Origin of the sequence: Leucobacter sp. CX87 (assembly GCF_018682295.1) — a bacterium.
Taxonomy (GTDB): Bacteria; Actinomycetota; Actinomycetes; order Actinomycetales; family Microbacteriaceae; genus Cx-87.
Window position 1 is genome coordinate 57,246 of sequence record NZ_JAFIRI010000002.1, and the last position, 56,593, is coordinate 113,838.

The 56,593-nt window shown below is 68.1% G+C and carries 50 protein-coding genes, 1 tRNA gene and 1 pseudogene (2 of these 52 only partly in view); 16 read left to right on the forward strand and 36 right to left on the reverse strand.

The annotated features are described in order from the left end of the window. Positions 1-188 carry the start of a histidine--tRNA ligase gene (hisS, locus tag KOE53_RS03270; RefSeq protein WP_188057361.1) on the reverse strand. 1,105 nt of this gene lie to the left of the window's left edge, so the window shows 188 of its 1,293 coding nt (coding positions 1-188); it begins with the start codon at positions 186-188; the stop codon falls past the left edge of the window. Between the two features lie 101 nt (positions 189-289). Here hisS and KOE53_RS03275 point away from each other — a divergent pair, with 101 nt between their 5' ends. Together KOE53_RS03275 and KOE53_RS03280 are read left to right on the forward strand one after the other, a co-directional pair. After that, positions 290-1,351: a hypothetical protein gene (locus KOE53_RS03275; protein ID WP_188057362.1), complete on the forward strand. Its 1,062-nt coding sequence runs from the start codon at positions 290-292 to the stop codon at positions 1,349-1,351. Continuing rightward, positions 1,348-1,719: a GntR family transcriptional regulator gene (locus KOE53_RS03280; protein ID WP_188057363.1), complete on the forward strand. Its 372-nt coding sequence runs from the start codon at positions 1,348-1,350 to the stop codon at positions 1,717-1,719. The genes KOE53_RS03275 and KOE53_RS03280 overlap by 4 nt, the downstream gene beginning before the upstream one ends. 4 nt (positions 1,720-1,723) lie before the next feature. On the opposite strand, the gene KOE53_RS03285 is transcribed toward KOE53_RS03280, so the two are convergent. The 5 genes from KOE53_RS03285 to KOE53_RS03305 form a co-directional block, all read right to left on the reverse strand. Then, positions 1,724-2,434 (reverse strand): MazG nucleotide pyrophosphohydrolase domain-containing protein, encoded by a 711-nt coding sequence (locus KOE53_RS03285; protein ID WP_188057364.1) that lies wholly within the window; start codon positions 2,432-2,434, stop codon positions 1,724-1,726. A gap of 9 nt (positions 2,435-2,443) precedes the next feature. Then, the gene (locus KOE53_RS03290) at positions 2,444-3,376 is read right to left on the reverse strand and encodes an endonuclease domain-containing protein (RefSeq protein WP_188057365.1); all 933 of its coding nucleotides are present in this window, start codon (positions 3,374-3,376) and stop codon (positions 2,444-2,446) included. A 276-nt stretch (positions 3,377-3,652) separates the two neighbouring features. Beyond that, a complete protein-coding gene (mfd, locus tag KOE53_RS03295; RefSeq protein WP_188044154.1) occupies positions 3,653-7,432 on the reverse strand; it encodes a transcription-repair coupling factor in 3,780 nt (1,259 codons plus the stop codon). Continuing rightward, on the reverse strand, positions 7,429-8,019 hold the full coding sequence (pth, locus tag KOE53_RS03300; RefSeq protein ID WP_251364136.1) for an aminoacyl-tRNA hydrolase: 591 nt from the start codon (positions 8,017-8,019) through the stop codon (positions 7,429-7,431). Before pth ends, mfd begins: the two co-directional genes overlap by 4 nt. A gap of 154 nt (positions 8,020-8,173) precedes the next feature. Further along, positions 8,174-8,752: a 50S ribosomal protein L25/general stress protein Ctc gene (locus KOE53_RS03305; protein ID WP_188044156.1), complete on the reverse strand. Its 579-nt coding sequence runs from the start codon at positions 8,750-8,752 to the stop codon at positions 8,174-8,176. 349 nt (positions 8,753-9,101) lie between these two features. On the opposite strand from KOE53_RS03305, the gene gnd reads away from it, so the two are divergent. Next, positions 9,102-10,547 carry an NADP-dependent phosphogluconate dehydrogenase gene (gnd, locus tag KOE53_RS03310; RefSeq protein WP_188057367.1) on the forward strand — a complete coding sequence of 482 codons (1,446 nt, stop codon included), beginning with the start codon at positions 9,102-9,104 and terminating at the stop codon, positions 10,545-10,547. Between the two features lie 217 nt (positions 10,548-10,764). Here gnd and KOE53_RS03315 read toward each other — a convergent pair whose 3' ends face one another. The 3 genes from KOE53_RS03315 to KOE53_RS03325 form a co-directional block, all read right to left on the reverse strand. Then, complete coding sequence (locus tag KOE53_RS03315; protein ID WP_188044158.1) at positions 10,765-11,742, reverse strand: ribose-phosphate diphosphokinase; 978 nt, start codon at positions 11,740-11,742, stop codon at positions 10,765-10,767. Continuing rightward, the gene (gene glmU, locus KOE53_RS03320; protein ID WP_188057368.1) at positions 11,739-13,184 is read right to left on the reverse strand and encodes a bifunctional UDP-N-acetylglucosamine diphosphorylase/glucosamine-1-phosphate N-acetyltransferase GlmU; all 1,446 of its coding nucleotides are present in this window, start codon (positions 13,182-13,184) and stop codon (positions 11,739-11,741) included. The genes KOE53_RS03315 and glmU overlap by 4 nt, the downstream gene beginning before the upstream one ends. A 67-nt stretch (positions 13,185-13,251) precedes the next feature. After that, a tRNA-Gln gene (locus KOE53_RS03325) sits at positions 13,252-13,323 on the reverse strand. A 105-nt stretch (positions 13,324-13,428) separates the two neighbouring features. Between KOE53_RS03325 and KOE53_RS03330 the strand changes: the two genes are divergently transcribed. Next, a complete protein-coding gene (locus tag KOE53_RS03330) occupies positions 13,429-14,010 on the forward strand; it encodes a MarR family winged helix-turn-helix transcriptional regulator (RefSeq protein ID WP_188057369.1) in 582 nt (193 codons plus the stop codon). A gap of 330 nt (positions 14,011-14,340) precedes the next feature. Here the strand turns inward: KOE53_RS03330 and KOE53_RS03335 are convergent. Continuing rightward, positions 14,341-16,050: pseudogene (locus tag KOE53_RS03335) on the reverse strand (amidase); the annotation flags it as partial. Positions 16,051-16,181: 131 nt separating this feature from the next. Between KOE53_RS03335 and KOE53_RS03340 the strand changes: the two are divergent. Both KOE53_RS03340 and KOE53_RS03345 read left to right on the forward strand, forming a co-directional pair. Further along, positions 16,182-16,742, forward strand: a complete 561-nt coding sequence (locus KOE53_RS03340; protein ID WP_188057371.1) for a TetR/AcrR family transcriptional regulator — start codon at positions 16,182-16,184, stop codon at positions 16,740-16,742. 168 nt (positions 16,743-16,910) lie between these two features. Beyond that, positions 16,911-18,347, forward strand: coding sequence for an amino acid permease (locus KOE53_RS03345; RefSeq protein ID WP_353055568.1), 1,437 nt, complete (start codon positions 16,911-16,913; stop codon positions 18,345-18,347). A gap of 19 nt (positions 18,348-18,366) precedes the next feature. Here the strand turns inward: KOE53_RS03345 and KOE53_RS03350 are convergent, their stop codons facing one another. Further along, complete coding sequence (locus KOE53_RS03350; RefSeq protein ID WP_188044164.1) at positions 18,367-19,263, reverse strand: LysR family transcriptional regulator; 897 nt, start codon at positions 19,261-19,263, stop codon at positions 18,367-18,369. A 73-nt stretch (positions 19,264-19,336) separates the two neighbouring features. Between KOE53_RS03350 and KOE53_RS03355 the strand changes: the two genes are divergently transcribed. Next, entirely contained in the window at positions 19,337-20,854 is a 1,518-nt protein-coding gene (locus KOE53_RS03355; RefSeq protein ID WP_188057373.1) for an aminotransferase class I/II-fold pyridoxal phosphate-dependent enzyme, read from the forward strand. A 61-nt stretch (positions 20,855-20,915) separates the two neighbouring features. Continuing rightward, positions 20,916-22,355: an amino acid permease gene (locus KOE53_RS03360; RefSeq protein WP_188044166.1), complete on the forward strand. Its 1,440-nt coding sequence runs from the start codon at positions 20,916-20,918 to the stop codon at positions 22,353-22,355. A gap of 82 nt (positions 22,356-22,437) precedes the next feature. On the opposite strand, the gene KOE53_RS03365 is transcribed toward KOE53_RS03360, so the two are convergent. Next, positions 22,438-23,664: an acyl-CoA dehydrogenase family protein gene (locus tag KOE53_RS03365; RefSeq protein ID WP_188057374.1), complete on the reverse strand. Its 1,227-nt coding sequence runs from the start codon at positions 23,662-23,664 to the stop codon at positions 22,438-22,440. 155 nt (positions 23,665-23,819) lie between these two features. Here KOE53_RS03365 and KOE53_RS03370 point away from each other — a divergent pair, with 155 nt between their 5' ends. Then, on the forward strand, positions 23,820-24,497 hold the full coding sequence (locus KOE53_RS03370; protein ID WP_188057375.1) for a TetR/AcrR family transcriptional regulator: 678 nt from the start codon (positions 23,820-23,822) through the stop codon (positions 24,495-24,497). After that, complete coding sequence (locus KOE53_RS03375) at positions 24,494-25,723, forward strand: FAD-dependent oxidoreductase (RefSeq protein ID WP_353055569.1); 1,230 nt, start codon at positions 24,494-24,496, stop codon at positions 25,721-25,723. Before KOE53_RS03370 ends, KOE53_RS03375 begins: the two co-directional genes overlap by 4 nt. Here KOE53_RS03375 and KOE53_RS03380 read toward each other — a convergent pair. The 5 genes from KOE53_RS03380 to lysA form a co-directional block, all read right to left on the reverse strand. Beyond that, positions 25,720-26,649 carry an acetamidase/formamidase family protein gene (locus KOE53_RS03380; protein WP_188057376.1) on the reverse strand — a complete coding sequence of 310 codons (930 nt, stop codon included), beginning with the start codon at positions 26,647-26,649 and terminating at the stop codon, positions 25,720-25,722. The genes KOE53_RS03375 and KOE53_RS03380 overlap by 4 nt on opposite strands. A 172-nt stretch (positions 26,650-26,821) precedes the next feature. Further along, entirely contained in the window at positions 26,822-27,598 is a 777-nt protein-coding gene (locus KOE53_RS03385; protein ID WP_285895458.1) for an amino acid ABC transporter ATP-binding protein, read from the reverse strand. Further along, the gene (locus tag KOE53_RS03390) at positions 27,591-28,562 is read right to left on the reverse strand and encodes an amino acid ABC transporter permease (RefSeq protein ID WP_188044170.1); all 972 of its coding nucleotides are present in this window, start codon (positions 28,560-28,562) and stop codon (positions 27,591-27,593) included. Before KOE53_RS03390 ends, KOE53_RS03385 begins: the two co-directional genes overlap by 8 nt. Beyond that, on the reverse strand, positions 28,562-29,491 hold the full coding sequence (locus tag KOE53_RS03395; RefSeq protein WP_188044171.1) for an ABC transporter substrate-binding protein: 930 nt from the start codon (positions 29,489-29,491) through the stop codon (positions 28,562-28,564). The genes KOE53_RS03390 and KOE53_RS03395 overlap by 1 nt, the downstream gene beginning before the upstream one ends. A 58-nt stretch (positions 29,492-29,549) precedes the next feature. Further along, positions 29,550-30,839, reverse strand: coding sequence for a diaminopimelate decarboxylase (lysA, locus tag KOE53_RS03400; protein ID WP_188044172.1), 1,290 nt, complete (start codon positions 30,837-30,839; stop codon positions 29,550-29,552). 87 nt (positions 30,840-30,926) lie between these two features. Between lysA and KOE53_RS03405 the strand changes: the two genes are divergently transcribed. After that, positions 30,927-32,543: a PucR family transcriptional regulator gene (locus KOE53_RS03405; protein ID WP_188057377.1), complete on the forward strand. Its 1,617-nt coding sequence runs from the start codon at positions 30,927-30,929 to the stop codon at positions 32,541-32,543. On the opposite strand, the gene KOE53_RS03410 is transcribed toward KOE53_RS03405, so the two are convergent. The 3 genes from KOE53_RS03410 to KOE53_RS03420 form a co-directional block, all read right to left on the reverse strand. Continuing rightward, positions 32,540-33,169: an MBL fold metallo-hydrolase gene (locus KOE53_RS03410; protein WP_188057378.1), complete on the reverse strand. Its 630-nt coding sequence runs from the start codon at positions 33,167-33,169 to the stop codon at positions 32,540-32,542. The two genes, KOE53_RS03405 and KOE53_RS03410, sit on opposite strands and share 4 nt — an antisense overlap. Continuing rightward, positions 33,166-34,251, reverse strand: a complete 1,086-nt coding sequence (locus KOE53_RS03415) for an S-(hydroxymethyl)mycothiol dehydrogenase (protein WP_188057379.1) — start codon at positions 34,249-34,251, stop codon at positions 33,166-33,168. The genes KOE53_RS03410 and KOE53_RS03415 overlap by 4 nt, the downstream gene beginning before the upstream one ends. 108 nt (positions 34,252-34,359) lie before the next feature. Next, on the reverse strand, positions 34,360-36,216 hold the full coding sequence (locus KOE53_RS03420; RefSeq protein ID WP_188057380.1) for an ABC-F family ATP-binding cassette domain-containing protein: 1,857 nt from the start codon (positions 36,214-36,216) through the stop codon (positions 34,360-34,362). A 160-nt stretch (positions 36,217-36,376) separates the two neighbouring features. Here KOE53_RS03420 and KOE53_RS03425 point away from each other — a divergent pair, with 160 nt between their 5' ends. Further along, on the forward strand, positions 36,377-38,188 hold the full coding sequence (locus KOE53_RS03425) for a lipase family protein (RefSeq protein ID WP_188057381.1): 1,812 nt from the start codon (positions 36,377-36,379) through the stop codon (positions 38,186-38,188). Between the two features lie 330 nt (positions 38,189-38,518). Here KOE53_RS03425 and KOE53_RS03430 read toward each other — a convergent pair whose 3' ends face one another. The 9 genes from KOE53_RS03430 to pdxR form a co-directional block, all read right to left on the reverse strand. Then, entirely contained in the window at positions 38,519-39,193 is a 675-nt protein-coding gene (locus tag KOE53_RS03430; RefSeq protein ID WP_188057382.1) for a DsbA family oxidoreductase, read from the reverse strand. A 162-nt stretch (positions 39,194-39,355) separates the two neighbouring features. Then, positions 39,356-40,285 carry a 4-(cytidine 5'-diphospho)-2-C-methyl-D-erythritol kinase gene (locus KOE53_RS03435; RefSeq protein WP_188044179.1) on the reverse strand — a complete coding sequence of 310 codons (930 nt, stop codon included), beginning with the start codon at positions 40,283-40,285 and terminating at the stop codon, positions 39,356-39,358. A 72-nt stretch (positions 40,286-40,357) separates the two neighbouring features. Beyond that, positions 40,358-41,254 carry a 16S rRNA (adenine(1518)-N(6)/adenine(1519)-N(6))-dimethyltransferase RsmA gene (rsmA, locus tag KOE53_RS03440; protein WP_188057383.1) on the reverse strand — a complete coding sequence of 299 codons (897 nt, stop codon included), beginning with the start codon at positions 41,252-41,254 and terminating at the stop codon, positions 40,358-40,360. Continuing rightward, the gene (locus KOE53_RS03445) at positions 41,251-42,147 is read right to left on the reverse strand and encodes a TatD family hydrolase (protein ID WP_188057384.1); all 897 of its coding nucleotides are present in this window, start codon (positions 42,145-42,147) and stop codon (positions 41,251-41,253) included. Before KOE53_RS03445 ends, rsmA begins: the two co-directional genes overlap by 4 nt. 2 nt (positions 42,148-42,149) lie before the next feature. Beyond that, positions 42,150-43,730, reverse strand: coding sequence for a methionine--tRNA ligase (gene metG, locus KOE53_RS03450; protein WP_188057385.1), 1,581 nt, complete (start codon positions 43,728-43,730; stop codon positions 42,150-42,152). A 104-nt stretch (positions 43,731-43,834) separates the two neighbouring features. Then, positions 43,835-44,581 (reverse strand): glucosamine-6-phosphate deaminase, encoded by a 747-nt coding sequence (locus KOE53_RS03455; protein ID WP_188057386.1) that lies wholly within the window; start codon positions 44,579-44,581, stop codon positions 43,835-43,837. 102 nt (positions 44,582-44,683) lie between these two features. Further along, positions 44,684-44,836, reverse strand: coding sequence for a MetS family NSS transporter small subunit (locus tag KOE53_RS03460; RefSeq protein ID WP_188044183.1), 153 nt, complete (start codon positions 44,834-44,836; stop codon positions 44,684-44,686). After that, positions 44,833-46,449, reverse strand: coding sequence for a sodium-dependent transporter (locus KOE53_RS03465; RefSeq protein ID WP_188057387.1), 1,617 nt, complete (start codon positions 46,447-46,449; stop codon positions 44,833-44,835). Before KOE53_RS03465 ends, KOE53_RS03460 begins: the two co-directional genes overlap by 4 nt. 89 nt (positions 46,450-46,538) lie before the next feature. After that, on the reverse strand, positions 46,539-48,056 hold the full coding sequence (gene pdxR / locus KOE53_RS03470; RefSeq protein WP_188057388.1) for a MocR-like pyridoxine biosynthesis transcription factor PdxR: 1,518 nt from the start codon (positions 48,054-48,056) through the stop codon (positions 46,539-46,541). Between the two features lie 125 nt (positions 48,057-48,181). Here pdxR and pdxS point away from each other — a divergent pair, with 125 nt between their 5' ends. Further along, a complete protein-coding gene (pdxS, locus tag KOE53_RS03475; protein WP_188057389.1) occupies positions 48,182-49,081 on the forward strand; it encodes a pyridoxal 5'-phosphate synthase lyase subunit PdxS in 900 nt (299 codons plus the stop codon). Here the strand turns inward: pdxS and KOE53_RS03480 are convergent, their stop codons facing one another. Continuing rightward, complete coding sequence (locus KOE53_RS03480) at positions 49,082-50,005, reverse strand: DNA-methyltransferase (RefSeq protein ID WP_188057390.1); 924 nt, start codon at positions 50,003-50,005, stop codon at positions 49,082-49,084. It lies immediately after the preceding gene. 79 nt (positions 50,006-50,084) lie between these two features. On the opposite strand from KOE53_RS03480, the gene KOE53_RS03485 reads away from it, so the two are divergent. Beyond that, entirely contained in the window at positions 50,085-50,441 is a 357-nt protein-coding gene (locus KOE53_RS03485; protein WP_188057391.1) for a VOC family protein, read from the forward strand. Positions 50,442-50,447: 6 nt separating this feature from the next. Here the strand turns inward: KOE53_RS03485 and KOE53_RS03490 are convergent, their stop codons facing one another. Both KOE53_RS03490 and KOE53_RS03495 read right to left on the reverse strand, forming a co-directional pair. Continuing rightward, positions 50,448-51,131 (reverse strand): metal-dependent transcriptional regulator, encoded by a 684-nt coding sequence (locus tag KOE53_RS03490; protein WP_353055570.1) that lies wholly within the window; start codon positions 51,129-51,131, stop codon positions 50,448-50,450. A 125-nt stretch (positions 51,132-51,256) separates the two neighbouring features. After that, on the reverse strand, positions 51,257-51,736 hold the full coding sequence (locus tag KOE53_RS03495) for an OsmC family protein (protein WP_188057392.1): 480 nt from the start codon (positions 51,734-51,736) through the stop codon (positions 51,257-51,259). Between the two features lie 52 nt (positions 51,737-51,788). On the opposite strand from KOE53_RS03495, the gene KOE53_RS03500 reads away from it, so the two are divergent. Beyond that, complete coding sequence (locus tag KOE53_RS03500) at positions 51,789-53,141, forward strand: aminotransferase class III-fold pyridoxal phosphate-dependent enzyme (RefSeq protein WP_188057393.1); 1,353 nt, start codon at positions 51,789-51,791, stop codon at positions 53,139-53,141. A gap of 4 nt (positions 53,142-53,145) precedes the next feature. Beyond that, a complete protein-coding gene (locus tag KOE53_RS03505; RefSeq protein ID WP_353055571.1) occupies positions 53,146-54,171 on the forward strand; it encodes an asparaginase in 1,026 nt (341 codons plus the stop codon). Between the two features lie 51 nt (positions 54,172-54,222). Here the strand turns inward: KOE53_RS03505 and KOE53_RS03510 are convergent, their stop codons facing one another. The 4 genes in view from KOE53_RS03510 to atpD are tightly spaced (at most 20 nt apart) and all read right to left on the reverse strand, a layout consistent with a single transcriptional unit that may run on beyond the window. Beyond that, positions 54,223-55,080 (reverse strand): PP2C family protein-serine/threonine phosphatase, encoded by an 858-nt coding sequence (locus KOE53_RS03510; protein WP_188057395.1) that lies wholly within the window; start codon positions 55,078-55,080, stop codon positions 54,223-54,225. Further along, positions 55,077-55,982 carry a YaaA family protein gene (locus KOE53_RS03515; RefSeq protein WP_188057396.1) on the reverse strand — a complete coding sequence of 302 codons (906 nt, stop codon included), beginning with the start codon at positions 55,980-55,982 and terminating at the stop codon, positions 55,077-55,079. Before KOE53_RS03515 ends, KOE53_RS03510 begins: the two co-directional genes overlap by 4 nt. Before the next feature lie 20 nt (positions 55,983-56,002). Continuing rightward, entirely contained in the window at positions 56,003-56,266 is a 264-nt protein-coding gene (locus KOE53_RS03520; RefSeq protein ID WP_188044194.1) for a F0F1 ATP synthase subunit epsilon, read from the reverse strand. A 3-nt stretch (positions 56,267-56,269) separates the two neighbouring features. Further along, positions 56,270-56,593, reverse strand: partial view of a F0F1 ATP synthase subunit beta gene (gene atpD / locus KOE53_RS03525; protein ID WP_188044195.1) — the 3' end only. It continues 1,140 nt past the right edge of the window; the window shows 324 of its 1,464 coding nt (coding positions 1,141-1,464); its start codon lies off the right edge, out of view; the stop codon is at positions 56,270-56,272.

Below are 56,593 nucleotides of genomic sequence, written 5' to 3' on the forward strand. Positions count from 1 at the left end.
AGCTTCTCGTTGTCCCCACCCAGGCCGGAGTGCAGGCGCGCGTGATCTTCGACCACGGGCGTCTCGATCTCGTCGAAGCCGTTCGCGCGGTACACGCCGCGGATCACGCCGAGCGCGTGTTCGCGCCGCGCCTTGTCGGCGGGGAGGAAATCACGCATGCCACGGGGAGGGTGTACCTGGGTTGCCATGGAGAACATTCTTCCATGTTCGGGGCGCTGGGAATATTGTGCTGCGTTTGCGGCACAAGTTGTGCTAGTTTTGCCACACAAGTTTGCGAGGAAGGTTGGACATGCAGATTCTCGATTCGCTCGCCGTTGGATTGCGTTATCTCGTTCTGGCGCTGCCCCCGGTGGAGATCGCCCTCACGCTCGGCATCATCATCTTCGGCCTCACCTGGGTCCGCCCGCGCCGCATCGTCTCGCTCCCCACGAGCGGACGGCGTATGCGGACCCTATTTCACGTCGGGGTCTCGGGATCTCTTGGCATCGTCGCCGTCGCAACCGCGGCAACGTGGCTCTCGTACCTGCATGCGTTCCCCGACCCCACGGGATTCGGCGGATGGTGGCGCCGCCCGGCGCCTCTCATCGCGACCCTGCTCGTGATCGCGGTCACCGCTGTATCGCTTCGGTCCGAGCCACTGCCCGCCCCGGGCGAACGGGCGATCACCCCGCGCCGACGCTGGTGGGCTTTTGCACCTCGCGCGCTACTCGGTGTTTTGCTCTCGGCGGCCGCATTACTTCTCGTCACGGTGGCCTGGCAGGGACTCATCGGAGTCCCCGCCCCACAAGACGCGAACCTCTACGGAAACGTGCCCGCGTCGACTGACCTCCCCCTATTCATGGTCATGCAGGGCGGCATGGGCTACGTCGCCGGGGCCGGGTGGCCAAACCACCTACTCACGCTCATCACGCTTGCTGCCGCGGCGGCTGCGCTAATCCTGACTCTCGGACACGACGCGAATCGCCCAATCCCAGCACGCGCATCAGCCGCGCAGGTGAACGAGGAACGCTCGTCCACCGCGCGCATGCTGATCTGGGTCGGACTCGGTGGGCTCTTGCTCACCCTCGGGGCGGTGTGGGCCCACACGGGCTTCATCGGGCAGATCATCGTGGGCGTGGTCGAGGACAACGGCGATCGGCCGTTTCCGGAACGCTTTGTGGTCGGCACCGGGTATCAAGACATCGCCGCGTGGATGCATAAAGGCGGGTACGTGGTGCAGGGAATCGGTGCGGCGATCCTGCTGCGACTCGCAGTCGATACGGTTCGTGCGCGGCGGGCGCTGCGGGGCTCCACTGAAGCTGAATCCTCCGCGCCCGAGGCCCTCGCATCCACTGCCGGGGAGCGGCCATGACCGAGCATCTCCCTGCCGATCAGTCGACCTCACCCCGCACCGCCGACGAGATCGTCGAACTCTTTCGCGGAGCCATCAGCACCGGACAGCTCGGCAGCGGCGAGCGCCTGCCTACCGTACGGCAGACCGCGAAGGACTTCGGAGTCGCTCAGGCCACAGCGGCCAAGGCGTACCGAGCGCTTGAGCAGGAGGGTCTGGTAGTCACGCGAACCGCAGCGGGGACCCGCGTGGCGCCGGGCGCCGGGGTTGCCCCGCAGGCCGTCGTCGAGGGGGCGCGCTCGCTCGCCGAAGCGGCTCAACGAGGCGGGACATCGATCGACGACGCGATCGCTGTGCTCCGTGCGGTGTGGGGAGAGCAGGGAACCTAGGCGCCTAAAGCATGTCCGGCAGCACCCGGGCGGCCATGCGGTCGACGGCGCCTCTGAGCGCGCGGTCAGGGTCGACCCCTGCCGCGTTCGCCCGGGAGACGAGCGCGAGCATCGCGTCGCCAATTCCCACCTCGGCGATGCGGCGCTCGTCGGGCCCCACGGCATGCGCGAGCGGGTCACCCACGACCCCGGCGCCGGCGGACGGGTCAAGCAGTCGCGCGCGCTTCAGCCGCTCCACGACCTTCGCCGCGCGCGCAAGCGTCGGCATGCCCGCCGGAATCCCGTCGAGCGCACCCCGACTGCCCCGGATCTCCCCCGCGGCGTCCTCCTTGAGGCGCTCCCACTCGGCATTGAGTTCTTCGACGGACATGTACCCTCGCTCGCCAAAGACGTGCGGGTGACGCGCGATGAGCTTCTCGTTGAGCGCGCTCGCCACGCTTTCGAGGGAGTACCCCTCACCGTCGCGCTCGGCGATCGCCGCGTGAAATAGCACCTGGTAAAGCACATCGCCGAGCTCGCCCGACACCTCGGCGGCGGGCCGGTCCCGTTCGATTGAGTCGATGAGCTCCGCGGCCTCCTCCACGAGGAAGGGGGTGAGCGACTCGTGGGTCTGCACACCGTGCCAGGCGCAGCCGTCTGGCGCCGCCAGCCTCCGCACCGTTTCGCGCACTTGGTCGAGGGGATCCTGGTGGGTATTGCCTGCTCCATCACGCATATTGGCATGCTATCGCGCCCCCTTGGCAGTCTCGATGGAGCGCGCGAGCCGACCGAGAAACGGCGCAGGATCCCGGAGGTCCCGGGCGACCACCCGCAGCACGCGCCACCCGGCATCGGTCATTCGCTCCCAGCGTTCGACGTCTCTTCGCGCCTGAGACTCGCCGCCAGTGAAGTGATATTGGCCCTCGTACTCGATCGCGATCTGCAGCGCGTCATAGCCGAGGTCCGCGTGGAGGTCGCCACCGCTGACTGGCACCGGGCAGTTCGTGCGGGGCTCGGGCAGTCCACCGCCGACGATGATGAGGCGCAGCTGGGTCTCGGCCGGCGAGTCCACTCCGGTCCGAATCTTCGGGATCGCGAGCGTCAGGCTTCGCATGCCGCGAGAGCCGCGGTGCCGGATCATGGCCGCGCGGATCCTGCCGAAACTGCTCGGCGCGGCCGCCTTCCACCCGGCACCGGTGTGTCGCTCGCTGACGAGGAAGTCGCCGATCGCGATGAGCTGCCCGTGCGGCAGGATCGAGCCGAGCAGGCACCAGGTGTCCTCGGGGGAAGCGACGGGGAGGCCGCGGAGCTGTTGGATGCGGACGCGGCCGGCCGTGACGGAGTGCCCCGCAATCTCTGGCCGCCGCGGCGCGCGGCGAGGGTGGATAGAGCAAATGTCCAGGAGGTTTGGCTCCTCACCAAAACTCGGCATGCCCCACAGGCTCGCGGCCGTGCGGCGGGAGAAAAACTGGTCGGGAGACAACACCGGCAGCATCGATCGGCATCGTCCGTCGATCGTTTTCAAATCGATCTCGCTCGTCGGCGGGATCACGATTCCATGCGCAGGACGTGCGATGTCCCCAAGATAGAGCCGCCGGGCGGGAACCCCGGCCCGTAGGAGGTCACGCACTCGGTAGGAGGGACCGTCGAGTGGCGGGAAAGCGGAACGCTTCGTCATTCAGCAACTGTGCGTCACCCATCACGCCCACGGCAGGAGAAATCGAATCTGTGGATAACTCGAGACCCCGTCGGCGCTCCTGTCGCGCGTCAATTCGTTTCGATGCGTCACATCCTTGCGGTCCTGGGGTACCGCACCCGTACTTTGCGTCAACTCGATAGATATTGACGCGTCGACGATTGGGGCGGAAGCCAGCCACACCGAGACCGCTGCCGCGGCGCGCTTCGCCCGCCTTGCCCACAGCTGGGCAGGGCAAGTTCTCCGCGAAAAGCAGCGCTAGGCGGTGGGGGCAGCGGCCGGAGCCGGCTCCTCCAGGATCGTCTCAAAGACCCGGCCCACCCAGGCCACCACGTCGCCGTCCTCGGCCGAAGCCGGCCCTCGCCGCAGTCCGACCCCGGCGAGCGGACTCGAGCCCGGGCCACGGCCAGCGAGCACCGCGGGAAGCGGAATCGAAATCACCGAGGGCGACACCACCTTCGATCCCGGGTACATGCGCGACAGGCGCATCACCCGCGACTCGGGAAGCGACACCGGCTCCAGGCGCAACGACGGGCCCGCAGCCACCACCTTAGAGAGACCCAGGCGCGAGGCGCGACGGCGCAGTGCCGACACCTCAGCCAGGCGGGTGACCTCCTCGGGCGGCGCACCGTATCGGTCCGTCAGCTCCTCAAGCACCAGCGACACGTGATCCTCCGGCGCGTGCGGGTGTGAGGCGGCCGAGAACTTTTGGTACGCCTCGAGGCGCAGGCGCTCGCTCTCGACGTAGTGCTCGGGGATGTGCGCGTCGACGGGCAGCTCGAGCACCAGCTCGTTCGAGCCCGACACGTCCTCTCCCTTAAACGTGCTCACGGCCTCGCCAATCATGCGCAGATACAGGTCGAAGCCAACACCCGCAATGTGCCCCGACTGCTGCCCGCCAAGCAGGTTGCCCGCGCCGCGCAGCTCGAGGTCCTTGAGCGCGACCTGCATGCCGGCCCCAAGCTCGTTGTTCGTCGCAATCGTCTCGAGCCGCTCGTGGGCGGTCTCGGTGAGCACCTTGTCGGCGTCGTACAGGAAGTAGGCGTATGCCCGCTCGCGGCTGCGCCCCACGCGCCCACGCAGCTGGTGCAGCTGGCTCAGGCCGTACCGGTCGGCCTGATCGATGATGATCGTGTTCGCGTTTGCGATGTCGAGGCCGGTCTCGACGATCGTGGTCGACACGAGCACGTCGTACTTGCGCTCATAGAAGTCGACGACCACCTGCTCGAGCTGGTGCTCGTTCATCTTGCCGTGCGCCACGGCGATGCGCGCATCGGGCACGAGCTCGGCGAGCTGCGCCGCGATGCGGTTGATCGACGACACCCGGTTGTGCACGAAGAACACCTGGCCCTCGCGCAGCATCTCGCGCCGGATCGCGGCCGAGATCTGCTTGTCGCTGCGCGGCCCAACAAACGTCAGGATCGGATGGCGGTCCTCGGGCGCCGTCGCCAGCGTCGACATTTCGCGAATGCCGGTCACCGCCATCTCCAGCGTGCGCGGGATGGGCGTCGCGCTCATCGCGAGGATGTCGACGTTCGTCTTGAGCTTCTTCAGCGAGTCCTTGTGCTCGACGCCGAAGCGCTGCTCCTCGTCGACCACCAACAGCCCGAGATCGCGGTAGCGCACGCTGTCGGTCAACAGCCGGTGGGTGCCGATCACGACGTCGACGGTGCCCGCGGCGAGGCCATCGAGGGTCTCGCGGGATTCCTTTTCCGTCTGGAAGCGGCTGAGCGCGCGCAGCTGCACCGGGAACCCGGCGAAGCGACTCTGGAACGTCTCCATGTGCTGCTTCACCAGCAGCGTCGTCGGCACCAGCACGGCGACCTGCTTGCCGTCCTGCACCGCCTTGAACGCGGCCCGGATCGCGATCTCCGTCTTGCCGAAGCCGACGTCACCCGAGACGAGACGGTCCATCGGGACGGGCGACTCCATGTCCTTCTTGACCTCGTCGATCGTGGTGAGCTGATCGATCGTCTCGGCGTAGGGGAAGGCTTCCTCGAGCTCGTGCTGCCAGGGAGTGTCGGGCGAGAAGGCGTGTCCGCGAGACGCCATGCGCGCCGAATAGAGCTTCACGAGCTCGACCGCGATGTCGCGGACCGCACTGCGCGCCTTCTTCTTCGCGTTGGCCCAGTCCGAGCCGCCCATCTTGGATAGCGGTGGGGACTCGCCGCCCACGTAGCGCGAGAGCTGATCGAGCTGGTCGGTCGGCACGTAGAGCTTGTCGGAGGGCATGCCGCGTTTAGTCGAGGCATACTCAATCACGAGGTACTCGCGCAACGACTTGGTGGCGCCCTTGCCGATGCCGTTCGGCACGAGACGCTGCGTGAGTTCCACAAAGCGGCCGATGCCGTGCGCCTCGTGCACGACGTGGTCACCAGGGATCAGCTGCAGCGGGTCGACGACGTTGCGGCCGCGGCGCTTGGCGAGCTTCGTGGGGCGGCCGGCCTGGCCACTGACGGCACGCCCGAAGAACTCGGCCTCGCTCGCAAGCACCAGCCGCGCCTCGGGGCTCTCGAACCCGACCCAAGCGGTGCCGGTCGTCACGTACGCGACGCCGGGCTCGAACTCCTCGGGTACCCGGTCAACGATGCGCGCCGCGAGGCCCGCCTCGGCAATCAGGTCGCGAGCGCGCTCGACGAGGCCCGCGCCCTGCGCGGTGACGACGGTGCGCCACCCCTCGGCGAGCCGCGCCGCAATGTGCTCGATCGCGGCCTGCGCAGGCTCGCTCCGCGCGGGCGGCGACGGCACCGCTCCCCCGCGCACCACGACGTAGCCGTGCGCCTCCGCGACGGTGTCGTCGGTGATGCCCTCGAAATTGCTGTCCGCGTCGCTCGCCGCTCCGTCGGCCTCGGCCACACCGGCAGGCGCAGGATCCGCGCTACCGGCCTGCGCCCCGACCTGTCGGGCGGGGCCGGCGCTGGCCAGCGCGTCGGCTTCTTCGTCGCGCACAAACTTCGAGAGCGTCCACCACGGGCGCTGACGAGATGCGGCGCGTACCTCGGCCATGGTGAGTAGGCCGCTATCGTCGACCGGGATGGGCGACTGCGCGCCCGCCGTCGCGGCGCCCCAGGCGGCCTCGAGGAACTCGCGGTTCGCCTCGGCGAGGTGCACCGCACGCATCGCGACGCGCTCCGGAGAGAGCACGACGACGGCTCCGCCCTCGGGCAGCAGACCGGTCAGCGGGGCGAGCCCGGGCACGAGCTGTGGGATCAGGCTCTCCATACCCTCAACCGCGATGCCCTGACTGATCTTCTCGAGCATTCCAGCGATCGTGGGGAGCTGCGGGATGAGCGCCGCCGCGCGTTCACGCACCGCGTCGGTAAGCAGCAGCTCGCGGGCGGGCGGGAGCACGATCTCGGGTACAGCGTCGCCGGCTGAGCGCTGGTCTCCGACCGAGAAGCGGCGGATATCGTCGACGTCATCGCCGAAGAAATCGATGCGGACGGCCTGCTCGGCGGTCGGCGAGAACACATCGAGGATCCCGCCGCGGACGGCGAACTCGCCGCGGCGCGTGACCATGTCGACGCGCGTGTAGGCCAGGTCGACGAGCTCGCGCGAGATCGATTCGAGGCCGATCGATGAGGCACCGGCGCGCAGCACGATGCGGCGATCGTGCGCGACCTGGGGCGAGACCGGCTGCAGGACCGCGCGGACCGAGGCGACCATGAGCAGCGGTGCGGCCGTGCCATCATGCTCGCGCAGCATGCGGAGCGCGGCGGAGCGGCGCCCGACGGTCTCGGCGCTCGGGCTCAACCGCTCGTGCGGCAGCGTCTCCCAGGCGGGGAACTCGACGGTGGCCGCGTCGGGCAAGATCGAGCCGAGCGCCTCGCGCAGGGCGTCCGCCTCGCGGCTCGTTGCCGCGACCACGAGCAGTGGCCCGGTATCCCCGGCAAGACGGCGGCGGCCGATGAGGCCGGCAATCAGGGGGGCGCGCAGGCCTTCGTCGACCGAGAAGTCGGCGTCACCGGCCGACTGATCCAGCGCCCGAGCGAATGACTCGGACGACTCGAGCGCTCGCTCGATACCGGCGAGGCTCATGCGCCCGCCTTGCCATGGAATCGCTGCTGGGTGGCGAGCAGCCCTTCACTCACGACCCCCTCGACGGCATCCGCCGCGTCGGCGATCAGGATGGGCAGGTTGTCGCGCTCAGACGAGGCAAACGGCTTCAGGACGAAGTCGGCGGGATCCTGCCGGCCCGGGGGCCGCCCGATGCCGACCCGCACCCGCACAAACTCGGGGGTATCGAGCGCCTTGGCGATATCGCGCAGCCCGTTGTGGCCGCCGTGGCCGCCGCCGATCTTGAGCTTCAGAGAATCAAAGGGAAGATCGAGCTCGTCGTGCACGACGACCAGACGCTCGACCGGTACACCGTAGTACTGGGCGAGGTTCGCGACGGGTCCGCCGGAAAGGTTCATGTAGCTGTTCGGCTTGGCCAGCACGAGCTTCGGAGCGCCGGGGGCCGTGCGCCCCTCGACCACACGGGCGTTCGCCTGGTGCGCCTTGAACGTGCCACCGATGCGCGAGGCAAGCTCGTCGAGCACCATCTGGCCGACATTGTGGCGGGTGTCTTCGTACTTCGCCCCGGGGTTTCCGAGACCGACGATCAACCAGCTGTCCTGCGCCAAGGCGTGCTCCTCCTGAGAGTCAGATTCAATATTCGGGGCGAGAAACTCGGCAGGATCCTGCCCATTCTCAAACCTGCCCTGAGAGACAGGTCGAGCCCGCCGGAACCACTCGCGAATACTCACGACGGTTCCGACGGGCTCGGGGTGAAGATGATTACTCGGCAGCCTCGGCAGCGTCGTCATCCTCAGCGCCACGCGGAGCCGCGATGTGCACGACCAGCTGCTCAGCCAGGTCGAGGAGCTCGGCGCCCTCGGGCAGCTCGATCTCGCCGGCGTGGATCTGCACGCCAGCCTCGAGGCCCTCGACGTTGATGGTCAGCGACTCGGGGATCGCGGTTGCGAGCACCAGGAGGCGGACGGTGTTGAGCTCCTGCAGCGCGTTGGCGCCGGCGAACGCGGTGCCTTCCATGTGCACGGGGATCTCAACCTCAACCTTTTCACCCGTCTGGAGGGCGACGAGGTCGATGTGCTCGATGATCTGACGCACGGGGTCACGCTGCACGTCCTTGACCAGCACGAGCTGGGCGGCGCCGTCGATCTCGAGCGAGATCAGGGCGTTGGCCTTGCGGACGATCAGGCTGAGCGCGTGGGCGTCAACCGAGACGTGGATCGGGTCCATGCCGTGGCCGTAGACGACGGCGGGGGTCGATCCGGCAGCGCGGAGCTTGCGCGCCACACCCTTGCCGAACGACTCGCGGTTGGTCGCGACGAGCTTGCTGATTTCGGTGCTCATAGTGCTTCTCCTAGTCGGGCGCGCGGGCCCGGACAGGGCGGGATGACCCGCCGGTTCTGGTATCTATCTCTCGCCGGTCGAGGCGATCCGAATCTGCCCGCAAAGGTGGCCCGGTCCCGCGTCGATCACGGATGCTTGCGCATCCCTCGCCGAAGTACAGCTGCCAAGTCTACATGGTCTTTGGGCATCCGTCCTGACCACGAATCCGACCGCAGTCCGGCACCGAGTTTTTCGCGCACGGCCGCCCGAGTCCGGTCCGATGGGCCGCGCCAACTCTGTAAATACCCCGCTACCCGATACCCTTACCCGGGGGTCAAACGTGATCCAAGATGTAAGGAGTACCTCCCGAATGAGTAACACGCAGGCAAACATTGGTGTCGTTGGACTGGCCGTGATGGGCGCAAACCTCGCCCGCAATCTCGCCAGCCGCGAAGGAAACCGCGTTGCCGTTGTGAATCGTTCGCCCGAACGCACCCGGGCGCTCGTCGAGGCACACCCCGAAGCGAACTTCGTCGCCGCCGAGTCGATCACCGACTTCGCGGCTTCGCTCAGCCGCCCGCGCACCGCCATCATCATGGTGCAGGCCGGCGCGGCCACCGATTCTGTCATTCGCGAGCTCGCGGACGCGTTCGAGCCCGGCGACATCATCATCGACGGCGGCAACGCGCTGTACACCGACACGATCCGCCGTGAGCACGAGATGCGCCTGCGGGGGCTCCACTTCGTCGGCGCCGGCATCTCCGGCGGCGAAGAGGGCGCGCTGAACGGCCCGAGCATCATGCCTGGCGGCTCGGAAGAGGCGTACGCGGTTGTCGGCCCGATCTTCGAGTCCATCGCGGCCCGCGCCAAGGACGGCGAGCCGTGCGTCACGCACGTGGGCAGCGACGGCTCCGGCCACTTCGTCAAGATGGTGCACAACGGCATCGAGTACGCCGACATGCAGCTCATCGCCGAGGCATTTGACCTGCTGCGCCACGTGGGCGGGCTCACCCCCACCGAGATCGCGGACGTGTTCGAGGAGTGGAACACGGGCGAGCTCGAGAGCTACCTCGTCGAGATCACCGCCGAGGTGCTGCGCCACGAAGACGCGCGCACCGGCCGCCCCTTCGTCGATGTCATCCTCGACCAAGCTGGCCAGAAGGGCACCGGCGGATGGACCGTGCAGACGGCGCTCACGCTCGGCAGCCCGATCAGCGGCATCGCCGAGGCGGTCTTCGCGCGCGGCCTGTCCTCGCACCCCGAGCAGCGCCTGCTCGGCGCCCGCCTCGCCGGCCCCGCGAACAAGCCCGAGATCGCCGATCGCGCGGCGTTCGTCGAGAGCGTGCGCCAGGCGCTGTACGCGTCCAAGATCATCGCGTACTCGCAGGGCTTTGACGTGATCCGCGCGGGCGCAAGCCAGTACGGCTGGGCCATCGATTCGGGTGCGCTCGCGAAGATCTGGCGAGAGGGCTGCATTATTCGCGCACGCTTCCTGGGGCACATCGCCGAGGCGTATGGCGCGGACGCGAACCTCGACCTGCTCGTCGCGGCACCCTTCTTCGCCACGGCTGCTGGCGGCGCGCAGGAGGCTTGGCGTTCGGTCGTCTCGACCGCCGCGCTGGCGGGCGTGCCGATCCCGGCTTTCGCCTCGTCGCTCTCGTACTACGACGGCCTGCGGGCGGCTCGCCTGCCCGCGGCCCTCATCCAGGCGCAGCGCGACTTCTTCGGAGCGCACACCTATCGCCGCGTCGACGGCCCCGGCGTGTTCCACACCGAGTGGTCGGGAGATCGCTCGGAGACCCAGGTCGCCGAATAGCTCGGTCCTCGCGGCAGAATCAGGGCGGCCCTTGGGCCGCCCTTTTTCGTTCCTCGGCGTCGCGTCCGGGAACGCGAAAGGGGCGCCGAGGATTTCTCCTCAGCGCCCCTTTTCGGTCTCCGCGATGCCTGTTTGCTAGGCCGCCACCCCGCGCAAGCTCCGTGGGCCGGGCGCCGACGGCGCCCGCGCAGCCTACGCAATCGCGATGCGATTGCGTTTAGGCTGCGCCCTCAAACATGGAGGTCACGGAGCCGTCCTCGAACACCTCGTGGATCGCCTGGGCGAGCAGCGGCGCGATCGACAGCACCGTGAGCTTCTCGAAGCGCTTCTCCTCCGGCACCGGCAGGGTGTCAGTGACGACGACCTGATCGATGAAGTCGGCCGACAGGTACTCGGTCGCCTTGCCCGAGAAGATCGCGTGCGTCGCGGCGATCGTCACGCCTCGCGCGCCCGCGTCCTTGAGCGCCTGAGCGGCCTTCGCGATCGTCCCGCCCGTGTCGATCATGTCGTCGACGACGACGCACCAGCGGTCCTTGACGTCACCGACAATGTTGTGCACCGAGACCTGGTTGGGCACTAGCGGGTCGCGGCGCTTGTGAATAATCGCGAGCGGCGCGCTGAGCTTGTCGCTCCACACGTCGGCGACGCGCACGCGGCCCATGTCCGGCGAGACGACGGTGAGGTCGTCGCGGTTGATGGTCTTCTTGAAGTGCGCGAGCAGCACCGGCATCGCGAACAGGTGGTCGACGGGGCCGTCGAAGAAGCCCTGAATCTGGGGAGCGTGCAGGTCAACCGACATGATGCGGTTCGCGCCAGCGGCCTTGAACAGGTCCGCGACGAGGCGGGCCGAGATCGGCTCGCGGCCGCGGCCCTTCTTGTCCTGGCGCGAGTAGGGGTAGAAGGGGGCAACAACGGTGATCCGCTTTGCCGAGGCACGCTTGAGCGCGTCGACCATGATGAGCTGCTCCATGAGCGCCTCATTGATCGGGTTGCTGTGCGACTGAATGACGAAGGCGTCGCAGCCGCGCACGCTCTCGTCGAAGCGGGCATAGAGCTCGCCGTTGGCAAAGGTGCGTGCGTCGGTGGGAATGAGCTCAGCGCCCAGTTCCTCTGCGACGCGCTGTGCGAGTTCCGGGTACGCCCGCCCGGAGATCAGGACCAGCTTCTTCTGGCCGGCCATCTCGATCGCGCTCATGCTCCGTCTTCCTCGCTCTTCTGCGCCGCCTGGGCGCTGCTGGTTCCGGGCCGATGTTCGGCGACCCATCCGCTGATGTTTCTTTGGGGAGCGACCGTAAGGCCGAGCGACCCAGCTGGTACGTCCTTACGCACGACCGTTCCGGCCGCGGTGTAGACGCCGTCTTCAATCGTAACGGGTGCGATGAGAACGTTCTTCGAACCAATGCGCACCTGGTCACCGACGGTGGTGTGGTGCTTCTTGATTCCGTCGTAGTTCGCGAAGATCGTGCCCGCACCAATGTTGGTGCCGGTGCCGACCGTCGCGTCGCCGACGTAGCTGAGGTGGGGCACCTTGCTGCCCTCGCCGATGTGGGCGTTCTTCGTCTCGACGTAGGCGCCGATCTTGCCGCCCGCGCCCAGCTCGGTGCCGGCGCGGAGGTAGGCGAAGGGGCCGACGTCGGCACCCGCGCCGATTACCGCGAGGGTGGCCTCGGTGCGGCGCACGTGGGCGCCCTCCCCCACCTCGCAGTCGACCAGGGTGGTGTCGGGACCGATCTCGGCGCCGCCCTCGATCGTCGTCGCACCGCGCAGGAAGGTCCCCGGCAGGATCACGCTGTCGGGCCCGATCGACACCGTCGCGTCGATCCAGGTCGTGGCAGGATCCTGAATGGTCACGCCGGAGAGCTGGTGCGCCCGCACGATGCGCCGGTTCAGTTCGCGCCCCGCGTCGGACAGCTGAGCGCGATCGTTCACCCCGGCGATCAGCCAGGTGTCCTTCGTCGCCACCGCGTCGACGCTGCCGCCGCTTTCGAGGATGCGCGACGCGGCGTCAGTGAGGTATTTCTCGCCCTGCGCGTTGTTCGTGTCGATGAGGGCGAGCGCGGACTCGATCGCGGCACGACCAAAGACGTACACGCCACCGTTGATCTCGGTGATGCGACGCTGGTCGTCGCTCGCATCCTTCTCCTCGACGATGCCGGTCATCTGACCGTTCTCGCCACGCAGGATCCGGCCGAGGCCCGTGGGGTTCTCGAAGATGGCCGAGAGCAGCGTCATCGAGCGGTGGGCCTCGCGGTGGCCGCGGACGAGCTGCCCGAGGGTGCCCGAGTCGAGCAGCGGGACGTCACCCGAGAGCACGACGACGGTGCCGTCAAAGTCGGCGGGGAGTGCCGCGAGCGCTTGCTCGACTGCGCGGCCGGTGCCGGGGATCTCGTCCTGATCGACGATCACGGTGTTCGGGGCGTGGTCCAGAATCGCCTCGGCCACCCGGTCGCGGTCGTGCCGCACGACCGCGATCACGGTCTCGGGGGTCAGTCCCGCCGCCGTGTCGAGCACGTGCGCGATCAGCGAGCGACCGCCGATGGGGTGCAGCACCTTTGGCAGCGCCGACTTCATGCGCGTGCCCTGGCCCGCCGCCAAGATGACAACCGCTACGCGGCCGTTTCCGGTGGTCTCCGTCATGCTGAGCGTTCCCTCCGCCGTTACTGCCTGCCGAGCACGGACCGCGTGTCCGCGATCCCTCGGTCCGCTCCGCCTCCAGGATTCGAACCTAGACTTAACAGCTCCAAAGGCTGTCGTGCTGCCATTACACCAAGGCGGATCGTGCACTTTCGCACACGCCCCGTATAGTCTGCCAGATTCTGGAGGTCGCTTTGCCCGCGATTCCCGTCATGGCCCACGCCGGGCAGCCCCGATAATGGGAAGCATGAAGGAACACGACGTCGTAGACCGGATCGTCGAAGAGTGGGCCGCGGCCCGACCGGATCTCGATTTGGCCCCACTTGACGTGTTTTCGCGCCTCATGCGGATCGCAAAGCACCTCGATCGCGCCCGCGCGCGCGCCTTCGAGCGCTCGGGACTCACCTCCTGGGAATTTGACGTACTCGCCGTGCTGCGGCGGGGCGGGTACCCCTATCGGCAGAGCCCGAAGGTGCTCGTGCGGCAGACCATGGTCTCGAGCGGCACCATGACGAACCGCATCGACCGGATGGTTGAACGCGACCTCGTGACCCGTCTCACCGACCCGAACGACGGCCGCGGGGTGCTCGTCGAGATGACGGCGAAGGGCATCACGCTCGTCGACGCCGCGATCACGCGCCTCACCGACGCCGAAGAAATCTTGCTCTCGGGCGTCCCCCGCGCCGAGCGCGAGCGCCTCGCGCAGCTGTTGCGGCGACTCGCGCTCAGCGTGGACCGGTTCTCGGCGCTCGCGGGCGCCGAACCAGAGCCTGCGGCAGACGCCACGGCCGAGCCCGGCGCCGCGGATTCGGGCCCGGCCCGCGCCTAACCGCGCCTACGACACGTCGGCGAAGGCGGCGGCGTCGCCACCCGGGCCCGACACGAGCGCGACAACGAGGGCGCGACCGAAGCGAGGGTTGCCGCCGACCACGGGTGGCGTGACCTCGGCGGGCAGCACCGCGCTCGCGGACCAGCGACCGCCCTGCGCCTCGACGATCACCTCGACACCGTTCACGGTCACGGTCGGCTCGCCGCCGCTGAGGGTGCCCGAGAGCAGGAGCAACTGGGCGCCCTCGTGGTACCGGTGCTCGTCGAGTACCGCCTCGATCGTCACCGCGGGCGGCGCGGCCGCAGGATCCTGCGCGGCGCGAGCCGGGAGGCGGTCCGCGGGCAACTCGGGGGCGAACGCGGGCAGCGGGCGGAGCGCGCGGGTGGACTCGGCGTCGCCGCTCGCGGCCCCCGCCTCGAAGGCCGCGGCGTAGCCCAGCAGCGCCGGGTCGGTGTAGGCGGCGCCGGCGAAGGTCAGGCCGATCGGCATCGCGATGTCCTCCATCTGCCCCATCGACACGGTCACGCTCGGGATCCCGAAGTGGCGAAGCGCATAGTTGCCGTTCGAGAAGAACACGCCATTCGCCCAGGCGCGGTCGGCGGCGGCGAGGTCGATGTCGGCGCTTTCTGCGCCCACGTCCGCGTTGGCCGGAAACACGACCGCATCAATGCCGCGCTCGACGAGCCAGTTCTCGAAGAGGTCGACCCGCAACTGCACGAGCGCGCGCAGTCCGTCCGCAAAGTCGGCACGCTCGCGCGGGTCGGGGATGCCGCGCTTCGCGTACTCCACGACCGAGCGGTAGCGGTTCGCGTAGTCGTCGATCTCGGTGTAGCGGTCCTCGAGCGCGCCTGGCGGCGTCGGGAAGATCGTGTCAGGGTCGACGACCGCGAGGTTCGGGATGTTCGGGTCGCCGTTGGCGCGCAGGAAGTCGTCCCAGCCAAACGGCAGGAACTCGGTGAACTCGGTGTCCATCCACCCCTCGGGAAGCACCCCGAGCCGCGCGATCTGCTCGCCTCCCGGCTCGTCGGCCTCGTACTGCTCAATCACGGGGAAGTCGACCTCGATCACCTCGGCACCGAGGTCCTCGAGTCGGGCACGCGCCGCCTCCCAGCGGGCGAGCACCGAGGGGCGCACGTCGATCGGGAAGGCAGGATCCTGGCCGAGATACATCCGCGGCACACCGAGGCGGACACCCTGCAGGGCGTCCGGGCGCCGTACTTCGAGGTACGACGCGGGGCGGTGCTCGCTCGGCAGGGGCGTGGGAACGACACTCTGATTGCGCCAGAAGTCGCCGCGCGTCTCGGCGTCGTCCTGGACCAGGACGTCGAGCAGGCGCAGCATGTCGGGCATCGATCGGGTGTGGGGCACGACGACGTCACGCGCGGGGAAGAGCGGCCAGTTGCCGCGAATCGACAGGATGCCCCACGACGGCGTGTAGGCGCACAGGCCGTTGTTTGAGGCAGGGCTGCGACCCGACGACACCGTCTCCTCCCCCATGCCGAACACGGCGAGGTTTGCGGCGGTTGACACGGCCGAGCCGTTGGAGGAACCGGAGGCGTACGCTGCGGCGAGGAAATCGGGGTTATACGGGCTCTCGGCGCGGCCGTAGACGCCGCGCTGCATGCCGCCGTCGGCCATGGGCGGCATATTCGTCTTGCCGATCAGTACGGCGCCCGCCTCGCGCAGCTTCTCGACCGAGAACGCGTCGCGCTGGGCGATGAGGTCTTTGAACGCGGGCGAGCCAGAAGCGACCGTCAACCCCCGCACCATGTACGAGTCCTTCACCGTGAACGGCACGCCCTCGAGCGGGCGGGCGGTACCTGAGCGCCAACGCCGATCGGACTCGGCCGCCATCGCGAGCGCCTCGGGGTTCAGCACGGGGACCGCGCAGAGCCGCGCCGCTTCCCGATCGAAGGCACCGATGCGCGACAGGTAGCGGGCCGTGAGCTCGACGCTCGTGATGCGCCCTGCGGCGAGCGCGGCGAGCACCTCCGAGATGCTCGTCTCCAGCAGGTGGAAGGGGTCGTGCTGCGCAGCCAAGGCGAACTCCTTTGGTCAGTCGTGTGCGTGGGGTGCCACGCACGTGCTGCTGCGATCGTATACTGAAATTGTTTTCAGTTCGAGTTTCTCGGCGTGCCGGTCTTCGGCTCGCCCGGCCGAAGGAGCCCCAGATGACAGAGCCGGGTGCGACCCCCGACCGGATCCTTGCCGCGTGCGAACGAGTGATCGCCCGCGGCGGCCTCGCACGGTTTCGCATGCAGGATGTCGCGCGCGAAGCGGGGGTCTCGATCGGGCTCCTCTCGTATCACTTCGGCGATCGCGCGGGGCTGCTCCAGGCCGCGCTCGACCACGTCGCTGCCAACGGCGAGAACCACACCGCCGGACCCGAGGAATTGACTCCCCTCGCGCGACTGCGCGCGTCGCTGCGCGCTGACTTTGGCAATGAGCCGGGCGTGCGCGAGGGCTCGATCACCTGGAACGAGGTGCGCGCGAACGCCGTATTCGACACGGCGAACGCCGCGGCGCTCACCCGTTCGACCGCCAACTGGCAGGACGCGATGGCCGCGCTCATCGCCGAAGCGAATCCGGCCGATTCGCGCCCCGGGCACACCGCGCTCCTGCTCACGAGCCTCGTGGAGGGCCTCTCCGGCCGCTGGCTCACGGGCCAGATCGACGCGGAGGCGGCCCGCGCGGCGATCGATACGGCGATCGATGTGACCGTCGCACACTAGGCGGCCGCAGCGCCGCGGCCGACGGCAGCGCGAGAGACAACCGACCCGATCCTGTCGGGAATAGAATGGGCACTGCGCCGGAGCCCAGCCATCATGCCACTCTCCGGCAAAACTGCAGCTACTCGCACCCACCCTTCGCCGATAGCCCACCACACAGGAGTGATCGCAGTGACCGAAATCGCAAGCGCGCCGCACGACACACTGCAGCGCGGGCTCTCGAACCGCCACCTTCAACTCATCGCCATCGGCGGGGCCATCGGCACCGGCCTCTTCCTCGGGTCGGGCAAGATCATCAGCCTCACCGGACCGTCGGTGCTCTTCGTCTACGGCGTCATCGGTTTCATGATCTTCTTCGTGATGCGCGCGCTCGGAGAGATCCTGCTCTCAAATCTGAACTATCAGACCTTCGGCGACATCGCGAAAGACCTGATCGGTCCCTGGGCTGGGTTCTTCGTGTCGTGGACGTACTGGTTCTCCTGGGTGGTCATCTGCGTGGCCGACATCATCGCAATCACCAGCTACGTCGCCTACATCAACCCGACGATCCCGAGCTGGGTTCCAGCGGTCGTGACGGCAATCGCGCTCACCATCTTGAACCTGCAGCCCGTCCGGTTCTTCGGCGAGTTCGAGTTCTGGTTCGCCATGATCAAGATCGTGGCGATCCTCGCGCTGATCGCTACCGGCATCTTCTTGCTCTTCTCAGGCTTCCAGAACCCCGACACGGGCACCTCGGCCGCCCTCTCGAATCTCTGGTCCGACGGCGGCATGTTCCCGTTCGGGGTTGGCGGCTTCCTGCTCGGCTTCCAGCTCGGTATTTTCTCGTTCATCGGCGTCGAGCTCGTCGGCACCGCGGCCGCCGAGACGAAGGACCCCCACAAGAACCTGCCAAAGGCGATCAACTCGATCGTGGTGCGGATCCTGATCTTCTACATCGGCGCACTGACCATTGTGATGGCCATCACCCCGTGGCGGGAGATCGACCCCGAACAGAGCCCGTTCGTGACGACGCTCGCCTACGCTGGCTTCGGCGCGGCCGCCTTCGCTATCAATCTCGTCGTGCTGACCTCCGCCGCCTCGAGCTCAAATTCAGGCTTCTACTCGGGCACGCGCATGATGTTCGCGCTGGCCAAGGACGGGCACGCCCCGCACCGATTCTCAATTACTGACAACCGAGGTGTGCCGCGCCGAGCGGTCTTCTTCACCGCGGTATTCCTCTTCAGCGCGGCCCCGATCCTGCTCGCCGGCGATAGCGTGATCGCGGCGTTCACCTTCGTCTCCTCGGTCGCTTCCGTCTTCATCCTGTTCATCTGGGGCATGATCCTGGTGAGCTACATTTCGTACCGCCGGCGCTTCCCCGCCCGTCACACGGAGTCGAAATTCAAGATGCCGCTGTCGCGCTTCGCCCCGTGGATGGTGCTCGCGTTCTTCGTCTTCATCGTCTACACCCTCATCCTCGGGGAGGACACCCGGATCCCGATCCTGGTCGCGCCGGTCTGGTTCGCCGGGCTGGCGGTCATCTGGCAGCTGCGCAAGCGCCAGCTGCTCCGTCACGGTGAGCCGCTGACCGGGGCCGTCAAGCTGCCCGGGACCGGCGAGGACGCGTAGCTCTCGCTCGGCTTCGGCACTAGAGCGAGCGCACTCGCCGCTGCATGATCTCGCCCAGCCAATGTGCCGCAGGGGGCGCGGCCCCCAACCTGGTCGCGAACGAGACGTGCCGCTCGCCCAGATCCTGCACCGCGGGGAGGAGAACGACCCCGAAGCGCGGGTCGACCGCGGCCGCGGTCGAGAGCCCGAATCCGAGCCCAGCCGCGACCAGGCCGTGAATCATGTTCAGGTCGTCGCTGCGCATGAGCTCGCGCACCTCGTAGCCCACCGAGTGACACACACGTCGAAGCAAACGATCGGATGCCTCGTCGGCGTTCCGGCTGCACACCCAGGCGACCTCTGAGAGCTCGGCGAAGTCCAGCTCGTCACGTTGCGCGTACTCACTGTCGCTCGCGACCATCACGCGATAGGGCTCCTGCAACAGCGGCGTCAGCGCCAGATCCTCAGATACAAAGGCAGGATCGTCCGCGAAATCGTAGATCAGCCCCGCGTGCACCTCGCCGCCACGCAGGAGACGCACCACCTCGGTAGGTTCCGCCTCAACCACCTCCACCCGCACGGGTGAGCGCCGCTGCAACTCCCCGATGGCGGCGGGCAGCAGTCGCGAACCGATGGAGGCGAAGGTGCCGACACGAAGCGTGGCCACCCCGGCATCCCTACGATCGGCCACGAGCCGCTCGGCCTGGTCTACGCGCGCAAGAATTTGCTCCACCTCTGCCGCGAACTCGAGTCCGAGCGGCGTGAGCGTGGCCCCGCTGCGATCACGGTCGACCAACCGAATTTGCAGGTGGCGTTCGAGAGTACTCAGGTGGTGCGCCACCGTCGGGACGCCGTACTGCAGCTCCGCGGCCGCACGAGTCAGACTCCCCCGGTCGCGAATGGCCAAAAGCACACGAAACTGCTGCAGCGAGATCACGTCATACAGGATATGACAGAGAATGCGAATAGCTGATATTCCGTCGATCTGATCGCGGCCCTAACGTGAAACCATGCGAACGAGCCCGACCCTGCCCTCGACACCTCTCACGACCGCTCCCGCGCACCAGCGGGTTGCACCGTATGCGGATGCGATCCGGTCGCTGGCCAGCCATGATTGGCAGCGCCTCCATGTCCCGGCGCACCAGGGCAAGTCCGAGAACGCGCCCGGCGTTGCCGGCCTGGTGGGTCCCGAGGCGCTGGCGATGGACTTTCCCATGCTGTTCAGCGGCGTCGACCAAGACACCTGGCGGCTGGTGACCCCCGGACGCCGCACCCCGCTGATGCACGCGCAGGACCTCGCCGCCGAGGCCTGGGGCGCGAGTCGCACCTGGTTCATCACGAACGGCGGATCCGGTTGCAATCACATCGCCACGACGGTCGCGCGGGGGCTGGGCACCGAGCTGGTGGTGCAGCGCAGCGTGCACTCGAGCGTCATCGACGGCATCACACGGTTCGACCTGGTGCCGCACTTCATCATGGGCGCGGTCGACACCGGGTTGGGGGCCGCACACGGGGTGACCGCGAGCGAGGTTGAGGAAACGCTCACCGCGCACCCGGACAGCTCGGCGGTCTACATCGTCTCGCCCAGCTACTTCGGCGCCGTTGCCGATGTCGCCGCGATCGCGGAGGTCGCCCACCGCCACGGCGTGCCGCTGATCGTTGATGAGGCCTGGGGCTCGCACTTCGGCATGCACCCGGACCTGCCCACGAACTCCGTTCGGCTCGGCGCGGACCTCGTGATCTCGAGCACCCAGAAGGGGGCCGGATCCCTTGCCCAGTCCGCGATGCTCCAGTTGGGCCACGGTCCGCTCGCGCAGGAGCTCGAAAGCCTGGTGGACCGCGTGGTCCGCTCGTACCAGTCGACGAGTTGCAGCTCGCTTATTCTGGCCTCACTCGACGAGGCGCGTCGCCACCTGGTCACCCGTACAGACGTCATCGGCGCGGCCCTCGATTCGGCCGCGACCATCCGCGCAGCGATTCGCGCCGATCGCCGATTCCGTGACGCCACGCCAGACATCCTGGCGAGCCCCGACGCTATTGCGAACGATCCGTTCAAGATCGCGATCGACACCCGGGGCGCCGGGATCACCGGCGGAGACGCCCAGTACCAGCTGCTGCGAGATCACCGGGTCTACTGCGAGCTCGCCACTCCTGCAGCTCTCCTCCTCCTCCTCGGCGCTACCTCGCCGGCAGATACAGACCGCTTCCTGCACTCGCTGTGGGCACTGCCTGAGGCCGATATCGAGCCCGAGCGGATGCGCGCGCTCCCCGATCCCTGCGAGCGCGCCATGGGCCTCGGCGAGGCGTTTTTCGGGAAGGTTGAGGTAGTCTCACATTCTGCAGCCGCAGGACGGGTTTCCGCCGATTCACTGGCTGCATACCCGCCTGGAGTGCCCAACGTACTTCCCGGCGAGGTCCTCAGCGATGGCGCTATCGCCTTCCTTCGCGGCACGGCGACGTCCCCGTCCGGGTACGTTCGCGGTGCCAACGACGCGGCCCTCGACACCTTCCGAGTGGTCGCCGAATAGCGAGGCGCGACACCCCGCGCCTCCCCCACCTCACATCGCCCCACACACAGGAGTGTCCACCATGTCCGTCGCCACCGGCCTCGCACCACCAGAAGAAATGCACCGCGGACTCAAGAACCGCCACCTCCAACTCATTGCAATTGGTGGCGCGATCGGCACCGGGCTCTTCCTCGGCTCCGGCAAGCTCATTAGCCTGACCGGCCCGGCGATCATCTTCGTGTACATGGTGATCGGCTTCTTCGTGTTCTTCGTCATGCGGGCACTCGGCGAGCTGCTGCTCTCGAATCTGCACTACAAGACCTTCGGCGACATTGCCAAGGACATGCTCGGGCCGTGGGCTGGCTTCTTCGTTTCGTGGAACTATTGGTTCTCCTGGGTGATCGCCTGCGTCGCAGACATCGTCGCGATCACGGCCTACGCGCAGTGGTTCAACCCCGACATTCCTGCGTGGCTTCCGGCCCTCATTACGGCGGTTGTCCTCACGCTGCTCAACCTGCAGCCCGTGAAGTTCTTCGGCGAGACGGAGTTCTGGTTCGCGATCATCAAGATTGTCGCAATTCTCGGTCTGATCGGCGTCGGAATCTTCTTGGTCGCGACACGCTTCCAGAACCCCGAGGGCGATGTGGCCTCGATCTCGAACCTCTGGAGCCACGGCGGCATGTTCCCGATGGGCGCGAGCGGCTTCGTGCTCGGCTTCCAGATGGGCATCTTCTCGTTCATCGGCGTCGAGATGGTCGGCACCGCAGCTGCCGAGACCGAGAACCCCCGAAAGACGCTGCCGAAAGCGATCAACTCGATCGTCGCGCGGATCCTCATCTTTTACGTCGGCGCACTCGCCGTCATCATGAGCGTCACCCCATGGGACAAGATCTCCCCCGACACAAGCCCCTTCGTCTCGACGTTTACGCTCGCGGGCTTCGGCTTCGCCGCGTTTGCGATCCAGCTTGTTGTGCTCACCTCGGCGGCCTCAAGCGCCAACGGCGGCCTGTACTCGGGCACTCGCATGCTCTTCGGGCTGTCCAAGGATGGACACGCACCGCGAGCTTTCTCGTGGACAAACTCCCGCGGCGTCCCCAGCAAGGCCGTGTTCTTCACCTGTGTCTTCTTATTCTCGGCGATCCCGCTGCTCTTCGCGGGTGACGGCGTGATCGCCGCGTTCACCTTCGTCTCGTCGATGTGCGCCACGCTCATCCTGTTCACCTGGGGATCGATCGTCGCCAGCTACATCGTGTACCGCCGCCGCTACCCCGAAAAGCATGTCGCATCGAAGTTCAAGCTGCCCTTCGCCGCGGTGATGCCCTGGCTCGTGCTTGCGTTCTTCGTGTTCATCGCCGGCACCCTGCTGTACGGCGCTGATACCCGACTGCCGTTCCTCGCAGCTCCGGTGTGGTTTGCGATACTCACGGTGCTCTGGCAACTGCGCAAACGCCGCCTCGTGCAGGCCGGGCGGCCGCTGACCGCCGCCATTCCCACGGTGCCGCACCCGCTCGACGAAGATTAGTCGACCCGATCAGCTGCACAGAACGCCGGGCCGTCCACGTGGACGGGCCCGGCGTTCTGCGTAGTAGTCGGCGAGTGACCTCTTAGGCGAACGCCGAGTACCCCGTAATCTCGCGACCGATAATGAGGGCTTGCACGGTCTCCGTGCCCTCGTAGGTGTGCAGCGCCTCGATGTCCGCGAAATGCCGTGCCGCGCGGTTTTGCAGCAGGATCCCGTTGCCGCCGAGCAGGTCGCGCGCGTTGCTCGCGAGGCGTCGCGCGGTGCGGGTCGAGGTGTACTTCGCAAGAGAGGCCGCTGGGCCGCTGAGTTCTCCCGCCTCCTCCCTTCGAGTGAGTTGTACCAGCAGCGTCTGCAGGCTGGTCAGCTCGCTGAGCATCTCGGTCAGGCGCTGCTGCACGATCTGGGACTTCGCGAGCACCCGCCCAAACTGCACGCGCTGCGCGGCGTAGTGCACCGCGGTCTCGTACACCGCGGTCGCATGGCCGAGGCCGGCCCAGGCGACCCCAAGGCGGGTCGCCTGCAGCACCTGCGAGGTGTTCTTGAAGGAGTTCGCGCCGGGCATCTTCGCCGAGGCCGGCAACTGCACGCCGTCGAGCTCAATGTTCGCCTGCCAGATCGCACGGAGCGAGAGCTTGCCCTCAATCGTGGTGCCGCGATACCCCGGCGTCTCTTGCGGCACCAGGAAGCCCTGCACCTGGCCGTCGTCGCCGCGCGCCCAGATCACCGTGACTCCCCCGATGCTGCCGCTCCCAATCCACTTCTTGTGCCCGTCGATGACGTAGCCGCCATCGACCGAGCGGGCCGTCGTCTCGAGGCTTACCGAGTCCGAGCCGTGGGTGGGCTCGGTGAGGCCGAAGGCGCCGTACTCGGTACCGCGGGCCAACGGCTCAAGCCAGCGCGTCTGCTGCTCGTCCGAACCGAACATCGCGATCGAACGAAGCGCGAGCGCGCCCTGCACGCCGACGATTGTTCCGACGGAACCGTCGCCGCGGCTGAGCTCCATCGTCGTGAGGCAGGCCGCCATGATGCTCTGCGGCGCGAACCCCGGGACGTCCTGGCCGTCACGAATCAGGTCGAGCTCCCCCAAGCGAGGGATCAAATGGAGCGGGTACTCCGCGCGGTCCCAGTACCCGTCGATGACCGGACGCACCTCGTCCTGCACGAAGGCGCGGGCGCGGTCGCGGTACGCGAGGTCCTCGGCCGGGAGATTCTCGAACACTCCGGCCAGATCCGGATCAAGCGGCTCCCAGAGGTCGTACTCGGGCTCGGCCGTCCCAAGAGCGATGCGGGGCTGTGCAGCTGCGGACATAGTGGCTCCTCGATTGTGGGACTTCCGTGATGCCTCGATTCTGGCCGGGACGCAGTTCCAGGTCAAGCTCGGCTTGCTGCAGATCTTCCGGAAAAACGGCACAAAACGCGCGGCACCTAGTCCCATTTCGTTCTCGTTCGTGGTAGATTTCGGCGGTGACCGCTCCTCAGAAACGCCCGCTGAATCCCCCCGAGATCTCGGCCGCAGCCGTGCGCCTGCTCGCCGAGCGCGGGGCCGACGTCCCGAGCGCCCACGAAATCGCAGCGGCGGCCGGGATGAGCCGCAGCGCGTTCTTTCGCCGATTCGCGTCAACCGGCGACGCGGTCTTCGCCGATCACGACACCCTGCTCGAGGAGCTCGAGGAGCTGCTCTCGTCGACGCCCCTCGCGCCCAGCGCCGCGATCGTCGTCGGCGCCCGACGCATACTGGAGCACCATCTCGCTCAGCCCGAGACGACTCGTCTGCGCGCCGACATCATGCGCGAGTCGCCGGCGCTCCGCGACCGCGAGCTCGTCGTCAGCCACCGCTACGAGCGGGTGTACGCCAAGTATCTTGTCGAGCACGCTGACCTCGAGATCTGGGAGGTGGTGGCCCTCTCTGCCGCGATCGTCGCGATCCACAACGCCACGCTCCGACGTTGGCTGCGCGATCCTGCCACGCCCGCAAGGTCGGACCTCGAACGAGATCTGAGTCAGCTTGCCGCCCGCTTCATCGGGGCGGGGACCGGCCGGGCGGATCCTGCGGGGGCAGGAAAGGTGCTCGTCGCCGTGTACGACGCGGGTGACGCGCAGTCGGTGCTCGCGCGGGTCGCTGCAGCTCTGCGGACCTCGTGAACACGCTCGACACGGTAATTATTGGCGGCGGGGCGATGGGCTCCGCCACGGCATGGGCGCTCGCGGGGCGCGGCCGCAGTGTGACGTTGCTCGAGCAGTTTGCGCCGGGCCACACCAACGGGGCGTCCCACGGCACCACCAGAAACTTCAATCCCGGCTACTCCGAGTCGCACTTTGTCGCGCTGCTCGCCTCGTCCGTAGCGCTCTGGCGCCGGTTGGGCGAGGAGGCAGGGATCGACCCCATCACCCGCACCGGTGTGGTGAATTTTGGCGACCCGATCAGCCAGGAGGCGATCGCTCGGGCGCTCTCCGTCGTCGGGATCGGCGCCGAGCACCTGGGCGCCGAAGCCGCCCGCGAGCGCTGGCGCGGAATCAACTTCGCGGGCCCCGTGCTGCACCTGCCCGACGGCGGCCAGCTGAACCCCGACGAGGCGCTGCCGGCGTTCCAGCGCGTGGCCGCTGAGGCCGGTGCCGAGATTCGACACGGTGTGCGCGTGCGCGAGCTGCGCATCGTGGACGACGGCCTGGCCGAGATTTCGATCGAGACCGCGGCGGGATCCGAGACCATCCGGGCTCGGACCGTGGTCTGCACCGCGGGAGCCTGGACGCGCGCGCTGCTCGAGCCCGCACTCGAGGGTCGCGCGACGCTCCCCCGACTCGTCGTGACCCAGGAACAACCGCTGCACTTTGCCGTGGCCGACGAGGGTGCAATCTGGCCCGGCTTCAACCACTCGATCGTCCCCGGGACGCCCGGGTTCGAGGGCGCCTACTCCTCCGTCTACGGCATGTTCACTCCGGGCGCGGGAGTCAAGGCTGGCTGGCACGGCACTGGGGAGATTGTCGACCCGGATCGGCGCAGCTTCGCCCCGGAGCCTAGGCAACTGCGCGCCCTCGCGGACTACGCGCGGCAGTGGCTGCCCGGCGTCGATGCCGGCGTCTTCACCGAGATCAGCTGCACCTATACGAGCACCGAGGATGAGAACTTCATTCTCGACCGGATCGGCCCGATCGTCATCGGAGCGGGGTTTTCAGGGCAGGGCTTCAAGTTCACCCCGGCGGTCGGCCAGATTCTCGCGGACCTGGCCGACTGCTCGGGCCCCGCACCCGCGGCGTTCTCCGCGGGGCGCAGGATCCGGTCGCGGACGTTTGCGCACGCGCGGTCCCTGATGCCCGAGCACCGGCGTCTCCGCGCGTCCGAGTCGCCGCGCGGCCCGGAGTCCCGCTAGCCCTGCGTGGGCAGGATGAACTTCGGCACGTGATGGGTCGTCACCGCGCCTGCGGCGACGTCTGAGCCGTCCGCGGCCTCGGCGGATCCTGCGGGCCCGCCCAGCGCCGAGTGCACGGTGGCGCTCATGACGGTGAACGCATCACCGCGGCTGAACCCATGCACCCGGGTGAGGTAGCGGAACGCGCGCTGATAGCCGTGCGCGAGCGACTCTTGGAGCGAGTCTCCCAGCCCCACGAAGATGATTTCGTCTGCCGTCTCCAGCACCGGCGCCGACACCGAGAATTCCCGGGTGAGTTCGACGGTCGCCGTAATCTTCCCCGCCGCCTCGACTGCTACGTCGGACGCCTCGCCCTCGGCCATCACGGCGTGGATGTCGCCGAGACCGAGATAGGCGCCTGCCACCCGCACGGGCAAGTACAGGCGGGTACCGATAGTCGCGTATGTGAGGTCCAGATTGCCGCCCTCGGCGTACACCGGCGCGGTCGAGGAGTTCCGGCCAACCGCTGGGGCAGTGCCGAAACACCCGACCATCGGGCGGGCCGGCACCCGAATCGTATCCGTGAGATGAATTTCGCCGTCCCGGATCGGGATCTGGCGCATGTAGGGCTCGTCGCCCATCACCGCAGCGAGGGCGCCTGAGCCCTGGAAATAGCCGGACCAGCCGTACTCGCCGAGCTCAATGTCCACGATGGTCACGATCAAGGTGTCGCCCGGCTCGGCGCCGTTGACGAACACCGGTCCGGTGATCGGGTTGACCATCGAGGTGAGGTTGCGGCTGCTCCCGGTCGCGGCGTACTCCGCATACGCGTCATCCGAGGTCTCAAACACGATCCGCTCCCCGGTGCCCGGATCCAGAGAAAGCGCCGGCGAATCTTCGGCGGAAAATCCTGAATGGGCTTGATCCTTGGACAGAAAGAAACTCATGAAAAACTCCTGTTGATTCGCATCGTTGCTCGAACGTTTTGGGCAACCCCTCCAGCCACACTAGTGAAGTTTCTGACGATGCCATCCGCGACCCCCGGGAACAGCAGTGCGCACCGCCCGCCGGGAGGCGGGAGGTGCGCACGGCCTCAACTCGCGTACCTGATGGCTCGCGCTACAGCACGCTCTGGATGAAGCCCTGCGTGCGCGCGTGCTGCGGGTCATCGATCACCTGCGCGGGCGGGCCGCTCTCGACCACGACCCCGCCGTCCATGAACACGACCTCGTCGGCCGCGGAGCGTGCGAAGCCGATCTCGTGCGTGACCACCACCATCGTCATGCCTTCGTCGGCGAGTTCGCGCATGACGTCGAGGACGTCCCCGACGAGCTCCGGGTCGAGCGCGCTCGTCGGCTCGTCGAACAGCATGAGCTTCGGCCGCATCGCGAGGGCACGAGCGATCGCGATGCGCTGCTGCTGCCCGCCAGACAGCTGAGCCGGGTAGTGATCGGCCCACGCGTCCAGGCCGACTCGGCGCAAGAGCGCGTGCCCCTCCGCGATGGCTTCCGACTTGCTGCGGTGGGCGACGCCCACCGGCGCCTGGATGATGTTTTCGAGCGCGGTCTTGTGCGGGAACAGGTTGAAGCGCTGAAACACCATGCCGATCGAGCGGCGCTGCTTGGCCACCTCGCGCGGGTGCATCTCGCGCAGCACGCCGCCCTTTTCGCGGTACCCGACGAGCTCGCCGTCGACCGTGATGCGCCCGCCGTCGATGGATTCGAGGTGGTTGATGCAGCGCAGCAGGGTCGATTTTCCCGAGCCCGAGGGGCCCAGCAGGCAGGTCACCTGGCCGGCATTCACATCCATCGAGATGCCCTTGAGCACCTCGAGCGGCCCGAAGCTCTTGCGCACGCCGCGCAATTGCACCAGCGCATCATCTCGCAACTCAGACATCGCGCTTCTCCTTCTTGTTCTTCCCCTGCAGTTGCACGGCAATCGCACCGGTGAACTCTCGCGCCTTCTGCAGCGGAGTCGCAGCCTGATTGCGAGCGGCCCCGCGCCCGAAGCGGCGCTCCAGGTAGTACTGCGGCACCGAGAGGACCGAGACGATAATCAGGTACCAAATACTCACGACAATGAGCAGCTCGACCTGGCGCAGGTTCTGCGCCGAGATCTGCGTGGCCACGGTGTAGACCTCGCTCACCGCGATCAGCGACAGCAGTGACGTGTTCTTGATCATCGAGATGAGCTCATTGCCCATCGGCGGGATGATGACGCGCATCGCCTGCGGCAGCAGGATCTGCGTGAACGTGTACAACGGGCTCATGCCGAGTGACGCCGCGGCTTCCTTCTGCCCCTCGTCGACCGAGAGCATGCCCGAGCGAACGATCTCGGCGGCGTAGGCCGCCTCGTTGAGCGTCAGCGCGAGGATTCCGGCGACGAACGCCGAGATCAGCACGTTGGTATCGATCTGCCAGAAGACGATGTCGGTGAAGGGGATGCCCAAGGTGATCTTCTCGAAGATCAGTCCGAAGTAGCCCCAGATGACGATCTGCACCAGCAACGGCGTACCCCGGAACAACCAGACGAAGGCCGACGAGAACGCCACCATCACCGGGTTCGAGGAGAGCCGCATCGCCGCGAGCACGACTGCCAGGACCGTCGCAATGACCATCGAGATCGCCGTGACTAGGAGGGTGACTCCCACCCCGGAGATAATGCGCGGGCTGAAGAGGAACTCCCCGACCACCGCATAGTCGATGTTCTTGTTGGTCGCGAGCGCCTGGCCCAGCCAGAGCACGAACAGCACCAGGATGGTCGCCCAGATCCAACGACCCGGGCGGCGAAGCGGAAGTGCCTGAATGTCGTACTGTGCCGCCCCTGGCTCAGCGCGTTCAGTCTGCACGTTGACGGTCATTACTTCGCCGTCTGGCCCGCGCCGTTGACGATGGCCTCGGGTACGCCCAGGTGACCCATGCCGTGCTTCTCGAGGATCTCCTGGTACACGCCGTCGTCGATGATGGACTGGAAGGCGAGGCGGATCGCTTCCGTCAGCTCGCCGTTCTCCTTGAGCATGCCGATGCCCGAGTACACGGGGCTGAACCCTTGCGGGTTCTTCGGGTCGTCCACGCCTTCGAAGTCCTTGCCGTCGCCGGCGGTAGCAATCGTGTACGCGGCCACCGGGGCGTCGGTCACGTATGCCTGTACCCGGCCGGCCTTCAGCGCGGTCTGCGCGTCGTTCGCGACGGGCAGTTCCTGCACGTCGATGCCCTGCTTACCCTCCGCCTCGCACTCGGTGACGAGCTCGCGCAGGATCTCACCCTGCACGGTGGACTTCTGCACGGCGACCGAGTGCCCGCAGAGATCAAGCAGCGTGCCGATCTTTTCGGGGTTCCCCGCCTTCACCACGATCGTGAACCCGGCGCTGACGTAGTCAACAAAGTTCAGCGTCTTCTCGCGCTCGACGGTGTCGTTCATGCCCGCCATGATGATGTCGAACTTGTGCGACTGGAGCGACGGGATCACGGTCTCGAACGCCTGGTGGGAGATCTTGAATTCAAGGTCGAGCTTCTCGCCGAGCGCCTGGGCGATATCGACGTCGAAGCCTTCGAAGGAGCCGTCGTCCTTCACCTTGATGAAGGGCGGGTAGGGAATTCCCGCCGCGACGCGCACGACGCCCGACTCGCGAAACGCCTCGGGCACCGCGTCGGCGGCGGCCTGGTCAATACCGGAGGTCAACGCGGGGGCGGCGGCGGCCGGTGCCGACTCGGTACCGGTCGCGCAGGCGCTCAGCCCGAGCGCCGCGGCGATCGCAGCTGCGGTGGCAAGTAGGGTCATTTTCTTCATAGTGCTTCCTCTTCCTTGGGGAATCTTCGGTGTAGTGATGGTGAAAGGAACGGGCGGGCTACGCCGTCGTCCGTTCGCGCTGGTGGGGCGCCAGGAACTCGGCGTACGTCTGCCGTCGCACCGCGATGCGAGCATCGCCCTGCTTGCAAAGCACGACCGCGGGCTTCAGCGCGCCGTTGTAATTGTTGGAAAGGGTGTAGCCGTAGGCTCCGGTGGCCGCGAGCACGATCGTGTCTCCCGCCGCCGGTTGCGCAAGACGTGCCTGGTCGACGAGGAGGTCGCCCGATTCGCACTGTCGCCCGACGAGCTGTGCTGTGGTGTCCGGCACCTGATTCGCGCGCTCGGCAACGATGGGGGTGAATCGGGTGCTTGTGAGCGCCACATTCATCTGATCGGCAAGGCCCCCGTTGACCGCCACAAAGGTCTCGCCGGTGCGCTTCACGTTGTTCACGCGGTACACCGTGACTCCGGCACGGGCGACCAGCGACCGGCCCGGCTCAATAATCAGTTTCGCCTCCGCCGGGAGCACTCGCCTCGCGGCTTCCGTCAGGGTGTCGAGGTACGCGTCGAGCGACGGTGCCTCATGGTCGAGGTTGTAGTCGGCGCCGAGCCCGCCGCCGACGTTGTAGACCTCGAACTCGCCGAGCCCGGCGACGGCCTCCACCGCGCGACGGAACGGCTCCAGCTCGAGCACCTGAGAGCCGATGTGGAGGTGCAGGCCCGCGACCCGAATGAACGGGTGGCTGCGCAACCGTTCGATGAGCGCCTGCGCCTGGGGAATCGGCAGACCAAACTTCGACTTCGCGCCGCCGGTCGAGACTGAACGGTGCGTGCGCGGATCCACATCCGGAATCACCCGCAGAAGTACCTCCTGCGGGGCGGTCAGGAGCGCGTCGAGCCGGTCGATATCGGCCTCGCCGTCAACCACGATCGTTCCAATACCGGCCTCGACCGCCAGCTTGAGTTCCTCGTCGCTCTTGGCATTTCCGTGCAGGTGGATGAGCGCGGGGTCGACGCCCGCCTCGAGAGCCAACAGGAGCTCCCCCGCCCCGGCGACATCGATGGCGAGGCCCTCGGACTCGGCAATCGCGTACAGCGCCATCACGGGCAGGGACTTCGAGGCAAACGTGACCTGGCTATTCGGCCAGCGCGCAGCAAGCCCTTCGCGGTAGTGACGCATCCGCTCCCGCAGCCCCTGCTCGTCCATGACGTACAGCGGCGTGCCGAACTCGTCTGCGAGTTCCGGAACCGAGCATCCCCCGATCGACAGCACCCCGTCGTCCCCGACGGTCGCGTACTTCGGGAAGACCCGCTCCAACTGTGGGTCGTAAAAACCGCTCTCGCTCACGCGCCACACTCCAATCCTTCTCAGTGATGGTTCGAATGTACGAGCGCCGCCGCGCGAGATCGTTATCGACCTCGATAAACTTGCGTCATGAGTTCATCGATTTCGAGCATCATCGCGGTCTCTGACTTTTCGAGCGGGCTGCGGCTCTCGACGCTCGTGGAACAGCTGGGAAGCGATACGTTGACCCCGGTCGACCGGCTCCCCGACTCGCCCTTCGTGCAGGGGGTGACCTTTTTTGATGCCGAAACGCCGGAGCTCCAGTTTCCGGGTCAGCTCATCCTCCTCACGTCGCACTCCGCGCTCACGGCCGAGCAACTCGACCTCCTCTGTGCGTCAGCCATCGCCTCTGGGGCAAGCGGCGTTGTCGCACGCGGCGTGCAGTTGCAGCACACGTCCGCCCTCGTCCTCGCCTGCGCCCATCACGGACTCCCCCTCCTTGAACTCACGCACACTGTGGGCTGGCGCCAGTTTGATGCCCTCGTGAGTCGGCTGCTCGGCGAGCACGGTGCCGGCCTGCAGCTCGGGCCCAGCTCCGGGGACAAACTCTTTGCCCTCGCCAATTCCGTCGCGGGAGTCTTTCGCGGTTCGGTCGCGATCGAGGACCACCGGCGAAACATCCTTGCGTACTCGGCGATGCCCGAGCAGGCGATTGATGACTTTCGCGCTTCGGGGATCCTGTATCGAAAGGTCCCCGACAAACCGATCAACGAGATCAGATATCGGCAGGTGTTCGCGGCGCAGGGGGTGGCGCGGTTTGCCCAGGACGACGCGCAGGCCCCGCGCGCGGCGATCGCCATTCGTGCCGGGAACATCTCGCTGGGCTCGATCTGGGCGATCGACCCGGACGGGTACGACCTGACGCGGGAGCTGTCCGTCGAAAAGCAAGAGATCCTCGAGCAGGGTGCGATTCTCGCCGCCGGATACCTGGTCGACGCGTGGCGCTTCGACCACAGCGACGGCCGGGGGCGCGAGGCCGCCTTCCGCCGCCTGCTGATGGGCACCCCTCAGGAGGGAGACCAAGTGGCCCTCGGCCTACGGCCCACCCAGCACGTCGTCCTCGCCGCGCTCGTCTGCGACGGCGGCGTCGCGAGCGCCGCGGAGCTCAGCGAGATCCGCACACATATGGCCCGCCACCTCTCCGTCTACTTCCCGGGAAGCGGATGCCTGGTTCTCGACCAGACCGTATGCGCCCTCATCCCCAGCAAATCAACCAGCGAGATCGAGCGCTCCTTCACGCGGCTCTTGCCGGAACTGTTCCGCCTGATCAGACGCCACTGCCACGTCGGCCTGAGCGAACCGCAGCGCCTCCAGGCCTCGCTCGCGGGCCGGATCGATCGCGCGCGGGCCATCGCGGAGTGCGCGCGCGATCGATCGATCGCAGTTGCCACGCTCCCGGATGTGCAGGCACAGCTGGTCCTGCGGGAGTGTGAGTCGGCGATCACCGTCGACGGGCTCCTCCTCCCCGAGACCGCCGCCTTGCTGGGCGACGAAGAGTCGGAGACGCGACGCACGCTGCTGGCCTGGTTCGAAGAACAGGGCAATGCTCCGCGCGTCGCGTCGCGTCTGAACCTGCACGAGCAGACCGTCCGCTACCGCATCCGTCAGGCCGTCGCGCGCCTCGGCATCGATCTCACCGATGCGGACCGGATCCTGACGCTCTGGCTGCAGCTCAGACTCGCCGAGCGCACGCCCGCTGGAGGCTAGTGCCCGCGCGCGATCCACTCTGCGAGATGCGGCGCCTCGGCGCCGATCGTCGTCGTGTCGCCGTGGCCCGTGTAGACCGTGGTCTCGGGCGGCAGCGTGAGCAGCACCGTCGAGATCGAATCGATGATGGTCGGAAAATCACTGTACGAGCGGCCCGTCGCACCCGGACCGCCGTTGAACAGCGTGTCGCCGGTGAACACAGCCGCAAGCGCGGGAGCGACGAAACTCGTAGACCCCGGCGAATGGCCCGGCGTGTGCCGCGCGGTCACCTCCAGCCCGGCGACGCTGAAGACATCGCCGTCGGCAATCTCGCGGTCCGGGAGCTCGTCGTAGACCGTCGACCAGAGTTCGTGATCGGCAGGGTGCAGGAACAGCTCGGCGCCGAGCAGCTCGGCCGTCTCGCGTGCCGCGCGAATGTGGTCGTCGTGCCCGTGTGTGAGGAGGACGGCCACGACCGGGCGCTCCCCCACGAACTCCGCGACCGCGACAGCGTCATGCGCAGGATCGATCACGATGACCTCGTCGTCGTTCCCGACGATCCAGACGTTGTTCTCAACGTCCCACGTGCCGCCGTCGAGCGAGAACGTTCCGCTCGTGACGAGACGCTCGACGCGGGCGGCGCTCACAGCTCAACCACCGAACGGAGAACCGAGCCCGACGCCATGCGGGCGAAGGCCGCCTCGACGTCGCCGAGCCCGATCCGCTCGGTCACGAAGCCGTCGAGGTCGAGCCGACCGAGCTTGTACTGGTCGATCAGCATCTCGAAGTCCCGGCTGGGCAGGCAGTCGCCATACCAGGAGGACTTCAGCGAGCCGCCGCGGCCGAAGACGTCGAGCAGCGGCAGCTGGAGCTGCATGTCCGGGGTCGGCACCCCGACCAGCACGACTCGACCGGCGAGGTCGCGCGCGTAGAAGGCCTGCGTGTACGTCTCGGGGCGTCCGACCGCATCAATGACGACGTCGGCGCCGAAGCCGCCGGTCAGGGCGCGAATCGCCTCGACCGCCTCGACCTCACGCGAATTGACGGTGTGCGTCGCGCCGAATTTTCGCGCCTGCTCGAGCTTCGCGTCGTCGATGTCCACCGCGATGATCGTCGTGGCGCCCGCGAGCTGCGCGCCCGCGATCGCGGCCGTTCCGACTCCACCGCAGCCGATGACGGCGACCGACTCGCCGCGCTGCACCTCACCCGTGTTGATGGCCGCGCCGATGCCCGCCATAACCCCGCAGCCGAGCAGCCCGACTGCTGCGGCGTCCGACTCCTCGTCGATCTTCGTGCACTGGCCAGCCGCGACGAGCGTCTTTTCGATGAACGCGCCGATGCCGAGCGCCGCGGACAGCACGGTGCCGTCCTCGAGCGTCATTTTCTGGGCCGCGTTGTGCGTGTTGAAGCAGTACTGCGCCTGCCCCTTGGCACACGCCCGGCACTGGCCGCAGACCGCGCGCCAGTTCAGGATCACGCGGTCGCCGACCGCGATCTCGGTCGCCCCGTCGCCGATCGCGGCGACACGACCGGTCGCCTCGTGGCCGAGCAGGAAGGGGAATTCGTCGCTGATCCCACCCTGCTGATAGTGCAGGTCGGTGTGGCAGACGCCGCTCGTGATGATATCGACGACCGCCTCGCCCGGGCCCGGATCCGGGACGAGGATCGTCTCGATCGTTGCCGGCGCGTTCTTCTCGCGTACAACTACACCCTGAACTCGATACCCCATCTGAAACCCCTTCGTCGTGCAGTGAGCGCGCCCTCGGGTGCGCTCGACTGCCAGTTCTCACTCCAGGCTATCGAGGAACGGCGGCGGCCCCGACTCGGTGGCCCGGTGCTACGCCAAGAGCTCGGAGAGCTCGAGCCAGCGTTCCTCGCGCTCGGTCACCTCGGCGCGAAGCGTGGCGAGCTTGTCGCCAATGCCCCCCAGGCCCTCGTAGTCGTTCGGGTCGTGCGCCGCCATCTTCGCGTGCACGGCGGCGATCTCGGAATCGAGCTTCGCAAGTCGGCGCTCGGCCGCCTGCATTTCCTTCTCCAGGGTGCGCCTCTCGGCGCCCGTGGGGCCGCTCTGCGCCTCGGCCACCGGGGCACTTGCCGTGACGCGCGCGACCGAGCCGTCCGCCACCGGCGCACCGCCAGCGGCCGCGCCGGACCCTGCATCGACCCCGGCGCGAGTGTTCGCTGCGCCGATCTTCAGGTACTCGTCGACGCCGCTCGGCAGGTGGCGGAACTCGCCATCGAGCACGGCGTACTGCTGGTCGGTGACGCGCTCGAGCAGGTACCGGTCGTGCGAAACGACGAGCAGCGTGCCGGGCCAGGAGTCGAGGAGGTCCTCGATCGCGGCGAGCATGTCGGTGTCCATGTCATTGGTGGGCTCATCGAGGATGAGCACGTTCGGCCCGTCGAGGAGAACGAGGAGCAGCTGCAGGCGACGCTTCTGTCCACCGGAGAGGTCGCGCACGGGCGTCGAGAGCTGCGCGTTCGAGAACCCGAGACGCTCGAGCAACTGGCTCGGCGTCATGTCCTTGCCGCCGACGTTGTACTCGGTGCGCTTGCCCTTGACCACGTCGCTGACGCGGTCGTTCATGTGGCCCTCGAGCAGCTCGAAGTTCTGGGTGAGGGTCGAAATCTTCACGGTCTGGCCGTGCTTGACGGTGCCGCTCGTCGGCTTCACCTTGCCGGTGACGAGGCCGAGCAGCGTCGACTTCCCCGCGCCGTTCACGCCCAAGATGCCGGTGCGCTCGCCGGGAGCAAGCTTCCAGGTGATGTTGCGCAGCACTTCGCGCGTGCCGCCGTTCGGGTCGGGGAAGCTCACGCTCGCTTCCTCAATGTTTACGACCTCCTTGCCGATACGCGCCACCGCAAGCTGCTGCAGCTGGATCGGGTCGCGCACGGGAGGCACGTCCGCGATGAGCTGGTTGGCGGCTTCGATGCGGAACTTCGGCTTCGCCGTGCGCGCGGGGGCACCGCGGCGCAGCCAGGCGAGCTCCTTCTTCATGAGGTTCTGGCGCTTGGCCTCGATCACCGATCCCTGGCGGTCGCGCTCGACCCGCTGCAGCACGTACGCCGCGTATCCGCCCTCGAAGGGGTCGACGATGCCGTCGTGCACCTCCCAGGTCTCGTTGGCGACCTCGTCGAGGAACCAACGATCGTGGGTGACGACCAGCAGCCCGCCCTGGCCGTTCGGCCACCGCGTCTTGAGGTGCCCGGCGAGCCAGGCGACGCCCTCAATGTCCATGTGGTTCGTGGGCTCGTCGAGAATGAGAACGTCCCAGTCCCCCGTGAGCAGGGCCGCAAGCGCGACGCGGCGGCGCTGGCCGCCCGAGAGCTCGCCGACCGTCGCTTCCCAGGGGATGCTGCCCAGGAGCCCGGTGAGGACGTCGCGCACCTTCGCGTCGCCCGCCCAGAGGTACTCGGGCATGTCGCCGACGACCGTCTCGCGGACCGTGCGCTCGGGGTCGAGCACGTCGGCCTGATCCAGCACGCCGATCGTGGTGCCGCCGCGGACGGTGACCCGACCGTCGTTCGGCTCGATCCTGCCGGAGAGCATGCCGAGCAGCGAGGACTTGCCGTCGCCGTTGCGACCGACGATGCCGATGCGGTCGCCCGATTCGATGCCGACCGAGACGCCTTCAAAGATCACGCGCGTCGGGAATTCGAGGTGCAGGCTTTCGCCGCCAAGTAGATGAGCCACTCCCTAAGAGTACGTGCCTTCCCGGGGTGCTTGGACCGCCGAACATGCGGGCCGATACGCTAGGCCCAGCGTCGCGCTCGGACGCAACGAGCTTGGGGGCACCGTGACGACGCATGCTGGATTCGGGACCAGGCTGAAACAGGCCCTCGCAGGACGAGCCATGCCGGTCCAGATCGCGCTGGGGGTCGCCGCGGTCGCGATCGGATGCATCATCGCGCTCGTCGACCTGAGCTCGGTCGTGACGGCGCGTCTCGCGGGCGGCGGTCTCGTCGTCGCTGGCCTCATGACCCTTCTCGACCGCGGACGGGGTGCCCTCTGGCGCTGGATGAGCGGCGCGCTGCTCATCGCCGTCGGGTTGGTCGCCGGCCTGTGGACCGAACTCGGTGTACCCATGCTCGGGCTACTGCTCGGGATCGCTCTCATCTCGTACGGAGCGCTCTCGGTGGCGCGGGCGCTGCGCGGCATCCCGGGCGAACGTCTCTCAAACGGGCTGTTCGCGGTAGCCACGATCGTTCTCGGCATACTGAGCCTCAGCTGGCCACTGCTGTCACTCGCGTTCCTGCGCCTCTTCGTGGGCGTCTGGCTCGCCTTCTTCGGGCTGCAGGTGCTGTTTTCCCTGCTCGCCCGCCGGGGCCGAGCGGCCACGCATCAGGCTGCCGCCAACCCGAAACAGCCCGCCAGCTCCCGCACGCGCAGGTTCTGGCGTACGACGGGCGCGTTCGCGGCGCTGACCGGCGCGATGCTGCTGACCGTCGGCAGCAGCTTGCTGCTCGCCGGCAACCCGCGCACCGCTCCGGACGCCTTCTACACGCCCCCGGCGCAGGTGCCGGATCAGCCCGGGTCGCTACTGCGCGCCGAACCCTTTGCTGTCGGTGTGCCCGACGGTGCGGTCGCCTGGCGCATCCTGTACACGACCACGCTGCGCGAGGGCGTTCCCGCGGTCTCGAGCGGGCTGGTGCTCGCGCCTGCGGCGGCAGTGACCGGGGCGCCCGCGCAGGATCCCGCCGACGAATCGTCACCCGCGGTCCAGCCGGGCACGACGCCGGTGATCTCCGTCGCCCACGGCACGACGGGCATCGCCCGCAAGTGCGCCCCCTCGCTCAGCAACACCCCCTTCGCCGACGGCGCCGGGACCGCGCTTGTCGAGATGGTGACGCAGCACGGCTACGTCGGGGTGATCTCTGATTACGTCGGGCTCGGCACCGCTGGCGCGCAGCCGTACCTCGTCGGCGAGGGTGAAGCGCGCGGCGTCCTGGACGCCTTCCGCGCGGCGCACGAGTTGGGCGAGCTCAACCTCAGCCCGGACACCGTGGTCTGGGGTCACTCGCAGGGCGGCCAGGGCTCGCTGTGGACCGGGCAGATCGCGAGCAAGTACGCCCCGGAGATCGGCGTTCGCGGTGTTGCGGCGTTCGCCCCCGCGAGCGACCTCAAGGGGCTCGCCGAGGCGATCAAGACGACCGTGCCGGGCAAGGTCGTCTCGGCCTACATTGCCGGTTCGTGGAACGCGTACTACCCCGAGCTCAAGCTGTCGAGCGACCTCACCCCGGGCTCGGCTCGCGGGGTCGAGAAGATTGTCGATTTGTGCTTCAACGAGCAGGACGCGCTCGCGGCGGCGCTGCGCGGCACCCAGATCCCGAACCAGATCTTCCCGGATCGCCTGTTCGACGGGAAGTTCGGCGACCTACTCGTGTCGAACTCCCCGACCGGGCCGTTCCCGGCGCCCGTCCTGGTCGCGCAGGGCCTCTCAGACGAGCTCGTACTCCCGCCACTGCAGGAGCGCTGGGTGCAGGCGCGCTGCGAGGCCGGCATCGAGATCGATTTCCGCACCTTCCCCGGGCTCGGGCATGTGTCGCTCGTGGCGGACGGGTCGCCGCTCAATCCGCAACTCGTCTCATGGTCGCTCGACCGATGGGCGGGAAAGCCTGCCACCCCGAACTGCGCGGCACAGGCTGACGCGGGGGCGTCGCCGTAGGGCTCCTACCCCTGCCGCTCCCCTCTGTCGCGGGGGCCGCCGCTCCCGCGCTGCTCCCGCGCTGCTCCCGCAGAATATGCACCCCTCCGGCAGAGTGTTTGGCGTCTACACCCTGCCGGAGGGGTGCATGTTCGGGGCGGATCTCCGGGAGGAACGCAAAAACGCCGCACCCCAGAAACGGGATGCGGCGTTTTGGGGCGCTCGTGCGCGCCGGCTAGCTCGTAGCGCAGCAGGCGCCGCCGCAGCAGCCGCCCGCCGCAGCGTCAGTCTCTTCGCCTGCGAGCAGGTCAACGATGCCCTCGGGCACTACAGTCTCGGTGGTGTTCTCGCTCATGCGGCTTCCTCTCGGTCCCGCTCGAGCACCTGCTCGAGCACGCTGGTAAATGTTTCGGGCGACTGTGCGCCCGACACCCCGTACTTCTGATTGATCAGAGTGAACGGAACGCCCTGCACTCCGAGCATACGCGCCCGGGTGATGTCTTGGTCGACCTGCTCGCCGCGCGCGGGGTCGCTGAGCGCCGCGCGCGCCTCGTCCGCATCGAGACCCGCCTCGACCGCGAGCTCGACAAGCACCTCGTCGTCGTGCAGCGTGCGGCCTTCCGTGAAGTAGGCCGAGAACAGGCGGCTCAGTACCTGTGCCTGGATCCCGCGGTCCTTCGCGAGGTGCAGGATCCGGTGCGCGCGGCGCGTGTTCACGTGTTGCAGCTGGTCGAAGCGGAATTCGAGGCCCTCGCTCGCGGCGAGTTCGGTCATGCTGCCGAGCATCTGCTCGACCTGATCCCGGGCCATTCCCTTGTGCTTGGACAGGAACTCAATCTCGTTCCCGACGAAGTCCTCCGGGGTGTCGGGCGACAGTTCGTAGCTGTGCGACTCGACCACGACCTCGACCTCGGGGTGGGCATCGGCGAAGACCGCGAGGCCCTTCGCGAAGCGGCGGGATCCCAGGTAGCACCAGGGGCAGGCAATGTCGGACCAGACGTCGACGTGGATTGTGGCAGAGCTCATGAGGGCGATAACGCGTGGGGCACCGACGTATTCCCGGGGGTTGCCGAAATCCTCACTCGAGACGTCTCAATCTGCGGCTTCGCATCAAGGCAAGCCGCAGATTGAGACGCCTCGATGGCGCGGGGAAGCGCGCGGCACGCAAGCGACCGGGCAGGATCCTGCCTAGCGGCCCTCGATCACGCGGGCGCCCGTGACGGGACCCGTCACGATCAGGGTGCGCCGGCCGTTGCGGCTCAGCACGCCCTGCAACTCGGCGGCCTCGACCGCGCTCGGCACGAGGAACGCGATCGTCGGGCCAGAGCCCGAGACGATACCGGCGAGCGCGCCGCGCGACTCCCCGAGTTCGAGCAACTCGGCGAGCGGGGGCGAGAGTTTCAGCGCGGCAACCTGCAAGTCGTTGTGCATGGCCTCGGCGAGCGAGGCGGCGTTGCCGAGGCGCACGGCCTGCAACACTGCAGTGTCGACGCTTGGCTGGGCCGGCGCCGGCAGCAACGCCTCGCGATACTGGTCCCGATGCTCATCAAGCGTCCGGTACACGACCGGCGTACTCAGCCCGGAGTCGTCAAGGGCGAGCACCCAGTGAAAGTGTCCGGTCGTCAGCGCCTGGCTGAGTTCGTCGCCGCGGCCGGTGCCGACGGCGGTGCCACCCTCGAGCGCGAACGGCACATCAGCGCCGAGCTCCGCGGCCAGGTGGTGCAGTCCCGCGCGGCCCACCCCGGTCCCCCACAGCTCATCGCAGGCCACGAGCGTCGCCGCGGCGTCCGCCGAGCCGCCGCCCATGCCACCGGCAATCGGAACGCGCTTGGTGATCAGCAGGTCGACGCCGCCGGCGTAGCCCGTGTGCTCCGCGAGCAGCCGGGCCGCCCGGATCGCGAGATTCGAATCGTCGGTCGACAATCCCGAGGTGTCGATCGGCCCGATGAAGCGCACCGAGAAGTCGTCCGCGTGAGTTGCGGTGACCTCTTCGTACAGCGAGACCGCCTGGTACAGCGAGGCAACCTCGTGATAGCCATCATCCTGCAGCGCGCCGACCCGGAAGAATACGTTGATCTTCCCCGGCGCACGCACGGTGATCGCAGCAGCGTCGCTCATCCCCATACCCTCAACGCTAGCGCACTCACCGAGTCGCCTGGAACACCGTCGACACCGTCCGAAATCAACGGGTCAGGCCTCCACCCGCGCGATTGCGAGGAAGTCGAAAATGGTGAGTTGTTCGGCGCGGGTCTGCGGGTCGACCCCGGCCGCCTCGATGATGGCGGTGGCCTCTGCCGTCGAGCCCAGCAACGGCTGCAGCGACTGGCGCAGCATTTTCCGGCGCTGTGCGAACGCGGCGTTGACGAGCGCGAAGGTGCGCTGGCGCTCCTCCTCCGTGCCGAGCGGCTCAGCGCGCTTGACGTACGAGACGAGTACGGAGTCGACCCCGGGCACCGGCCAGAAGATGCGGCGGCTGACGTTGCCCGCGATCGACCAGTCGCCGTACCAAGCAGCCTTCGCACTCGGCGTGCCGTAGACCTTGCTGCCGGGCACGGCCGCGATGCGGTGGCCGACCTCGGCCTGCACCATCACAAGCCCCGAGCGCAGGCCCGGAATAAGCTCGAGCAGGTGCATCAGGATCGGCACCGACACGTTGTACGGCAGGTTCGCCACGAGCACCTCGGGCGGCGCGGGCAGCTCGGCGATCTGCTCGGCGGTCAGCTCGAGCGCGTCCGAGCGAATGACCCGTAGCTGCGCCTCGGGCTGCAGCGCGCGCGCAGTGAGCGGCAGCTCGGCAGCAAGGCGATGATCGATCTCGACCGCGGTGACGTCGGCGCCGACCTCGGTGATGCCGAGGGTGAGCGAGCCGAGGCCGGGCCCGACCTCGATCACGCGGTCGCCCGCGCGAACGCCAGCGAGGCGGACGATCTTGCGGACCGTGTTCGGGTCGATCACGAAGTTCTGTCCGAGCTTCTTCGTCGGGGTGACGTCGAGGCGTTCGGCGAGCTCGCGCACCTGGGCCGGGCCGAGGAGTCCGGCCGCGTCGGTCGGGTGCTGCGCCGCCGGTGAATTCTCGTCTGCGCTCACGCTGCCGCCTCCACTACATCGGTGTCCCACGAGCCATAGACTCGCTCGGTGTTTTCGGCGAGCTGGCGGCACAGCTCGTCGAGCGGCACCTCCAGCGAGCTGGCCATGCGGCGCACGGTGTGCGGCAGCAGGTACGGCGCGTTCGGGCGCCCACGCAGCGGCTCGGGGGTCAGAAACGGCGCGTCGGTTTCACACAGGATCCGGTCGCGCGGCGCGACCGCGAGCGCCTCACGCAGCACCGGCGCGTTCTTGAACGTCACGGTGCCGGCGAAGGAGAGGTACCAGCCGTGCTCGGCGCAGATGCGCGCCAGCATGGCGTCGCCCGAGAAACAGTGGAACACCGTGCGCTCGGGAGCGCCGACGCGCAGGAGGGTGCGCACAACGTCGTCGTGCGCGTCGCGATCGTGAATCTGGAGCGCAATCCCGTTCGCCTTGGCGATCTCGATGTGCGTTTCGAACGACTCCTGCTGTGCGTCGCGGCCGTCGGCCCCGGTGCGGAAGAAGTCGAGTCCGGTCTCGCCGACGGCCCGCACGCGCGGCTGCGCGGCGAGGCGGCTGATCTCGGAGAGGTGCTCGGAGAGCAGCCCCTTCTCAGCAAGGCGCGGCGCCTCGTTCGGGTGCAGCGCCACCGCGGCGAGCACCCGCCGGTCGACCGCAGCAAGCTCAGCGCCCCAACGACTCGTCTCGAGGTCGGTCCCCACCTGGACCACACCCCGCACACCGACGGCCTCCGCCGCGTCGAGCGAGTCCTCGGGCGTGAGCTGGTCAACGCCGTCCTCAAACTCGAGGTGGGTGTGGTTGTCGTAGAGCGCGAATGGCAGCGGTTCGGGCGCGGCGGGACGGGTCAGGTCGCGACCCGCTCCCCCGTCGCGCGTGCGCAGGGACTTCGCCATGGTTAGGCCAGGTCCTGCTCGATGCGGGGGAAGAGCGACTCGAGCGGCTGCTGGCGGGCTCCCGCGGGCAGGCGCCCCCAGGTGCCGGCCTCACGGATGGGCTGCGCCGACAGCTCGCCGAGCGCATCGTGGGCACCGAGTGCCAGCCACAGCTTCGCGGTGGCCTCGGGTACCACGGGCGACAGGAGCTCCGCGAGGGCGCGCAGGCCCTCGGTGGCCGTGTACAGCACCGTGCCGAGGCGCTCGCGCGTCTCGTTGGACTTCGAGAGCACCCACGGCTCCTGCTCGGTGATGTACCCGTTCAGCGCGTCGACGACCTCCCAGATCGCAGCGATCGCCTCGTGAATCGCGAGCGCCTCGATCTTCTCGTCTGCCGTCGCGGCGGCGCGGGCGACGAGCTCGCGGATCGCCGCGTCCGCCTCGGTCTCCGGGCCGGCGGCGGGCACCACGCCGTCGAAGTACTTGACGTTCATGGCGAGCACGCGGCTCGCCAGGTTGCCGAAACCGTTGGCGAGCTCGGCCTGGTAGCGGGCCGCGAGGTCCTCCCAGCTGAACGAGCCATCGTGGCCGAAGCTCACGGCGCGCATGAAGTAGTAGCGGAAGGCGTCGGCGCCGAACACGTCGATGATCTCGCTCGGCGCAATGCCGGTGAGCTTCGACTTCGACATCTTCTCGCCGCCGACGAGCAGCCAGCCGTGCGCGAAGATCTGCTTCGGCACCTCAAGGCCGGCTGCCATCATCATGGCGGGCCAGATCACGGCGTGGAAGCGCATGATGTCCTTGCCCACAATGTGCGTGGCGGGCCAGCGGCGCGCGAGCTCGGCGCGATCCTGCGGGTAGCCCACGGCGGTGATGTAGTTGAGCAGCGCGTCGAACCAGACATAGGTGACGTGCCCCTCGTCCCAGGGCAGCGGCACGCCCCAGTCGAACGAGGTGCGCGAGATCGAGAGGTCCTCGAGCCCCTGCTGCACGAACGCGATGACCTCGTTGCGGGCACTGGCAGGCTGGATGAACTCGGGGCGATCCTGGTACAGCGCGAGCAGGCGGTCCTGGAACGCGCTCATCTTGAAGAAGTAGTTCTTCTCCTGCAGCAGCTCGAGCGGCTTCGAGTGGATCGCGCAGACCTTCTCGCCCTCGTACGCGCCCTCACCGTCGAGAATCTCACTCTTGGGCTTGAATTCCTCACAGCCGACGCAGTACAGCGCCTCGAACTCGCCCGCGTACAGGTGGCCCGCGTCGAAGAGTTCCTGGAGGAACGCGCCGACGCCGTCCATGTGTCGCTGATCGGTCGTGCGAATGAAATCGTCGTTCGAGAGGTTGACCTGGCTCAGCAGCGGCTTCCACGCGTCCTCGACGAGGCGGTCGGCCCACTCCTGGGGGCTCATGCCGTTCGCGGTCGCCGTGCGCAGGATCTTCTGGCCGTGCTCGTCGGTCCCGGTAAGGAACCAGGTGTCGTCGCCGGCCTGTCGGTGCCAACGCGCCAGCACGTCGGCGGCGACTTCCGTGTATGCGTGCCCGATGTGGGGCGCATCATTCACATAGAAGATCGGCGTGGTGACGAAGAAAGAAGAGGGCATGGCCATGGCTTCCATCCTAAGACGTTGCCAGGGGCGCGGCGCGCGGATTACACGCGGACCGCGCACACCCGGCAGGATCCCCGCTGCGAGCGCTCGCCCGCAGCGCCCGGTCAGCGCGCTGCGACTCCGCCTGCCACGAGCTGCGCAGCGGCGGCCTCGTCGAGGCACCACACCACGTTCGGGTGCCCCTGCACTGCGCTGCCGGGCATGTCGATGCTCGGATCGCCGGCAATCGACGCCGCGACGGCGTCGGCTTTGCCCGCACCCATCGCGATCACGATGAGCTCGCGCGCCTCGAGGATGGTACCGAGGCCCTGCGTGACGGCCTGCGTCGGGACGTCTCTTGCCCCGCCGAAGAATCGCGCGTTGTCCTCGATCGTGCTCGCGGCGAGGTCTACGACGCGCGTGCGCGAGTCGAAGGCGCTCCCCGGCTCGTTGAATCCCAGGTGTCCGTTGCGTCCGAGCCCGAGCAGCTGCACATCGATACCCCCAGCGGCCGCAATCTCAGCCTCGTACGCTGCGGCGGCCCGGACGACATCGCCGGTGCCCGCCGGCACGCGAACAAGATCCGGATTCAGCCCGACCGGGTCGGTGACCGTCTTCCGGATCACGCTCTCGTAGCTTTCGGGGTGCGCGGGGTCGAGGCCCAGGTACTCGTCGAGCGCGAACCCGCGGACCTGATCCTGCGAGTGTCCGCGTTCCGCCGCCAAACGCGCCCAGGCGGCATAGCTCGACAGCGGCGATGATCCTGTCGCGAGCCCGATCACCGCCGCAGGGTTTCGCTCAATTGCCGCGCAGATGCGGCCCGCGACGAACTCGCCGAGCTCGTCCTCCGTCTGAAAGATGTGAATGCCCATACACAACCAATCTCAGTGGGGTCGATGCCCCGAGCGGTGAAAACACGAGTGTGGCGCGCCGCGAACGGCGCGCCACACAAAATCTACACCGGTGGTGCGGGATCAGTCGTCGAGCTCCTCGTCGGCACCGTCTTCGCCGCCATCGGGATACTGATCGATCTCGCCGCGCCTGGCCAGCATGATCGTGCTGACGATCAGCCCGCCCCAAACCAGCACCGCGGCAAGCCCCAGAAATGAGAGTGCGATGGGGGTCATCGGTCCGTTCCTTCCGTCGTGTCAGCGTGGGCTGCCTTCGCGGCCCGTCGGCCTGAACCGTCCACCACGCCAGTCGCGCGCACGGGGGGCCAGGCCGCGAATCGATCAGGATCGAACCGCCACCGCGTCGACGTCAGCACGATCGAGCCGACAATCATGACGAGCACTGAGCCCCAGCCGGCGATCAAGAGGTAGCCGGGGTCATAGCCGCCGTATCCGTTCGTGATCAGATCAACAATCTTGCTGATGAGCATGTACCCGAGCACGATCGGCGCGAGCACCGACACCAGCAGCAGCCAGGTGCGACCGACACGGAAGGTCGATAGCGCGCTGATGTGGCCGCCGAGCTCGGGCCCGGCCCGCCGGATCCAGAGCACCGTGATCGTCATGACGACCGCGGAACCGACAATGCCGATGTTGTTCGCCCAGTGGTCGATCGTGTCGAGCGCGGTCAGCCCGGAGGTCGTGCTGAACAGGATCACGGAGGCGACGGCGAGGATGCTGCCGATGCCGTAGGCGGCCTGCGCCCGACTCAACCCGAACTTGTCGCGAATGCCCGAAATGATCACCTCGAGAATCGAGATGAGCGAGGTGAGCCCAGCAAGTACCAGCGATCCAAAGAACAGGGCGCCGAAGAGTTGGCCGCCGGGCATTTCGGAGGCGATCGCAGGGAAGGTCATGAAGGCGAGGCCGACGCCCTGCATCGTGTCGAGGTCCCCCACCGGAATGCCCTGCTGGAAGGCGAAGAAGCCGAGGGTTGCAAATACGCCGATTCCCGCGAGAATCTCGAACGAGGAGTTGCCGAAGGCGACCACGAGGCCGGGGCCCGTGAGGTTCGAGCGGCGCTTGCGATATGACGAGTAGGTCAGCATGATGCCGAAGGCGATCGACAGCGAGAAGAAGATCTGGCTGTACGCGGCGATCCACACCGACGGATCGGCGAGCGCCGCAAAGTCCGGCGTGAACAGCGCATTCAGCCCGTCCATCGCGCCGGGGAGGAAGAGCGCCCGAATCACGAGAATCAAGAAGCCCACGACGAGCAGCGGGATGAAGATCACGTTTGCCCGCTGCACGCCACGAACCACGCCGGCGCCGACCACGAAGAGCGCGACGGCCCACATGATGACGAGCGGGATCAGCACGCTCGGCACGAAGTCGAGCGTGAACGGCGATGCCGAGGTCTGCAGGTAGTCGCTCACGAAGAAGTTCGTGGCGTCCGAGCCCCAGCGCAGGTCGAACGAGAACACGAAGTAGCTCGACGCCCAGGCCAGCACCGCGGTGTAGTAAATCGCGATGAAGACGCAGATGAACACCTGGAACCAGCCGATGCTCTCGCCCAGCTTGCCGGCGAGGCGGCGCAGCGCGAGCGGCGCCGAGCCGCGGAAGCGATGCCCGATGGCGTAGTCGAGGAAGAGGATGGGAATACCGGCCGTGATCAGCGCGATCAGGTACGGGATGAGGAAGGCGCCGCCGCCGTTCTCATACGCGACGCCAGGAAAGCGCCAGATGTTGCCGAGCCCGACGGCCGAACCGAGCGCCGAGAGGATGAAGCCGACTTGGCCCGTCCATTGCTCACGTGTCGGGACCGCCGCGGTGGTCGTGTTGGTTGCCATGGGTAGTGCTCCCTCCGTCCACGCCGGCGGCGTGACTGGGTAATGGCAGGGAGACTACCACTTTGCTGGACGCTGAACAGCGACTTCTGCTAGGTGGGCGCGCCGTCGTCGGCCGGCCCGGCGGCCGTGATCAGGCCGGCAAGCTGGTCAAGCGCTCGCCGGAATACCGCCTCGTCCGGGCCGCCCATGCCAATCACCACCCCCGGGTGACCGGTCGCGACGCCCCGACGCTGCCAGTATTCATGGAGCCCGACCGCCCCGAGCCCCGCGCGTTCGCACGCGGCGACGAGCCTCGCCTCAGCGCCGGACCGACCCGAAGATTCATTTCGGTCACCGCCGCGAGCCTCGAGCTCGATGACCGCGTGCAGCCCGCCGTGCATCGGCCGCACCTTCGCCGTCGCCACGTCGCCGAGTGCCCCGAGGACGAGGCTCCGCCGAGCCCCGTACCGGCGGCGCATGCGGGCAGTGTGCCGGCGAATCTCGCCGCTCGCGAGCACCCGCGCCAGCGCCGACTGCACGATGGACGACACGGGATTACCCAGCTCGGCGCGCACCGGCTCGAGGTGCGCGCGGAGCTGGGCGGGCGCCAGCAGGTAGCCGGCGGCGAGCGCCGGCGTCACTGTCGCCGAGAAGGAACCAAGCGTCACGACGACGCCGTCCTGAGGGTCGTCGAGGGCGGCGAGCGCTGGGACGGGGGCACCGGCGTAGCGCAGCTCGGAGTCGTAGTCATCCTCCACCACGATCGCCCCGCACGTCCGGGCCCAGGCGATGAGCTCGCGGCGCCGCTGCAACGGCAGCGCGGCGCCCACCGGGTGCTGATGGCTCGGCGTCACGATGACGAGGTCGAGGACGCCCTGGGGCAACGCCGCCGTCACGAGCCCGTCGGCGTCGGTCTCCAGCGCGACGACGCGGGCACCGTGCCGCGCTGCGACTCCGCGAAGCGACGGATACCCCGGGTCTTCAACGCCCACCACCAGGCCTCGCCCCCGCGTGGTGCCCAGCGCGGTCAACAGAAGCCCGAGTCCGTCGCGGGCGCCGGCGGTCACGATGATGTCTCCCGCCGCGCGGTGCGTGCCACGCATGCGGCGCAGGTGCTCTGCAATCTCGCCGCGAAGCTCCGGGCTTCCGAGCATCGGAGGCGTCTCGTGCGCGTGCGCGGCGGCCTCCCGCCACGCGGCCCGCCAGGCCGGACGCTCGATCGTGTCCGTGAGAGGTGCGCCCGGGGCAAGGGGCCCGTTCGGTTTGGCCGCTCCCGGCCGCGGTGCGGCGAGCGAAGTCCCCACGCCCGTGCGCGGCGCTCGTGGAGCGCCGGTCGCTTCCGCTGCCGCGAGACGCGCGTCGATCGGCTCCCCCCGCACCCGGCCAAGCCCGGGGTTCACGACGGTTCCGCGGCCCTGCCCCGAGGCGAGATACCCCTCGGCGATGAGTTGCTCGTACGCCGTCACGACCGTTCCGCGCGAGACGCCGAGCCTGCTGGCGACGGCGCGGGTCGCGGGCAGGGGTTCTCCGGGCCGCATCTGGCCCGCGTCGATCGCTCCCCGCAGCGCGGCGACGAGCTGGGTCGGCAGCGGCAACTCGGCGGCGCGGTCCAGCTGAATCGGCGGCATCGCGGCAGTGTGTGAAACGACAGAGGGCATGCCCCCCAGGGTGCCAGCTTGCTCGCTCTTGGTCCAATCGAACTCGGTCGTTTTGGATCTGGTGGCAGACCACAAGGCCCAGCCAGGCTGGAACCATGAACGCACACACAACCCAGACCCTGCCCGCTCTCGACCAGATCGCCCCGCTCGCCGACCGCCTCCGCGGAGGCGTCATCATGGACGTGGTCACCGCCGAGCAAGCCCGCATCGCCGAGGACGCCGGGGCCGTCGCCGTCATGGCGCTCGAGCGCGTGCCGGCCGACATCCGCGCACAGGGCGGTGTCGCGCGCATGAGCAACCCGGACCTCATCGACCAGATCCGCGCCGCCGTCTCGATCCCGGTCATGGCGAAGGCCCGCATCGGCCACTTCGTGGAGGCGCAGGTCCTCGAGGCGCTCGGCATCGACTTCATCGACGAGTCCGAGGTGCTCTCCCCCGCCGACTACTTCCACCACATCGACAAGCGGCCGTTCTTCGTCCCGTTCGTCTGTGGCGCGACCAACCTGGGCGAGGCGCTGCGCCGCATCGCCGAGGGGGCGGCGATGATCCGTTCGAAGGGCGAAGCGGGCACCGGTGACGTCTCCGAGGCGACCAAGCACCTGCGCACGATCAAGGCCGAGATCGCTCAGCTGAGTGCCCGGCCCCAGGACGAGCTCTTCGTCGCAGCGAAGGAGCTGCAGGCCCCGCTCGACCTCGTCGTGTCGGTGGCGGGGGCCGGCAAGCTGCCCGTTCCGCTCTTTACGGCGGGCGGGGTCGCGACCCCGGTCGACGCCGCGATGATGCTGCAGCTCGGCGCCGACGGCGTCTTTGTTGGCTCGGGCATCTTCAAGTCCGGCGACCCGGTGCGCCGCGCAGCCGCCATCGTCGCGGCTGCCGCGAACTTCTCCGACCCGCAGGCGCTGGCGGCTGCCTCGCGCGGCCTCGGCGACGCGATGGTTGGCATCAACGTTTCGGATCTCCCCGCCCCGCACCGCCTCGCCGAGCGCGGCTGGTAGCTAGCTGGCCGTCGCGGGCCGGGGCACGAACAATGCGTCCTGGCCCGCGAACCGCGTGCGCATCACCTCGATCGCTTCGGGGTTCTCGTCAATCATGACGAAGCGCCGCCCCAGTTCCAGCGCGGCGGCGCCCGCCGTGCCGCTGCCGGCAAAACAGTCGAGCACCCAATCCCCCGGGTTGGTCGACGCCTGGAGCATGCGCCGCACGATCCCGACCGGCTTCTGGGTCGGGTAGCCCGTGCGTTCTTTCCCCGTCGGCGAGACGATCGTGTGCCACCAGGTGTCGGTTGGCAGCTTGCCGAGCGCCGCCTTCTCCGGTGTGACGAGGCCGGGCGCCATATACGGCTCCCGGTCCACCGCCTCCGCATTGAACACGTAGCGATCCGGGTTCTTCACGTAGACGAGGATATTGTCGTGCTTTGCGGGCCAGCGCGACTTGGTGCGCGCGCCGTAGTCGTAGGCCCAAATGATCTCGTTCAAGAAGCACTCCCGGCCGAACAGCCCGTCAAGCAGCACCTTGGCGTAGTGCACCTCGCGGTAGTCGAGGTGCAGGTAGAGCGTGCCGTTGTCGGCGAGCAGCCGCCAGACTTCCTCGAGCCGGGGTTCGAGAAATCCCCAGTACTCCTCGAAGCGGTCGTCGAACGCGAGCGTGAATTGCCGCACCACCTCGTAGCGGCGACCGGCGAAGCCGAGCCGCCCCTCGGCAGGATCCTGCCCGCCCGACCCTGCCTCGGCGACCGCATCGGCGGGAGCGGGCGACACCCGGGTGCCCCGCACCTCTTCCGCGCGGCGCTTGCGACCGGTATTAAACGGCGGGTCGAGCGTGATCGCCCGGAACGTGCCGGACGGGAGCGAGCGCAGCACGGGGAGGTTGTCGCCCTCGAATACGAGGTTGGCTCCTGCAGGGTTCCAGCGCGCATTCATCCCGCAAGCCTACCGAGCGCGCACGGCGGCGGTCGGCTAGCGTGGAGTCACCGCGAAGCCCTGGCACAGAGGAGCCCCGATGATTTCACTCGGCATGGTCACGATCGACACCCCCAACCCGCTGACACTCGCGAACTGGTGGGCCGCGCAGCTCGGCGGCGAGGTGCAGCCGTCAGATACCGAGTATTTCTATACCGTGGCCGCGCCGGGCGTGCCCGGCCTCCTGGGCTTCCAGCTCGTGGAGGACCCCACCCCCGGCAAGAACCGCCTGCACCTCGACTTCAACTACCCGGCGGGGAGCGAACACCTGCCCGTGATCGCCGCGTTCGTCGCCGCGGGCGCGACGCACCTCGAGCGGCACGACTACGAGGGTTTTGGGTGGGACCGCTTCGAAGACCCGGACGGCAACCAGTTCTGCGTCGGCGACCCGCATTAGCGGGCGTTAGGAGGGCGTTGCCACAGACGCCCAGACCGAGCGCGCTGCGGCCTGGCCGAGGCGCACCGCCTCCTCCCGCCCCGCGACGCGCACCGTAACGGTGTCTGAGTAGGGCTCAGGCGCGAGCACCTCGAGCTCGGCGTCCACCACAAGCCCGCGGCTCGCGAAGTACTGCAGCATCTCGTTGTCCGCGTCCGAGATGCGCTCGATGCGCACCCGACAGGGCGCATCTGCCTCGGCGAGCACGATGGCGTCGGGGCGGTGTACGCGCCCGTCGGCCGTCGGAATCGGATCGCCGTGCGGGTCGCGGGTCGGGAAGCCGAGCGTGCGGTCGATCCGAGTGATCAACTCGTCCGAGACGGCGTGCTCGAGGCGGTCCGCCTCCTCGTGCACCTCGTCCCACTCATACCCGAGCACCTGGACGAGGAACGTCTCGATGAGGCGGTGTCGCCGGATCATCGCGACCGCATACTCGCGCCCCTGATCGGTCAGCGTGACGCTGCCGTAGCGCTCGTGGTCGACGAGCTCCTGGTCGGCGAGCTTGCGCAGCGCGTCCGAAACGGTCGATAGGCGCACCCCCACGGCCTCGGACACCTTGGTCGGCGAGATCGGGGCGTCAGTCCACTCCTGCAACCCCCAGATCACCTTGACGTAGTTCTGCATGCTCGGGGACAACTCGTCTACGCTCACCCGCCAAGCGTATCCCGGCGGCGGGCGTGCGACACTGTGGACATGGAGATCGGGCCCAAGCGGGCCTGCGACCCGGTCGTGGTGCTGCGTGACGCGCTCCGGCTCGCGCTCAGCAAACCTCCGATCTAAGCCAGCGGTTTCGCGACCCGAATCTCGGGCTCGTGCCGCACCGGAAAGTTCACGGAGTTCGCGATAAAGCAGTGCTCGCGCGCCTCGGTGTGCGCGAACCGTGCGGCCTCGACCATCGAGGCTTCGGCAACGGTCACGACGGGGCGCAGCACGGCCTCGGTAAAGGCGCCGCCGAGACCCCGGGTGCGCATGGTACCCTCCGCGCGATCCGTATACGCCACCACGACGATGCCGGCGCGGACCGCCATATGCAGATACGACATCATGTGGCACTGCGCGAGCGCGCCAAGCAACAGCTCCTCAGGGTTCCACCGCTCGGGATCGCCCCGAAACGTGGGGTCGGCGGATCCGGCGATCTCGGCCTTCCCCGCGGCTCTGAGCGCGTGCTCGCGGCTGTAGTCGCGATATCCGCTCGTCCCGGTGCCCCGGTTTCCGAGCCATTCCACCTCGACCTGATACTCGTGGACATCCTTCATGCGCCCATCCTCCCACCAGATGCCGATGCATTCGAAGAGTAGGCTTCCGATCATGAGCGATCGCACCCCCACGGCCCCGACTCCCGAACCCATCGCACAGGAGCGCCGCGTCGTCACCGAGATCCCTGGCCCTCAGTCACGGGCGCTCCACGCGCGCCGCCTCGAGGTGGTGCCGCCGGGCGTGCACAGCGCGCTTCCGGTCTACATTGACCGAGCGCACGACTCAATCCTCGTCGACGTCGACGGGAATCAGTTCATCGACTGCGGCGGCGGCATCGGCGTCACCACGGTCGGCCACACCGACGACACGGTCGTGGCGGCCGCCACCGCAGCCCTGCAGCGGATGACGCACACGCTCTTCACGGTCACCCCGTACGAGTCGTACGTGCGCGTCGCCGAGCTGCTCGCCGCCCGCTTCCCCGGGGTTGGCCCCGCACGCACCCTCCTCGTGAACTCGGGCGCCGAGGCCGTCGAGAACGGCGTCAAGATCGCCCGCAAGTTCACCGGCCGTCCCGGCGTCGCCGTGCTCGAGCACGCGTACCACGGACGCACCATGCTGACCGCAACCATGAACCACAAGGCGGCGCCCTACGCGCTCGGTTTTGGCCCCCGCGCCGGCGACGTCTACCGCGCGCCGAACTCGTACCCGCTGCGGGACGGTCTGAGCGGTGCCGAGGCGGCCGCGCGCACCATCAGCTTCCTCGAGAAGACCGCCGGCGCCGAAGACCTCGCCTGCCTCGTCGTCGAGCCGATCCAGGGCGAGGGCGGCTTCCTCGTCCCCGCCGAGGGCTATCTGCCCGCGCTGGCCGCCTGGTGCCGCGCGAACGGCATCGTCTTCATCGCCGACGAGGTGCAGTCCGGGATCGCGCGCACCGGCACCTTCTACGCCATCGAGCACTTCGGGGTCGAACCGGACCTCGTGCTGTCGGCCAAGGGCATCGCGGGCGGGCTCCCGCTCGCCGCCGTGACCGGCCGGGCAGACATCATGGATCGCGCGATGCCGGGCGGCCTCGGCGGCACCTTCGGCGGCAACCCCGTCTCGTGCGCCGCGGCGATCGCGGTGTTCGAGCGTATCGAACGGGCCGACCTGCTGGTTGAGGCACGGCGCATCGAGGGGACGCTCGGCGCGGGCCTGCGCGCGCTCCAGGCGAAGTACCCCGAGGTGATCGCCGAGGTGCGCGGCCGCGGGGCGATGCTCGCCATCGAGCTCGTGCGCCCGGGCGGCCTCGAGGTGAACCCCGAGCTCGCCACGCACATCATCGATTTCGCGGCCCAACACGGGGTGTTACTGCTGAACTGCGGCATCTTCGGGAACGTCGTGCGGCTGCTGCCCTCGTTGAAGCTCAGCGACGCGCTGGCCGCCGATGTGGTCGCCGTCATCGACCAGGCCCTCGCGGCCGCGTAGCCCCGTGTCGACACAGACCGGCCGCGCCGGCGCCCGCTTGCCCGGCACGACGACCATCTCCGATGCCGAACAACTCGCGGTCGTGATCCGAAACGGCTTCATCGAGTCCCGTCACGCGGGATCAGCCGTAGTGCTCGGCGCCGACGGCGAGGTGAAGCGCTCGCTCGGCGATCCGTCGGCGACGATCTACACCCGCTCCGCGCTCAAGCCGCTGCAGTCCCTCGCGATGCACGCCGCAGGCCTGGTGCTCGCGGACGATGAGGAGCGCGCGATCTCCCTCGCGAGCCACTCGGGTACGCCCGGGCACGTCACGATCGTGCAGCGCATGCTTGACGCAGGCTCGCTCGCCGAGGATCAGCTGCTCTGCCCCGCCGACTGGCCCATGGGCTCTGACGCCCGGGACGCGCTCTTGCGCGCGGGCGGCGAACGCCGTCGCATCCTCATGTGCTGCTCGGGCAAACACGCGGCCATGCTGCGCACCTGCCAGGTGAACGGCTGGAGCGTGGACGGTTACGTCGCCCCGGAGCACCCGCTCCAGGTCGCGATCCGCGAGACCGTGCAGCGCTTCACCGGGGAGAAGCCATCGCCGGTCGGCGTCGATGGTTGTGGCGCGCCCGTGCTCGGACTGAGTCTGCTCGGGCTCGCAAAGGCGTATCGCCGCATGGCGACCTCAGAGGCGAACTCGCCGTTCCCGCTGCACCGCACCGCCGCCCAATTGATTGGCGCGGCGCGGGCCGAGCCCTGGGTCGTCGAGGGCCCGGGACGACCCGACACGGTAGTCTCCGAGCGCCTCGGGGTGTTCGCCAAGTTCGGCGCCGAGGGCATCAGCGTGATCGCGGCGCCCGACGGCACCGTCGCGGTCGTGAAGGTGCTCGACGGTGCGGCGCGGGCCGCGACCATCGTCGCGATCGAACTGCTCGCGAAGGCCGGCGCGCTGCCGGCCGACGCTGGCGATCAGGTGCGTCAGGAGCTGCGGCTCGACGTCTGGGGCGGCGGCGTGCCGGTCGGGCGCATCGAGGCGACGGTCTAGCCTCAACTGACGGCGCAGGGCGTGGGCCAGCTCAGCTGGTCCCGCCCGACGCTACGCGATCTCGACCGTGTCGTTGTTCGACTCGGGCTCCGCAGAGGACTTGTCCTCGGCTTCTCCCGCGTCGAGCACCGCGTGCACATCGATGACCACGACGGTCACGTTGTCGCGGCCGGAGTTGGCGAGCGCCTGAGCGACGAGCGTTCGGGCGGCTTCTTCCGCCGTCTCGGCGGCCGCCAGGAAGTGGCGGATCCCGAGCTCAGTGAGCTCCTTCGTCAGCCCGTCCGAGCAGATGAGAATGCGCTGACCCGGGACCACCGCGAGTGCGGTGTAGTCCGGAAACGGCTCCTCGTTGAAGCCGACCGCGCGAGTGATCACATTCGCGTGTGGGTGCACCTCGGCCTCTTCCGGGGTGATCGCCCCGGTGTCCATGAGGTGCTGTACCACCGAGTGGTCGACCGTCAGCTGGCTCAGGGCGCCCTCAAAGTACTGGTACACCCGCGAGTCGCCAATGTTGAACACGCGCCACGCCTTGCCATGATCATCGCAGGAGGCAAAGGTCACTCCCGTAACGGTGGTGCCGGCGCCGAGATCCGTCTGCCCGGCGTCAAGCTCGATGTCATCGACCGCGTCGCTGAGCGCGGCAGAAATCTCGGCCTCGCTGACGGCGCGATCTCCGCCGAGTTCTGCGAGGCGACGCACGACCGCGGCGGAGGCAATCTCCCCAGCAGAGTGCCCACCCATGCCGTCGGCCACCGCAAAAATCGGAGGCGCCAGGACGTAACTGTCCTGGTTCGTCTCGCGGCGAAGACCCACATCGGTTAGGCCAAACCACGAAAGTTCTACCGCGGAATCAGCGTCGGGGCGAAAGCGCACGACCCGATGGGATGCGTTCTCTCCGCGAATCGTCACGATTCCAGTCCTTTTGGCACGCCCACCATCGTATCCCCTGAGCGCGCGTTCACCGCATCGACCGAGCCAGGCGGGGCGGGCGGAGCGCCCAGCGAAGTGACGAGGGTGATCTCGCGTGGAGTGTCACCGGGCACAAACTCGAGCCCGTGCGCGCTCCCCCAGGCAATCAGCTCGGCGGACGAACCGATCTCGGCGCCACTTTCGGCCAACCGACGAACGAGGTCGCCCTTGGCCTGTTTGTTGAAGTGGTTCAGCGCGCGCGTCCGGCCGTCGGCCGTGCGCTGCGCGACCTCAACCACGACCGCGTTCGCGTCCGCCGACACCGGGGCAAGCGCCGCGTAGTCCTTGGAGCGCAGGTCGATGATGAACGGGACCCCCACCCAGGGGATGACGGCGTGGGCATCACGCCACAGCGCCTTCAGTCGGGCGGGCTTCGCGGTGCGAGTGGACGCGCCCCCCGCAGGATCCTGCCCCACGAGCAGCGGGGTGGACGCGGAAAGCCGGTAGGCGGGAATCGGGTCCCCGGCATGGATCAGCCCGAAGAGGGACGACTGGATGGACACGTGCGCGTCAACCCAGGCGCGAGCGTCGGCGTCGAGCGTCACCGCGTTGAGCGCGTCGAACAACACCCCGGTGTATCGCTCGATCGCGGGCATCGTCGGCGAGTAGCTCAGCGCCCGATTGTGCGAAATCTCACCACGTGCCCGGACTCCGAGCTTCAGCACCGCGGCAGCGGCGTCTTCCCCCGCCTCGTCGGTGGGGGCGCAGAGCGCTTCAAGAGCGCCCAGCACTCGCGCCCGGGTGCCGCCCAGTGCGTCCGCGTGTGCGAGCAGCTCCCCCTGAAACGCAGCGCTGCCGCCGCCCGAACGTTTCGTTTCGGACGGCGGCAGCAATACCCGCATATGCGTGAGAGAGGAGCGAACTACGCGACGAGAGCCGCGCGGCCCGCGACCACCTGGACGGCGTTGTGGTCGACCGAGAGGAACCCGTCCTCAGCGTCAATCACAATCTTCTCACCGTCGGTGGTCGTCACCCGCACCTCGCCCTGGGCGAGGACAGCGAGCATCGGCTGGTGACCGGCAAGGATACCGATCTGGCCTTCGACGGTGGTCGCGATGATCTGGGTGGCAGAGCCAGTCCAGATCTCGCGATCCGCCGAGACGACGCTGACAGAAAGTTCGGCCATGGTTTAGCCGTTCTCCTTCTGGATCTGAGCCCACTTCTCTTCGACGTCGGAAAGACCGCCGACGTTGAAGAATGCCTGCTCAGCAACGTGGTCGAACTCGCCCTTGGCGATCGCATCGAACGACTCGATGGTCTCCTTGAGCGGAACGGTCGAGCCCTCAACACCGGTGAACTTCTTCGCCATGTAGGTGTTCTGCGAGAGGAACTGCTCGATGCGGCGCGCGCGCGACACGGTGATCTTGTCTTCTTCAGAGAGCTCGTCAACACCGAGGATCGCGATGATCTCCTGGAGTTCCTTATTCTTCTGGAGAATCTGCTTCACCGAGGT

Excerpts from the sequence above, each read along its gene's own strand:
- KOE53_RS03385 (WP_285895458.1), bottom strand. The coding sequence starts at position 27,598 with ATGTCTGAGTTGCGAGATGATGCGCTGGTGCAATTGCGCGGCGTGCGC.
- KOE53_RS03520 (WP_188044194.1), bottom strand. The coding sequence starts at position 56,266 with ATGGCCGAACTTTCTGTCAGCGTCGTCTCGGCGGATCGCGAGATCTGG.
- metG (WP_188057385.1), bottom strand. The coding sequence starts at position 43,730 with ATGGCCATGCCCTCTTCTTTCTTCGTCACCACGCCGATCTTCTATGTG.
- KOE53_RS03500 (WP_188057393.1), top strand. The coding sequence starts at position 51,789 with ATGAGCGATCGCACCCCCACGGCCCCGACTCCCGAACCCATCGCACAG.
- KOE53_RS03305 (WP_188044156.1), bottom strand. The coding sequence starts at position 8,752 with ATGAGCACCGAAATCAGCAAGCTCGTCGCGACCAACCGCGAGTCGTTC.
- KOE53_RS03445 (WP_188057384.1), bottom strand. The coding sequence starts at position 42,147 with ATGGCGAAGTCCCTGCGCACGCGCGACGGGGGAGCGGGTCGCGACCTG.
- KOE53_RS03275 (WP_188057362.1), top strand. The coding sequence starts at position 290 with ATGCAGATTCTCGATTCGCTCGCCGTTGGATTGCGTTATCTCGTTCTG.
- pdxR (WP_188057388.1), bottom strand. The coding sequence starts at position 48,056 with ATGCCGCCGATTCAGCTGGACCGCGCCGCCGAGTTGCCGCTGCCGACC.
- KOE53_RS03515 (WP_188057396.1), bottom strand. The coding sequence starts at position 55,982 with ATGCGGGTATTGCTGCCGCCGTCCGAAACGAAACGTTCGGGCGGCGGC.
- KOE53_RS03280 (WP_188057363.1), top strand. The coding sequence starts at position 1,348 with ATGACCGAGCATCTCCCTGCCGATCAGTCGACCTCACCCCGCACCGCC.
- KOE53_RS03485 (WP_188057391.1), top strand. The coding sequence starts at position 50,085 with ATGATTTCACTCGGCATGGTCACGATCGACACCCCCAACCCGCTGACA.
- KOE53_RS03330 (WP_188057369.1), top strand. The coding sequence starts at position 13,429 with ATGAAGGAACACGACGTCGTAGACCGGATCGTCGAAGAGTGGGCCGCG.
- KOE53_RS03380 (WP_188057376.1), bottom strand. The coding sequence starts at position 26,649 with ATGAGTTTCTTTCTGTCCAAGGATCAAGCCCATTCAGGATTTTCCGCC.
- KOE53_RS03395 (WP_188044171.1), bottom strand. The coding sequence starts at position 29,491 with ATGAAGAAAATGACCCTACTTGCCACCGCAGCTGCGATCGCCGCGGCG.
- pdxS (WP_188057389.1), top strand. The coding sequence starts at position 48,182 with ATGAACGCACACACAACCCAGACCCTGCCCGCTCTCGACCAGATCGCC.
- KOE53_RS03285 (WP_188057364.1), bottom strand. The coding sequence starts at position 2,434 with ATGCGTGATGGAGCAGGCAATACCCACCAGGATCCCCTCGACCAAGTG.
- KOE53_RS03415 (WP_188057379.1), bottom strand. The coding sequence starts at position 34,251 with ATGGGGTATCGAGTTCAGGGTGTAGTTGTACGCGAGAAGAACGCGCCG.
- KOE53_RS03460 (WP_188044183.1), bottom strand. The coding sequence starts at position 44,836 with ATGACCCCCATCGCACTCTCATTTCTGGGGCTTGCCGCGGTGCTGGTT.
- KOE53_RS03360 (WP_188044166.1), top strand. The coding sequence starts at position 20,916 with ATGTCCGTCGCCACCGGCCTCGCACCACCAGAAGAAATGCACCGCGGA.
- KOE53_RS03365 (WP_188057374.1), bottom strand. The coding sequence starts at position 23,664 with ATGTCCGCAGCTGCACAGCCCCGCATCGCTCTTGGGACGGCCGAGCCC.
- KOE53_RS03315 (WP_188044158.1), bottom strand. The coding sequence starts at position 11,742 with ATGAGCGCGATCGAGATGGCCGGCCAGAAGAAGCTGGTCCTGATCTCC.
- KOE53_RS03430 (WP_188057382.1), bottom strand. The coding sequence starts at position 39,193 with ATGAGCTCTGCCACAATCCACGTCGACGTCTGGTCCGACATTGCCTGC.
- KOE53_RS03480 (WP_188057390.1), bottom strand. The coding sequence starts at position 50,005 with ATGAATGCGCGCTGGAACCCTGCAGGAGCCAACCTCGTATTCGAGGGC.
- KOE53_RS03290 (WP_188057365.1), bottom strand. The coding sequence starts at position 3,376 with ATGACGAAGCGTTCCGCTTTCCCGCCACTCGACGGTCCCTCCTACCGA.
- KOE53_RS03355 (WP_188057373.1), top strand. The coding sequence starts at position 19,337 with ATGCGAACGAGCCCGACCCTGCCCTCGACACCTCTCACGACCGCTCCC.
- KOE53_RS03465 (WP_188057387.1), bottom strand. The coding sequence starts at position 46,449 with ATGGCAACCAACACGACCACCGCGGCGGTCCCGACACGTGAGCAATGG.
- KOE53_RS03495 (WP_188057392.1), bottom strand. The coding sequence starts at position 51,736 with ATGAAGGATGTCCACGAGTATCAGGTCGAGGTGGAATGGCTCGGAAAC.
- glmU (WP_188057368.1), bottom strand. The coding sequence starts at position 13,184 with ATGACGGAGACCACCGGAAACGGCCGCGTAGCGGTTGTCATCTTGGCG.
- gnd (WP_188057367.1), top strand. The coding sequence starts at position 9,102 with ATGAGTAACACGCAGGCAAACATTGGTGTCGTTGGACTGGCCGTGATG.
- KOE53_RS03390 (WP_188044170.1), bottom strand. The coding sequence starts at position 28,562 with ATGACCGTCAACGTGCAGACTGAACGCGCTGAGCCAGGGGCGGCACAG.
- KOE53_RS03425 (WP_188057381.1), top strand. The coding sequence starts at position 36,377 with ATGCCGGTCCAGATCGCGCTGGGGGTCGCCGCGGTCGCGATCGGATGC.
- mfd (WP_188044154.1), bottom strand. The coding sequence starts at position 7,432 with ATGAGCCTCGCCGGTATCGAGCGAGCGCTCGAGTCGTCCGAGTCATTC.
- KOE53_RS03455 (WP_188057386.1), bottom strand. The coding sequence starts at position 44,581 with ATGGGCATTCACATCTTTCAGACGGAGGACGAGCTCGGCGAGTTCGTC.
- KOE53_RS03435 (WP_188044179.1), bottom strand. The coding sequence starts at position 40,285 with ATGAGCGACGCTGCTGCGATCACCGTGCGTGCGCCGGGGAAGATCAAC.
- KOE53_RS03405 (WP_188057377.1), top strand. The coding sequence starts at position 30,927 with ATGAGTTCATCGATTTCGAGCATCATCGCGGTCTCTGACTTTTCGAGC.
- KOE53_RS03340 (WP_188057371.1), top strand. The coding sequence starts at position 16,182 with ATGACAGAGCCGGGTGCGACCCCCGACCGGATCCTTGCCGCGTGCGAA.